46 protein-coding genes, 1 pseudogene, 1 riboswitch and 2 other annotated features are annotated in these 57671 nt (G+C 33.0%); of the genes and pseudogenes, 43 read left to right on the top strand and 4 right to left on the bottom strand.

Going from position 1 to position 57671, the window contains the following annotated elements:
* Window positions 1-39: 39 nt before the first annotated feature.
* Window positions 40-1161, top strand: a complete 1122-nt coding sequence (gene ald, locus KA909_RS05890; RefSeq protein ID WP_053029622.1) for an alanine dehydrogenase — start codon at window positions 40-42, stop codon at window positions 1159-1161.
* A 75-nt stretch (window positions 1162-1236) separates the two neighbouring features.
* Here the strand turns inward: ald and KA909_RS05885 are convergent, their stop codons facing one another.
* Complete coding sequence (locus KA909_RS05885; RefSeq protein ID WP_193839233.1) at window positions 1237-2292, bottom strand: M24 family metallopeptidase; 1056 nt, start codon at window positions 2290-2292, stop codon at window positions 1237-1239.
* 155 nt (window positions 2293-2447) lie between these two features.
* Between KA909_RS05885 and KA909_RS05880 the strand changes: the two genes are divergently transcribed.
* The gene (locus KA909_RS05880) at window positions 2448-3137 is read left to right on the top strand and encodes a metal-dependent hydrolase (protein ID WP_075108964.1); all 690 of its coding nucleotides are present in this window, start codon (window positions 2448-2450) and stop codon (window positions 3135-3137) included.
* Between the two features lie 281 nt (window positions 3138-3418).
* Here KA909_RS05880 and KA909_RS05875 read toward each other — a convergent pair whose 3' ends face one another.
* Window positions 3419-3832: a universal stress protein gene (locus tag KA909_RS05875; protein WP_053029619.1), complete on the bottom strand. Its 414-nt coding sequence runs from the start codon at window positions 3830-3832 to the stop codon at window positions 3419-3421.
* Window positions 3833-4059: 227 nt separating this feature from the next.
* On the opposite strand from KA909_RS05875, the gene KA909_RS05870 reads away from it, so the two are divergent.
* The 9 genes from KA909_RS05870 (at window position 4060) to KA909_RS05830 (ending at window position 17251) form a co-directional block, all read left to right on the top strand.
* Complete coding sequence (locus KA909_RS05870; RefSeq protein ID WP_075108963.1) at window positions 4060-5364, top strand: DRTGG domain-containing protein; 1305 nt, start codon at window positions 4060-4062, stop codon at window positions 5362-5364.
* 35 nt (window positions 5365-5399) lie between these two features.
* Window positions 5400-6338: a DHH family phosphoesterase gene (locus tag KA909_RS05865; protein WP_210130041.1), complete on the top strand. Its 939-nt coding sequence runs from the start codon at window positions 5400-5402 to the stop codon at window positions 6336-6338.
* A 21-nt stretch (window positions 6339-6359) separates the two neighbouring features.
* Window positions 6360-9563 (top strand): DNA polymerase III subunit alpha, encoded by a 3204-nt coding sequence (locus KA909_RS05860; protein WP_193839235.1) that lies wholly within the window; start codon window positions 6360-6362, stop codon window positions 9561-9563.
* Window positions 9564-9720: 157 nt separating this feature from the next.
* A complete protein-coding gene (gene ystJ / locus KA909_RS05855) occupies window positions 9721-10950 on the top strand; it encodes an NADP-dependent malic enzyme (RefSeq protein WP_193839236.1) in 1230 nt (409 codons plus the stop codon).
* Between the two features lie 157 nt (window positions 10951-11107).
* Window positions 11108-11974 carry an acetyl-CoA carboxylase, carboxyltransferase subunit beta gene (gene accD / locus KA909_RS05850; RefSeq protein WP_210130040.1) on the top strand — a complete coding sequence of 289 codons (867 nt, stop codon included), beginning with the start codon at window positions 11108-11110 and terminating at the stop codon, window positions 11972-11974.
* The gene (locus KA909_RS05845; protein ID WP_193839237.1) at window positions 11967-12914 is read left to right on the top strand and encodes an acetyl-CoA carboxylase carboxyltransferase subunit alpha; all 948 of its coding nucleotides are present in this window, start codon (window positions 11967-11969) and stop codon (window positions 12912-12914) included. Before accD ends, KA909_RS05845 begins: the two co-directional genes overlap by 8 nt.
* A 283-nt stretch (window positions 12915-13197) precedes the next feature.
* The gene (gene pfkA, locus KA909_RS05840) at window positions 13198-14166 is read left to right on the top strand and encodes a 6-phosphofructokinase (protein ID WP_053029612.1); all 969 of its coding nucleotides are present in this window, start codon (window positions 13198-13200) and stop codon (window positions 14164-14166) included.
* Between the two features lie 18 nt (window positions 14167-14184).
* Entirely contained in the window at window positions 14185-15945 is a 1761-nt protein-coding gene (pyk, locus tag KA909_RS05835) for a pyruvate kinase (protein ID WP_075108957.1), read from the top strand.
* Window positions 15946-16273: 328 nt separating this feature from the next.
* Window positions 16274-17251: a tRNA dihydrouridine synthase gene (locus tag KA909_RS05830; RefSeq protein WP_075108956.1), complete on the top strand. Its 978-nt coding sequence runs from the start codon at window positions 16274-16276 to the stop codon at window positions 17249-17251.
* 113 nt (window positions 17252-17364) lie between these two features.
* Here KA909_RS05830 and KA909_RS05825 read toward each other — a convergent pair whose 3' ends face one another.
* A complete protein-coding gene (locus KA909_RS05825; protein WP_053029609.1) occupies window positions 17365-18726 on the bottom strand; it encodes an amino acid permease in 1362 nt (453 codons plus the stop codon).
* 349 nt (window positions 18727-19075) lie between these two features.
* On the opposite strand from KA909_RS05825, the gene KA909_RS05820 reads away from it, so the two are divergent.
* The 28 genes from KA909_RS05820 to KA909_RS05685 all read left to right on the top strand — a co-directional run bounded on the left by KA909_RS05820 (window position 19076) and on the right by KA909_RS05685 (window position 51217).
* A complete protein-coding gene (locus KA909_RS05820) occupies window positions 19076-20194 on the top strand; it encodes a citrate synthase (protein WP_075108955.1) in 1119 nt (372 codons plus the stop codon).
* A gap of 42 nt (window positions 20195-20236) precedes the next feature.
* Entirely contained in the window at window positions 20237-21505 is a 1269-nt protein-coding gene (gene icd, locus KA909_RS05815) for an NADP-dependent isocitrate dehydrogenase (RefSeq protein WP_053029607.1), read from the top strand.
* Window positions 21506-21871: 366 nt separating this feature from the next.
* Window positions 21872-22582 (top strand): response regulator transcription factor, encoded by a 711-nt coding sequence (locus KA909_RS05810; RefSeq protein WP_037536805.1) that lies wholly within the window; start codon window positions 21872-21874, stop codon window positions 22580-22582.
* Window positions 22582-24279, top strand: coding sequence for a two-component system histidine kinase PnpS (pnpS, locus tag KA909_RS05805; protein WP_193839238.1), 1698 nt, complete (start codon window positions 22582-22584; stop codon window positions 24277-24279). Before KA909_RS05810 ends, pnpS begins: the two co-directional genes overlap by 1 nt.
* Before the next feature lie 179 nt (window positions 24280-24458).
* A complete protein-coding gene (gene polA, locus KA909_RS05800) occupies window positions 24459-27089 on the top strand; it encodes a DNA polymerase I (protein ID WP_210130039.1) in 2631 nt (876 codons plus the stop codon).
* Between the two features lie 15 nt (window positions 27090-27104).
* A complete protein-coding gene (gene mutM / locus KA909_RS05795) occupies window positions 27105-27977 on the top strand; it encodes a bifunctional DNA-formamidopyrimidine glycosylase/DNA-(apurinic or apyrimidinic site) lyase (RefSeq protein WP_193839240.1) in 873 nt (290 codons plus the stop codon).
* Between the two features lie 16 nt (window positions 27978-27993).
* On the top strand, window positions 27994-28602 hold the full coding sequence (coaE, locus tag KA909_RS05790) for a dephospho-CoA kinase (protein ID WP_075108950.1): 609 nt from the start codon (window positions 27994-27996) through the stop codon (window positions 28600-28602).
* Between the two features lie 222 nt (window positions 28603-28824).
* Entirely contained in the window at window positions 28825-29850 is a 1026-nt protein-coding gene (gene gap, locus KA909_RS05785; protein WP_193839241.1) for a type I glyceraldehyde-3-phosphate dehydrogenase, read from the top strand.
* 255 nt (window positions 29851-30105) lie between these two features.
* A complete protein-coding gene (gene nrdR / locus KA909_RS05780; protein WP_037551021.1) occupies window positions 30106-30576 on the top strand; it encodes a transcriptional regulator NrdR in 471 nt (156 codons plus the stop codon).
* On the top strand, window positions 30577-31968 hold the full coding sequence (locus KA909_RS05775) for a replicative helicase loading/DNA remodeling protein DnaB (protein WP_210130038.1): 1392 nt from the start codon (window positions 30577-30579) through the stop codon (window positions 31966-31968).
* Entirely contained in the window at window positions 31969-32889 is a 921-nt protein-coding gene (gene dnaI, locus KA909_RS05770) for a primosomal protein DnaI (protein WP_193839243.1), read from the top strand. It begins immediately after the preceding gene.
* Window positions 32890-33196: 307 nt separating this feature from the next.
* On the top strand, window positions 33197-35134 hold the full coding sequence (gene thrS / locus KA909_RS05765; protein WP_075109387.1) for a threonine--tRNA ligase: 1938 nt from the start codon (window positions 33197-33199) through the stop codon (window positions 35132-35134).
* 49 nt (window positions 35135-35183) lie between these two features.
* A riboswitch (Lysine riboswitch) is annotated at window positions 35184-35359 on the top strand.
* A 161-nt stretch (window positions 35360-35520) separates the two neighbouring features.
* Window positions 35521-37014, top strand: a complete 1494-nt coding sequence (locus KA909_RS05760) for an amino acid permease (protein ID WP_053029598.1) — start codon at window positions 35521-35523, stop codon at window positions 37012-37014.
* Between the two features lie 63 nt (window positions 37015-37077).
* Window positions 37078-37205 (top strand) — a sequence feature (ribosomal protein L20 leader region).
* Between the two features lie 22 nt (window positions 37206-37227).
* On the top strand, window positions 37228-37755 hold the full coding sequence (infC, locus tag KA909_RS05755; RefSeq protein WP_075109389.1) for a translation initiation factor IF-3: 528 nt from the start codon (window positions 37228-37230) through the stop codon (window positions 37753-37755).
* Between the two features lie 27 nt (window positions 37756-37782).
* Window positions 37783-37983: a 50S ribosomal protein L35 gene (gene rpmI / locus KA909_RS05750; protein WP_002448990.1), complete on the top strand. Its 201-nt coding sequence runs from the start codon at window positions 37783-37785 to the stop codon at window positions 37981-37983.
* Between the two features lie 54 nt (window positions 37984-38037).
* Window positions 38038-38394 carry a 50S ribosomal protein L20 gene (gene rplT, locus KA909_RS05745; RefSeq protein ID WP_011275545.1) on the top strand — a complete coding sequence of 119 codons (357 nt, stop codon included), beginning with the start codon at window positions 38038-38040 and terminating at the stop codon, window positions 38392-38394.
* Window positions 38395-38544: 150 nt separating this feature from the next.
* Window positions 38545-39153 (top strand): NUDIX domain-containing protein, encoded by a 609-nt coding sequence (locus tag KA909_RS05740; protein ID WP_075108316.1) that lies wholly within the window; start codon window positions 38545-38547, stop codon window positions 39151-39153.
* A gap of 12 nt (window positions 39154-39165) precedes the next feature.
* On the top strand, window positions 39166-40089 hold the full coding sequence (locus tag KA909_RS05735; protein WP_210130037.1) for a hypothetical protein: 924 nt from the start codon (window positions 39166-39168) through the stop codon (window positions 40087-40089).
* A gap of 159 nt (window positions 40090-40248) precedes the next feature.
* Window positions 40249-41553, top strand: a complete 1305-nt coding sequence (gene tig / locus KA909_RS05730) for a trigger factor (RefSeq protein WP_053029595.1) — start codon at window positions 40249-40251, stop codon at window positions 41551-41553.
* A 157-nt stretch (window positions 41554-41710) separates the two neighbouring features.
* Window positions 41711-42973 carry an ATP-dependent Clp protease ATP-binding subunit ClpX gene (gene clpX, locus KA909_RS05725; protein ID WP_070854903.1) on the top strand — a complete coding sequence of 421 codons (1263 nt, stop codon included), beginning with the start codon at window positions 41711-41713 and terminating at the stop codon, window positions 42971-42973.
* Between the two features lie 205 nt (window positions 42974-43178).
* Window positions 43179-43766, top strand: a complete 588-nt coding sequence (yihA, locus tag KA909_RS05720; protein WP_193839244.1) for a ribosome biogenesis GTP-binding protein YihA/YsxC — start codon at window positions 43179-43181, stop codon at window positions 43764-43766.
* Between the two features lie 170 nt (window positions 43767-43936).
* Window positions 43937-45283, top strand: a complete 1347-nt coding sequence (hemA, locus tag KA909_RS05715) for a glutamyl-tRNA reductase (RefSeq protein ID WP_193839245.1) — start codon at window positions 43937-43939, stop codon at window positions 45281-45283.
* 21 nt (window positions 45284-45304) lie between these two features.
* The gene (locus KA909_RS05710) at window positions 45305-46117 is read left to right on the top strand and encodes a cytochrome C assembly family protein (RefSeq protein ID WP_075108319.1); all 813 of its coding nucleotides are present in this window, start codon (window positions 45305-45307) and stop codon (window positions 46115-46117) included.
* 31 nt (window positions 46118-46148) lie between these two features.
* A complete protein-coding gene (gene hemC, locus KA909_RS05705) occupies window positions 46149-47081 on the top strand; it encodes a hydroxymethylbilane synthase (protein ID WP_075108320.1) in 933 nt (310 codons plus the stop codon).
* Between the two features lie 26 nt (window positions 47082-47107).
* Window positions 47108-47788 carry a uroporphyrinogen-III synthase gene (locus KA909_RS05700; RefSeq protein WP_075108321.1) on the top strand — a complete coding sequence of 227 codons (681 nt, stop codon included), beginning with the start codon at window positions 47108-47110 and terminating at the stop codon, window positions 47786-47788.
* Window positions 47778-48752, top strand: a complete 975-nt coding sequence (gene hemB, locus KA909_RS05695; RefSeq protein ID WP_075108322.1) for a porphobilinogen synthase — start codon at window positions 47778-47780, stop codon at window positions 48750-48752. The genes KA909_RS05700 and hemB overlap by 11 nt, the downstream gene beginning before the upstream one ends.
* Before the next feature lie 24 nt (window positions 48753-48776).
* Window positions 48777-50060, top strand: coding sequence for a glutamate-1-semialdehyde 2,1-aminomutase (hemL, locus tag KA909_RS05690; protein WP_193839246.1), 1284 nt, complete (start codon window positions 48777-48779; stop codon window positions 50058-50060).
* 80 nt (window positions 50061-50140) lie between these two features.
* Window positions 50141-51217: an AbrB family transcriptional regulator gene (locus KA909_RS05685; protein WP_193839247.1), complete on the top strand. Its 1077-nt coding sequence runs from the start codon at window positions 50141-50143 to the stop codon at window positions 51215-51217.
* A 210-nt stretch (window positions 51218-51427) separates the two neighbouring features.
* Here the strand turns inward: KA909_RS05685 and KA909_RS05680 are convergent, their stop codons facing one another.
* Entirely contained in the window at window positions 51428-51982 is a 555-nt protein-coding gene (locus KA909_RS05680) for a DNA-3-methyladenine glycosylase I (protein WP_075108325.1), read from the bottom strand.
* A gap of 56 nt (window positions 51983-52038) precedes the next feature.
* Window positions 52039-52257: a binding site (T-box leader), on the top strand.
* Window positions 52258-52301: 44 nt separating this feature from the next.
* Here KA909_RS05680 and KA909_RS05675 point away from each other — a divergent pair.
* The 4 genes and pseudogenes from KA909_RS05675 to radC form a co-directional block, all read left to right on the top strand.
* Window positions 52302-54932, top strand: a complete 2631-nt coding sequence (locus KA909_RS05675; RefSeq protein WP_210130036.1) for a valine--tRNA ligase — start codon at window positions 52302-52304, stop codon at window positions 54930-54932.
* An 11-nt stretch (window positions 54933-54943) separates the two neighbouring features.
* Complete coding sequence (locus KA909_RS05670; protein WP_053029583.1) at window positions 54944-56206, top strand: bifunctional folylpolyglutamate synthase/dihydrofolate synthase; 1263 nt, start codon at window positions 54944-54946, stop codon at window positions 56204-56206.
* 193 nt (window positions 56207-56399) lie between these two features.
* Window positions 56400-57095, top strand: a complete 696-nt coding sequence (locus KA909_RS13750) for a prepilin peptidase (RefSeq protein ID WP_398577032.1) — start codon at window positions 56400-56402, stop codon at window positions 57093-57095.
* A gap of 15 nt (window positions 57096-57110) precedes the next feature.
* A pseudogene (gene radC / locus KA909_RS05660) lies at window positions 57111-57650 on the top strand (RadC family protein); the annotation flags it as partial.
* Window positions 57651-57671: the final 21 nt, after the last annotated feature.

Genomic DNA, 57671 nt, shown 5'->3' with positions numbered 1-57671 from the left:
CATTGGTTTAGCGTTACGATAGTGATGGAGGTGGATGGAATGAAAATTGGTATTCCAAAAGAGATAAAAAATAACGAAAACAGAGTTGGTTTATCACCAAGTGGTGTACATGCATTAGTAGAACAAGGTCATACTGTACTTGTTGAGAAAGATGCTGGATTAGGTTCATTCTTTGAAGATAAAGACTACAAAGATGCAGGTGCTGAAATTGTATCTGAACAATCATCTGTATGGGATGTAGAAATGGTTATCAAAGTTAAAGAACCATTAGAAGAAGAGTATAAATATTTCAAAGAAGACTTAATCTTATTTACATACTTACATCTTGCTAATGAAGAAAAATTAACTCAAGCGTTAGTTGACAATAAAGTCGTAGGTATTGCCTATGAAACGGTTCAATTACCTGACCGTTCATTACCATTATTAACACCAATGAGTGAAGTTGCAGGACGTATGTCTGCACAAGTTGGATCACAATTCCTACAAAAATTTAACGGCGGAATGGGTATTTTACTTGCTGGTGTACCTGGGGTACCAAAAGGTAAAGTAACTATTATCGGTGGCGGTCAAGCTGGTACAAATGCAGCGAAAATCGCATTAGGTTTAGGTGCCAACGTTACTATTTTAGATGTTAATCCTAAACGTTTAGCTGAATTAGATGATTTATTTGATGGCCGTGTAAACACAATCATGTCTAACCCATTAAATATCGAAAATGCTGTTAAAGAAAGTGATTTAGTTATCGGTGCCGTATTAATTCCTGGTGCCAAAGCACCTAACTTGGTAACTGAAGATATGATTAAACAAATGAAAGACGGTTCAGTTATCGTTGACATTGCTATTGACCAAGGTGGTATTTTTGAAACGACTGACAAAATCACAACACATGATGATCCAACATATGTCAAACATGGTGTTGTTCACTATGCTGTTGCTAATATGCCAGGTGCAGTACCACGTACGTCTACAATTGCATTAAATAATGCAACATTACCATATGCGCAATTATTAGCAAGTAAAGGCTTCCGTGAAGCATTTAAAGCTAACCATGCGTTATCATTAGGTTTAAATACTTACAAAGGACATGTTACACACAAAGGTGTAGCTGAAGCCTTTGGTTTAGAATATACTTCTATCGAAGAAGCACTTAAAGAAGATTAATAAACGATTGTAATAAAAAAATCCAGTTGTTTATAGATTATCATAGTCTATAAGTACAACTGGATTTTTTAAATTTTATTTATCGTAATGTGTCAGGATTTCATAACCATCTTCAGTGACTAATATATCATCCTCTATACGAACGCCTGCAACATTCGGTACGTAAATTCCTGGTTCAATCGTAATAACCATTCCAGCTTCAAGTAAATTCGTATTGCTACTTGAAACATCTTGGTATTCATGTTCTTCTAAGCCAAGACCGTGGCCTAATCGATGTGGGAAATACTCACCATATCCAGCGTTACTGATGATATCTCTAGCAATTTGATCGATATCTTGTAAAGGTACGCCTGCTTTTATTGCTTTTATAGCGCTTGTTTCCGCTTCTAAAACAATTTTATAAATGGTTTGTGCTTCTTCAGAAGGGGTACCAAATTTAACTGTGCGTGTCATATCACTGCAATAGTGATTGTATATTACACCTAAATCAAATAATACATATTCATCATTAACTAATTTTCGGTCACCTGGTGTTCCATGAGGTGAAGCAGCGTGATCACCAAATAGTACCATTGTGTCAAAGCTCATTTCACTCACACCATATTTTTTGATTTCATTTTCAATGTGATTAACAACTTCTCGCTCTGTTACACCAACTTTTAAGAATGCTGTTCCGATTTCAATACACTTATCGGCTAGTTTGGCAGCTTCACGAATATTTTGGATTTCTGAATCATTTTTAATGTTACGTAAATCTTTGATTGTTTGATCGATATCACCATAGTGTTGTACGCCAAAATTCTGAGTTAATTCACGTTGACGTTTGACAGTTAAATGTTCGCTTTCAATTAATAATTTATTAAATGCGCGTGGTTCAATATCAAATGGATTCTCAGTGTCTAAATAACCAATAATTTTTCCATCAAACGAAGAACGTTTCACTTCTTCAACTTCCATCTTAGGACAATATAACGTTTGACTTCCATCTGAAGTAATTAAAAGAGCGAATAATCTCTCATGAGGTTCACTTCTATATCCAGTGAAGTAGAATACATTCAGTGGCGTTGTTATCCATGCCGCATCAGCTTTCGCTTGGTTTAATTGTTCAATTATTGTTTCGATTTTACTCATCTAATCATCTCCATAAAGTATTTAGTTTAATTTTACGTCTAATTGAGCGATAATTCAAAATGATTTAATAAAGTAATGGTTTATTTCCAGTTTATGTTATAAGTTTTTATAGCTAGGGTATAATACAATTAATCAAGCTATAGGAGGCTATAATTATGAAACTTTCTTTTCATGGTCAATCAACGATTTATTTTGAAGGTAATGGTAAAAAAGTAATTGTAGATCCATTTATTTCAGGTAATGACAAATGTGATTTAGATGAACAAACCTTAGATGTAGATTACATCATCTTAACGCATGGTCATGCTGATCACTTTGGGGATGTAGTAGAATTAGCAAATCGTAATCACGCAACTGTCATAGGCTCTGCTGAGTTACAAGGGTATTTAAGCACTTATTATGGTGTTGAAGATGTGCATGGCATGAATATTGGTGGGAAAGCAACATTTGATTTTGGTAGTGTAAAATACGTACAAGCTTTCCATAGTTCTAGCTTTACGCATGAAAATGGTATACCGGTATATTTAGGAATGCCTATGGGACTCATTTTAGAAGTAGAAGGTAAAACAATTTATCACATGGGTGATACAGGATTATTTAGTGATATGAAGTTAATCGCTGATAGACACCCAGTTGATGTTTGCTTTGTTCCGATTGGCGATAATTTTACAATGGGTATTGATGATGCGAGCTATGCCATCAATGAATTTGTAAAACCAAAAATCTCTGTTCCTGTACATTACAATACATTCCCTTTAATTGAACAAGATCCTCAGCAATTTAAAGATGCAGTTCATGAAGGTGAGGTACAAATATTAGAACCTGGTGATTCAGTTACTTTCTAATTTAATCGTAAATGGACTTATAAATTATTTCTTAATACAAATAAAAGAGGCTGGGACATAGTCATATGTCTCAGCCTCATTATCATTTTGGCAGTTGGTAACTGATTTGAAAATATACGTATATCAAGCTTTTTAAACCTAGCGCTACTTAATAGCCAGATCCCGGCGAAGAGAACGTCACTAAGAAATTCTACAAACAAAGCCAGGTGGGGAGGACAACGAATTTTTTATTTCTGTCCCGCTCCCTAGTAATTTAATTTTTATTTCAAACAGTTTACTAACTATTTTACAATTAATACAGGGATGGTAGCACGTTTGGCTACTTTGTGACTTACGCTTCCTAGTACGAATTTTTTCTGTGATTCAGCTTTACGGTTACTCAATACAACAATTTCGTATTTACCGCTATTTGCGTGTTTTACTAATTCATCTTTAGGGTTTCCACGTACAATGATTTGATCGTAATCAATGCCATAATCTTCTAAAGTAGTACGTGTTTTTTCTAATAATCGACTACGTTTCTCAGTCAATTCATTAATATGTGTACCAGCTTTAATTGATGCTTGGGCATCTTGCTCACCAATCGCATTTAAAATAGTTACTACAGTATCTGGACCTGCCAATTTTGATACTTCTTTTAACGCTTTTTCATTTTTTAATTGAGTATCTACACCTAATAAAATATTTTTATACATAGGTCATCCCTCCTCACATTCAATTATATATAAAATATTTTAATTTTACCAATGTATATAATTAAAATAATTAAATATTTAATTTACATAACTTGATTTAATATTTAATAAAAAATCAAACTCATTATGCTTATTTAAGACGGATGAATTTACATTTTGTAAATCGATTTTTTTGGCTTAAAAAGTTATAATAGATAAAACACTGTACATTATAAAGAGGTATTTCAATGACTAAACATGAACAAATCATAGCATACATAGAATCATTAAATGTTGGCCAAAAAATTTCTGTCAGGAAAGTTGCCAAAGTAATGAAAGTATCTGAGGGGACAGCATATAGAGCTATTAAAGATGCGGGTCAACTCGGATTAGTAACTACCATAGATAGAGTTGGTACAGTACGTATTGATAAAAAGAACCGAGAAGAAATTGAAAATTTAACGTTCAAAGAAATATTAAAAATAATTGATGGCGATGTCATTGGTGGTAAAAATGGATTATCGAAAAGTGTTTCTAAATTTGCGATTGGCGCTATGGAACTTAAAGATGTCGTTAAGTATTTAAGTCATCATACACTTTTAATTGTTGGGAATAGACCAGATGTTCAATTAGAAGCTTTAAAAAGAGGGAGTGGCGTACTGATTACAGGTGGTTTTAAAACCACTCAAAAGATTATTGATTATGCCAATAAACATGATTTACCAATCCTATCTTCAAATTATGATACATTTCTAGTAGCAAATATTATTAATAGAGCGATGTATAACCAAATGATTCGAAAAGAAATTCTAATCGTAGAAGATATCGTAAAGCCGATTAATGATATGACAGTTGTTTTTGATGAGATGGGAATAAAAGATTACAAATCACGTGCAAAAGTAACTGGACATTCAAGATTTCCTGTTGTAGATAAGGATTGGAGATTAGTTGGTATCGTTACGAGTAAAGAAGTTATTCAAATGAATGCCGATGATACGATTGCTAAGGTGATGACTAAACGTCCCATCAATGTGGAATTAAACACAACAGTAGCGAGTTGTGCACATATTATGATTTGGGAAGGTATTGAAATATTGCCAGTAACACAAAATAAAAAAGCGATAGGTGTCATTACGAGAGATGATGTTTTGAAAGCAATGCAACTAATAGGCAGACAACCTCAAATAGGTGAGACCATTAATGATCAGATAGCAAAACATATCACAATTGCCCAAAATGCTATTTCAGTGGAAGTATCTCCATTATTGACTAATCAGTACGGTACACTCAGTAAAGCCGTCTTCGTTGCAATTATTGAAGAGACAATTAAACACCAATTACGTAAATATAAAAAAGTCGATGTAATGATTGAAAGTTTAAACATTATTTATATTAAAACAGTGCCTATCGAAGCATCTATAAGCGTAGAATACGATATGCTTGATGTTGGACGTAATTTTGCTAAATTAGAAGTCACGATGTTAAGCGGTAATGATAAAGTAGCGAATGCAATGATTATTTGTCAGATGTTCGAAGATATGCAAAATAATTAATTTTAAAAGAAATATTTTTAAAAGGAGATTTTACAATGGTAGAAATTTTTAATGAGATTATGAACAAAATAAAAGAAGCGAATACAATTATTATTCATAGACACGTAAGACCCGATCCAGATGCTTACGGTTCTCAACTTGGATTGAAGTTATATCTTGAACGTAAGTTTCCTGAAAAAAATATATACGCAACTGGTGAAGGAGAGCCATCTTTATCATTTATAGGAGAGTTAGACACAGTCGAAGATAATGTATACAACGATGCACTAGTCATTGTCTGTGATACAGCTAATGCGCCTCGTATTGATGACCAAAGATACGGCAACGGACAAGCATTAATTAAAATTGATCATCATCCGGCAATCGATCAATATGGGGAAATCAATTATGTTAATACTGAAGCATCATCAACAAGTGAAATTATATTTGATTTTATTACTCATTTTAATGATCTTAGCATTATCAATGAACATGTCGCACGTGTATTATACCTAGGTATAGTGGGTGATACTGGACGTTTCTTATTCAGTAATACATCGACGCATACGATGGAAGTCGCTAGTCAATTATTAGCATTTCCATTTAATCATAATGCTGAGTTAAATAAGATGTCAGAAAAAAATCCTAAATTAATGCCGTTTCAAGGATATATTTTGCAGCATTTTGAGCTTTCAGAGTCCCATGAATATTGTCAAATTCGAATTACAAATGATGTATTAAAACAATTTAATATCCAACCCAATGAAGCATCTCAATTTGTAAATACTGTAGCAGATATTAGCGGTTTGAAAATATGGATGTTTGGTGTAGACGAAGGGGATCAAATTAGATGCCGCATTCGCTCAAAAGGGATTACTATTAATGATATCGCTAATCAATTTGGTGGTGGAGGACACCCTAATGCGTCAGGTGTATCTGTATACAGTTGGGACGAATTTGAAGACTTAGCGCAAGCATTACGCCAAAAATTATAAAATTTAGAAAGGAAGTCATCAATGGTTGCACACTTAAATCTTCATACAACCTACGATTTATTGAATTCTAGTTTAAGAATTAATGATGTAGTCAAAAAAGCACAACATAATCACTATGATTCGTTAGCAATTACTGACACTAATGTTTTATATGGCTTCCCTAAATTTTATGATGCTTGTATAAAAGCCAATATTAAACCAATTTTTGGAATGACCGCACACGTAACGGATGGTTTATATACAATAGAAACTGTGATTTTGGCGATGAATAATGATGGCCTAAAGTCACTGTACCAACTCTCTTCTGCAATAAAGATGAAACAAAAAGATGTCATCTCTATTGATTGGTTAAAACGTTATGCAAGCAATTTGGCAATTATTTTTAAACAAGCAGATCAATCACATTATGCCATTATTGATCATTTCAGTAATCACGACTATGTATATATTAATCATTCAAGTGATATAACTTTTTATAACCGATTAAAAATAGTTTGGCTTGAAAATGCGCGTTATTTGAATGAAGAAGATGTAGAAACCATACCTGCGCTTGAGGCAATTAAAAACAACACTAAATTGGATTTAGTTCATGAAACTGAAAGCATGGGAGAACATTTTCCGAATCAAAATGAGATAGCGTCATTAAATGTATCGACAGAAGTGTGGGATAATACACTCGAATTGGCCAATATGTGTAATGCCAATATAGAATATCATCAAAATTTACTACCTAAATTTGATGCGCCATCAGGTGATTCCTCTAAACAGTATTTATGGTCTCAATTACAATCGCGTTTACAGAAGTTTGGATTACATCAAGATGAACGTTATATCCAAAGGTTGAATCATGAATATCAGGTTATTACGGAAATGGGCTTTGAAGACTACTTCTTGATTGTAAGTGATTTAATTCATTATGCTAAAACACATGATGTAATGGTTGGACCTGGACGTGGTTCTTCAGCGGGATCTCTAGTAAGCTATTTGCTAGGTATCACAACCATCGATCCTATTAAATTCAACCTACTATTTGAGCGTTTTCTAAACCCAGAACGTGTGACAATGCCAGATATTGATATCGATTTTGAAGATACAAGAAGGGACAAGGTCATACAATATGTACAAGACAAATATGGACACCATCGTGTCTCAGGTATCGTAACTTTTGGTCATCTATTAGCTAGAGCAGTTGCAAGAGATGTGGGCCGTATTATTGGCTTTGATGATACGACATTAAATGAGATTTCTAAATTAATCCCTCATCAACTTGGAATAACATTAGACAAGGCGTATGAAGATGAGCGATTTAAACAGTTTGTACATAGAAATCATAGACATGAGAAATGGTTTGAATTAAGTAAAAAATTAGAAGGATTACCTAGACATACTTCTACGCATGCAGCAGGTATTATTATTAATGATCAACCATTATATGACTATGCACCGTTGACATTAGGGGACACGGGTTTACTAACGCAATGGACGATGACAGAAGCAGAGCGCATTGGTTTACTTAAAATTGACTTTTTAGGATTGAGAAATTTATCCATTATTCATCAAATTGTGACTCAAGTGAAAAAAGATTTAAACATCTCTATTGAGATTGAATCTATACCATTTGATGATGACGATGTGTTTAAGCTGTTGTCTAGAGGCGATACAACTGGTATTTTCCAACTTGAATCAGATGGCGTAAGAAAAGTTTTGAAAAGATTACAACCTGAGCATTTTGAAGATATCGTTGCAGTTACCTCGCTTTATCGACCAGGACCTATGGAAGAAATTCCAACATATATTTCACGAAGACATAACGAAAGTGAAATTAACTATTTACATCCTGATTTAGCTCCTATACTTAAAAATACGTATGGTGTTATCATCTATCAAGAACAAATTATGCAAATAGCAAGTAAGTTTGCGAGCTTTAGTTATGGTCAGGCAGATATATTACGCCGTGCAATGAGCAAAAAAAATAGAGCTGTCTTAGAAAGTGAAAGACAACACTTTATCGAAGGTGCGATGAAAAATAATTATGATAAAACAATAAGTAAACAAATCTTTGACTTAATACTTAAATTTGCTGACTATGGGTTCCCTAGAGCGCACGCAGTAAGCTATTCTAAAATTGCTTATATTATGGCATATTTAAAAGTACATTATCCTAATTATTTTTATGCAAATATCTTAAGTAATGTGGTTGGAAATGAAGCCAAAACCGCTGCTATCATTGACGAAGCTAAAAATCAACAATTAAAAATTTTACCACCTAATATTAATGAAAGTCATTGGTATTATAAGGCTACTCAATCCAATATTTATCTATCTTTAGGTGCCATTAAAGGTGTTGGTTATCAAAGCGTGAAATCAATTGTAGATGAAAGATATGAAAATGGTAAATATAAAGATTTCTTTGACTTTGCTAGACGCATACCGAATCGCATTAAAACTAAAAGATTACTTGAATCATTAATACTAGTAGGTGCTTTTGATTCATTTGGAAAAACACGTGCAACATTAGTAGGTGCCATTGATCAAGTGTTAGATGAAGTATCAGATGTAGAACAAAATAATTTATTGTTAGACATGTTAACACCAAAGCAATCTTACACTGACAAAGAAGAATTTAGTGATCAAATGATTAGTAATTATGAAATGGAATATCTAGGTTTTTATATCTCCAATCATCCAGTTGAAAAGCAATTCAAGCAAAAGCAATATTTAGGAATCTATACACTAGGTAATGTCCTAAATCACAAACCAATCTTAATTCAAGCGGATCAAATTAAACAGATAAGAACAAAAAATGGTCAAAATATGGCGTTTTTAGTTCTTAATGATGGCCGTCATGTTATGGATGCAGTTCTGTTTCCGGATAAATTCAAACGTTATGAAACACAATTAAACGAGAAGAAAATGTATATTGTGTGGGGGAAATTTGAGAAGAGAAACCAACAATTGCAACTCATTATAAATCAAATGGATTCAGTTGAGCATTTTGAATCAACTAAAATTAATGAAGCCACACAGATAGTTTTAAGAAACATTCAACACATAGAAGCTATAAAACAGCAACTTAATGCAAAACATAATGGCCAAATGATTCATGTTAATATATATAACGAACAGACTGGTAAACTTGATTATTTAGGAAGTTTGACTAAAACACCAGATACGATTACAAACTTTATTAAAGCGTTTAAACCGAGTGATATTAGAATTTTATAACTTTTATGTCTAAAAAAATTATGATATAGTAAACTGATGATTTATAAAATAAAGTCATCAGTTTATTTTATGTTAAAAATTTTTAAATAAAGCGTATATAAATTCATTATACTGATTAAATTGTCGGTATATTAGTAAATAAATAGGGGTTGATTTAATGTCTTTAAGAGATGATGCATTACAAATGCACAAAGAAAATCAAGGTAAGTTGGAAATAACACCTAATATTAAAGTTACTAATAAAGAAGAGTTAAGTTTAGCCTACTCACCAGGTGTAGCAGAGCCATGTAAAGAAATCCATGAAGATCCAAGAACGGTATACGATTACACAATTAAAAGAAATACCGTAGCGGTCGTTACTGATGGTACCGCGGTACTAGGTTTAGGTAATATAGGCGCATCAGCGAGTATTCCAGTTATGGAAGGTAAAGCTGTTCTATTTAAAAGTTTTGCCGGAATTAACGGTGTACCTATCGCTTTAGATACGAAAGACCCTGAAGAAATTATTAGAACTGTAAAATTAATTTCACCAAACTACGGCGGTATCAATTTAGAAGATATTTCAGCACCTAGATGTTTCGAAATAGAGGAGCGTCTTAAAAAAGAAACAAACATTCCAGTATTTCATGATGATCAACATGGTACAGCAATTGTGACGATGGCAGGTTTAATCAATGCGTTAAGAATTGTAGATAAAGACTTATCCGATATCAAAGTTGTGTTAAATGGTGCAGGTGCAGCAGGCATTGCAATAGTTAAATTGTTAGATTCTTATGGTGTTAGAAACATGATCATGTGCGATTCAAGAGGTGCCATTTTTGAAGGACGTTCGTATGGTATGAATGATACTAAAGATTATGTTGCTAAATTCACTAACAAAGATAAGATTGAAGGATCATTAAAAGATGTAATTAAAGGTGCTGATGTATTTATAGGTGTTTCAGTTGCCAACTTACTATCTAAAGACATGGTTAAATCAATGGCTGATGACGCAATTATATTTGCAATGGCTAACCCTGATCCAGAAATTAAACCAAATGATGCAAAAGAAGCGGGTGCTAAAGTTGTAGGTACAGGGCGCTCAGATTTCCCAAATCAGATTAATAATGTATTAGCATTCCCGGGTATTTTTAGAGGCGCCTTAGATACTGAATCAACACATATCAATGAAGATATGAAAAAAGCAGCAGTTGAAGCAATTGCGAATTTAATAGAAGCTGATGAACTTAACCCAGATTATTGTATTCCTGGGCCTTTCGATAAAAGAGTGGCACCTTCAGTTGCACGAGAAGTCGCTAAAGCGGCAATGGAAACTGGTGTAGCAAGAATAGAGGTTGATCCACAAGCGGTTTATGATAAAACAATGCAATTAACAGATTTGAAATAACCTAGAAGGGCAACGATTTTTATATAGAAACATAGACATGTATAATTGAGACATTATGATATAACGTATCCATAATGTCTCGCTCATATTTTATGTTCGATATTATTATTTCAGAATGTAAACAATTAATGTTGTATGGTTAGGTGGAGGTTTACGAATGTTTAAAGACTTTTTTAATCGCAGTAGTAAAAAGCGAAAATATTTAACAGTCCAAGACTCAAAACAAAATGAAGTACCAGCAGGCATTATGACAAAATGTCCTAAATGTAAAAAAATAATGTATACAAAAGAATTAAATGAAAATCTGAATGTATGCTTTAACTGTGATCATCATATTGCATTGCCTGCTTACAAAAGAATTGAAGCAATTACTGATGAGAATAGTTTCGTTGAATTCGATAAAGGTATGACATCAGCAAATCCATTAGACTTCCCTGGTTACCAAGAGAAAATTGAAAAAGATCAACAAAAAACAGATTTAAGTGAGGCTGTTGTGACTGGTACTGCCAAATTAGAGGGTATTGAATTTGGTGTTGCAGTTATGGATGCTAGATTTAGAATGGGAAGTATGGGGTCCGTTGTTGGTGAAAAAATATGTCGAATTATAGATTACGCTACAGAACATAGACTACCGTTTATTTTGTTTTCTGCAAGTGGTGGTGCAAGAATGCAAGAGGGGATTATTTCGTTAATGCAAATGGGTAAAACGAGTGTTTCCTTAAAACGACATTCAGATGCGGGATTACTTTATATTTCATGTTTAACGCATCCAACAACTGGTGGTGTTTCTGCAAGCTTTGCATCTGTTGGTGACATCAATTTAAGTGAGCCTAAAGCATTAATAGGATTTGCTGGTCGACGTGTCATTGAACAAACTATCAATGAGAAACTTCCAGATGATTTCCAAACTGCAGAGTTTCTACTTGAACATGGACAATTAGATAAAGTTGTTCATCGTAAAGAAATGAAAGATACACTTGCCCAGTTATTAAAAATGCACCAAGAGGTGAAAAAAGATGCTTGATTTTGAAAAACCACTTTTTGAAATAAAAAATAAAATTGAATCACTTAAACAATCTCAAGAAAAAAATGATGTCGATTTACAGGATGAAATTGATTTACTTGAGGCATCACTTGAAAGAGAAACTAAAAAAATATATACCAATCTCAAGCCATGGGATAGAGTACAAATTGCACGTCTTCAAGAAAGACCTACAACGTTAGATTATATCCCGTATATCTTTGATTCATTTATTGAATTACATGGTGACCGTAATTTTAGAAACGACCCTGCGATGATAGGTGGGATTGGCTATTTGAATGGAACACCTGTCACAGTAATAGGCCAACAACGAGGTAAAGATACTAAGGATAATATTTACCGTAACTTTGGGATGGCTCATCCTGAGGGATATCGTAAAGCCTTAAGATTAATGAAACAAGCTGAGAAATTTAATAGACCTATCTTCACATTTATAGATACTAAAGGTGCCTATCCAGGTAAAGCTGCTGAAGAGCGAGGTCAAAGTGAATCTATTGCTAGAAATTTAGTAGAGATGGCTTCATTAAAAGTACCTGTTATAGCAATTGTTATCGGTGAAGGTGGTAGTGGTGGCGCACTCGGCATTGGTATTGCAAATAGAATTATGATGCTTGAAAATAGTACTTATTCTGTTATTTCTCCAGAAGGGGCCGCAGCACTATTATGGAAAGATAGTTCATTAGCTAAAATGGCTGCCGAAACGATGAAAATCACTGCAAAAGATTTATATCATTTAAAAGTGATAGACAACGTTATTGATGAACCATTAGGTGGTGCACATAATAATGTAGAGCAACAAGCGGTTGAAATTAAAAAGGCCTTCATTAATCAATTAGAACAATTACAATCATTAAGTAGTGATGAACTCGTTGAAAACAGATTTACGAAATTTAGAAATATTGGTTCTTTTATTGAAAATTAATAAAGGAATTAATGACTATAATAACTTTCAAATTTAAATATCATTTGCATCAATTCACTGAGCAATGAAAGCATTTATATAACCTATAATGTTCTTGTCATTCCTAAGCGGGTGGGACAAAAAATTCGTATAGAATTTTGTCCCACCTTTTTTTCTGTATCATTAGAAATTTTCTTTATAAAACGTTTACATCAATTTTATACACCTATATTGATGGAACACTAAAAAAAATTGTGGTAATTTATTATTAAAGAGAAATCTAGTTAGGAAAGGGAATGTCGTCATGAAGAAAATTGCGGTTTTAACTAGTGGTGGAGATTCACCAGGCATGAATGCTGCTGTAAGAGCAGTTGTACGTAAGGCGATTTATAACAACATTGAAGTTTATGGAATTTATCAAGGTTATCAAGGATTGCTAGATGATAATATTCATAAATTAGAATTGGGTTCAGTAGGGGATACAATTCAACGTGGAGGTACTTTCCTTTACTCTGCAAGATGTCCTCAATTCAAAGAGGCAAGTGTAAGACAAAAAGGTATAGAGAATTTACACAAACGTGGTATTGAAGGGCTCGTAGTAGTTGGAGGAGACGGTAGTTACCGAGGTGCCCAACGTATTAGTGAAGAAACTAAAGATATTAAGACGATTGGTATCCCAGGTACAATTGATAATGATATTAATGGTACAGACTTCACAATTGGATTTGACACAGCATTAAATACGATTATTGATAGTGTCGATAAGATCAGAGATACTGCTTCAAGTCATGCAAGAACATTTGTTGTTGAAGTTATGGGTCGTGATTGCGGTGATTTAGCACTTTGGGCTGGATTATCAGTAGGTGCTGAAACAATATTAGTTCCAGAAGCGAATACAGACATTAAAGATATCGCTGAAAAGATAGAAAGTGGTATCAAGCGTGGTAAGAAACACTCAATCGTGATGGTAGCTGAAGGAAGTATGAGTGGTCAAGAATGTGCGGATCAATTGATGAAATATATTAATGTTGATGCACGTGTATCTGTATTAGGTCACATTCAACGTGGCGGTAGCCCATCTGGTGCTGATAGAGTACTAGCATCACGTTTAGGTGGTTATGCTGTTGATCTATTAATGCAAGGTCGTTCTGGACAAGGTGTTGGTATCATGAATAATAAATTGACTGCAACACCATTTGATGAAATCTTCAATGGCAACGACCATAAATTTAATACAGATATTTATGAATTAGCGAAAGAGTTATCTATTTAATTTAGGAGGCTTTTTAAAATGAGAAAGACTAAAATTGTATGTACAATTGGACCTGCATCAGAGTCTGAAGAAATGTTAGAAAAATTAATGAAAGCTGGTATGAACGTAGCGCGTTTGAACTTCTCTCATGGTAGTCATGAAGAACATAAAGCACGTATTGATACGATTCGTAAAGTAGCAGATAGATTAGGTAAAACAATCGGTATCTTATTAGATACAAAAGGACCTGAAATTCGTACTCATGACATGAAAGATGGCTTAATTATGCTTGAAAAAGGCAAAGAAGTAATCGTAAGTATGTCACAAGTTGAAGGTACACCTGAAAAATTCTCAGTAACTTATGAAGACTTAATTAATGATGTGCAAGTAGGGTCATACATCTTACTTGATGATGGTTTAGTTGAATTACAAGTTAAAGACATCGATAAAACTAAAGGCGAAGTTAAATGTGATATCTTAAACACTGGTGAATTAAAAAATAAAAAAGGTGTTAACTTACCTGGCGTAAAAGTTAATTTACCTGGTATTACTGATAAAGATGCTGACGATATCTTATTTGGTATCAAAGAAGATGTTGATTATATCGCAGCAAGCTTTGTACGTCGTCCTAGTGATGTTTTAGACATTCGTGAAATTTTAGAAAGAGAAAATAATCATAACATTACTATTTTCCCTAAAATTGAAAACCAAGAAGGTATTGATAATATCGAAGAAATATTAGAAGTATCTGACGGTTTAATGGTAGCTCGTGGTGATATGGGTGTTGAAATACCACCTGAATCAGTACCAATCGTACAAAAAGATTTAATTAGAAAATGTAATAAATTAGGTAAACCAGTTATTACTGCAACACAAATGTTAGATTCAATGCAACGTAATCCACGTGCAACTAGAGCAGAAGCAAGTGACGTTGCCAATGCGATCTATGATGGTACTGACGCTGTGATGCTTTCAGGTGAAACTGCTGCAGGTTTATATCCTGAAGAAGCTGTTAAAACAATGAGAAATATTGCTGTTTCTGCTGAAGCTGCTCAAGATTATAAAAAATTATTATCAGACCGTACTAAATTAGTAGAAACTTCATTAGTTAACGCTATTGGTGTATCAGTTGCACATACTGCATTAAACTTAAATGTAAAAGCAATTGTTGCGGCAACTGAAAGTGGTTCTACAGCTGTAACAATTTCAAAATATCGTCCTCATTCAGATATTATTGCAGTGACACCAAGTGAACATACTGCGCGTCAATTAGCTTTAGTTTGGGGTGCATATCCTGTCATTAAAAAAGGACGTAAAACTACGGATGACTTATTAAATAATGCAGTTGCAACTGCAGTTGAAACTGGTCGCGTTACAAATGGTGACTTAATCATTATCACTGCTGGTGTACCTACTGGTGAAAAAGGTACAACTAACATGATGAAATTACATTTAGTTGGCGATGAAATTGCTAAAGGGCAAGGTGTAGGTCGTGGATCTGTTGTTGGTAAAACAGTAGTTGCAAACAGTGCAAACGATTTAGAAGGTGTAGATTTAAGTGAGTCAATTATTGTAACAAACTCTGTAGATGAAACACTAGTACCTTACATTGAACAAGCGGTTGGCTTAATCACAGAAGAAAATGGTATCACTTCACCAAGTGCAATTATTGGTCTTGAAAAAGGTATTCCAACGATTATTGGTGTTGAAAATGCGACTAAAGAATTAAAAGATGGTATCTTAGTAACCGTCGATGCAGCTCAAGGTAAAATCTTTGAAGGCTATGCAAATGTTCTTTAATCTTTGATGATAAAAGCACAATTGCGTAGTGTATGAGACGCTTAAAGAGTCATTATGATTAGCTAAAGTGTACAATATAAAATGTATTATTTATGCTACATTGCTAAACCACAGTAGTTGACTAGAATTGGAATATTTTTGTGAAAGAAGTTTTTCAACATTTTAGTCTTCGATACGGGAGTGAGACAGTGAACACTGTGCCACTCCCGTTCTGTTTTTGCATAGAAGTTTATGGAACTTAGAAAACTTCATTTTGAATATGTTTATTTTTTATGGTAATATAGCATGGATAAAATTTGAGATACTAATATAAGAAGGTTTAATAATTATGAAAGAAAATTTTTGGAGTGAATTACCACGTCCTTTTTTTATTTTGGCACCAATGGAGGATGTAACTGATATTGTTTTTCGTCACGTTGTAAGTGAAGCAGCAAGACCTGATGTTTTTTTCACTGAATTCACTAACACTGAAAGTTTTTGTCATCCAGAAGGTATCCATAGTGTACGTGGAAGGTTGACTTTTAGTGAAGATGAACAGCCAATGGTAGCCCATATATGGGGAGATAAGCCAGAACAATTTAGAGAGATGAGCTTTGGTTTAGCGGACATGGGATTTAAAGGTATAGATTTAAATATGGGATGTCCTGTTGCTAATGTGGCTAAGAAAGGAAAGGGGTCTGGTTTAATACTAAGACCAGAAACTGCGGCAGCAATTATTCAAGCAACAAAAGCAGGAGGCTTACCAGTAAGTGTAAAAACACGTCTAGGATATTACGATATCGATGAGTGGAGAGATTGGTTAAAGCATGTCTTTGAACAAGACATTGCAAACTTATCAATCCATCTCAGAACGCGTAAAGAAATGAGTAAAGTAGATGCTCATTGGGAATTAATTGAAGCGATTAAAGAGTTAAGAGATGAGATTGCCCCAAATACGTTACTAACGATTAATGGTGACATTCCTGATAGACAAACTGGACTAGAACTTGCGACCAAATACGGGGTAGATGGCGTTATGATTGGTAGAGGGATTTTTAATAATCCTTTTGCTTTTGAAAAAGAACCTCGTGAACACTCAAGTAAAGAATTATTAGATCTATTTAGATTGCATTTAACATTGTTTGAAAAATATAGTAATGATGAAAGCCAACAATTCAAAAGTTTACGAAGATTTTTCAAGATTTACGTAAAAGGTATCAAAGGTGCTAGCCAATTACGTCATCAATTAATGAGTACAGAGTCTGTTGATGAAGCACGTGCGCTATTGGATGAATTCGAAGCTAATATTAAAGAAACAATAGATTGATATTCGAACCGACATAGACACTATCTCAACAGCAGTGATAACAATAAAAGGCCAGCAGATGAATTGATAACAATTCATCTACTGGCCTTTTTACGTCTTAATCAATGTTTCAACTATTTAGTACGTTTTGCAACTTGTCTATATCTTAAGTACATTAAACCTAATAGTACAAACCATATAGGAGTTAGGAAGATAGCATTTCTAGTTGTTTCATTTACAAATAATAAACAAAATACTAAGAAGAAGAATACTAAAATTGCATAACCCATATATTTACCACCAGGAAGTTTATATGATACAGTTTTATGTAACTCTGGATTTTTTCTGTGATAATTAATATAAGCAATAATAATTAATGCCCATACGATAATAAATAATACAGTCGAAATAGTAGTTACATACGTAAACACTAATGTAGCGTCAGGGAAAATATAGTTTAATAACGCTGTAACTAATAATAATGCTGATGAACCAATGATAGCAAAATGAGGAACACCATTTTTATTTGTACTTCTAAAGATTGGTGGTGCTTGGTCTTGCTCAGATAATCCGAATAGCATACGGCTATTTGAGAATATACCACTATTACAAGATGAAGCTGCCGCAGTAAGTACTACAAAGTTGATTAATCCAGCAGCGAAAGGAATACCTATTAATGAGAATAATCTAACAAATGGACTCTCATTAGGATCAACTTTATCCCAAGGAATAATAGACATGATAACTGCTAATGCACCCACATAGAATACTAAAATTCTCAAAGGTACAGCATTAATCGCTTTTGGAATTGTTTTTTCTGGGTCTTTAGTTTCGCCTGCAGTAACACCAATCATTTCGATACCTACGAATGAGAATAACGCCATTTGGAATGACATAAAGAAACCAGATGCACCATTAGTAAATATGCCATGTTTATATAAATTTGTGAAACTAGCATGTCCAAATTGTGTTTTATAAGCAATTAAAATCATCACTAAACCTACAACAATTAAAGCAATAATTGTTATGATTTTGATAATAGCGAACCAGAATTCTAATTCGCCAAATAATTTAGCACTTAGTAAATTAAATAGCATTAATATAAGTACACAAAATAGTGCACTGATCCAGTTAGGAATTGCAGGGAACCAGAAACTAACGTACTTCGCAACCGCTGTAACTTCTGCCATACCTGTTATAATCCAACATAACCAATATGTCCAACCAGTAACGAAACCAGCAAATGGTCCTATGTATTCATTTGTCACGTCGGCGAAAGATTTGAAGCGAGTATTTTGAATAATAATCTCACCTAAGCCTCTCATAAACATGAACAACATGAAACCTATAATAATATAAGTTAATAGAATAGATGGACCAGTCATTGCTATGGTTTGACCTGCTCCCAAGAATAACCCAGTACCAATAGCGCCGCCAATAGCAATCAATTGCACATGACGATTACTCAATCCTCTTTGTAATTTTTCTTCAGCCATAAGACAACTCCCTTACATTTAATTAATATTATTATGCACCTATATATTCAATTCGACAATTATTTTTCTAATATTTTCTAAAAATTCCTTTAAATTTTGATTAAATAATTGTAATCAAGCTTGATAATAAAAATGAAATTTTCAATATTTTCTCATTAATTACATAATTTGAATTGGATTGAATGCTTATATAATGGCGTTTATTGGGTATTTGAGTAAAAATAAGTCTATTAAATTAAAGTTAATTACCATTTATTGAGCGATATATAATCGTTCACAAAAGTTATTTGTTTGGCTATAATGGTACTTGAAAGCCATTACATTATGTATAAGAAAAGGGGAATTACTTATGGCAGAATTACAAAAAGGTTTAGAAGGGGTAATTGCAGCTGAAACAAAAATCAGTTCAATTATTGATAGTCAATTAACATATGCGGGATATGATATTGATGATTTAGCAGAAAATGCATTATTTGAAGAAGTCGTGTTCTTATTATGGAACTATAGACTACCAACACAAGATGAATTAGATGCATTGAGAGAAAAATTAAATCATTATATGACTCTAAATCCAAGAGTTTATAAACATTTTGAAGAATATGCGACGGATAATGTGCATCCTATGACGGCATTACGTACATCTGTATCATATATTGCACACTTTGATCCTGATGCTGAAAATGAAACAGAAGAAAATAGAAAAGAAAGAGCCATTCGTATTCAAGCTAAAATTGCTTCTTTAGTTACAGCATTTGCACGTGTTCGTGAAGGAAAAGAACCTGTTAAACCAAATCCTGATTTAGGCTATGCAGCGAACTTCTTATATATGTTAAGAGGGGAATTACCTACAGATACTGAAGTTGAAGCATTTAATAAAGCTTTAGTATTGCATGCAGACCATGAGCTTAATGCTTCTGCATTTACAGCTCGTTGTGCCGTTTCTTCTTTATCTGATATGTATTCAGGCATTGCAGCTGCAGTAGGTTCATTAAAAGGACCATTACATGGTGGTGCGAATGAACAAGTTATGAGCATGCTTTCTGATGTTAAATCAGTAGATGAAGTGGATGCTTACTTAGATGAAAAATTCAAAAACAAAGAAAAAATTATGGGATTCGGTCACAGAGTTTATAAAGACGGAGATCCTAGAGCCAAATATTTACGTGAGATGAGCCGTAAAATTACTTCTGAAACTGGTAGAAGCGAATTATATGATATTTCAATTGCTATTGAAAAACGTATGAAAGAAGAAAAAGGCCTTATTCCTAATGTCGATTTCTTCAGTGCTACGGTATATCATAGTATGGATATCCCACATGATTTATTTACGCCTATATTCGCAGTAAGTCGTACATCAGGTTGGACTGCACATATTCTAGAACAATATCGTGATAATAGAATTATGCGTCCAAGAGCTAATTACATCGGTGAAACAGATCGTAAGTATGTACCAATTGAAGAAAGATAAAAAATAAAGTTAAATAGATTCACAATATTTGGAGGTAAAATTATGTCAGCTGAAAAAATTACAAGATTAAATGATGGATTAAACGTCCCTAATGAACCAATTATTCCTTTCATAATTGGTGATGGTATTGGACCAGATATTTGGAAAGCAGCAAGCCGTGTTATCGATGCAGCTGTTGAAAAAGCTTATAACGGTGAGAAACGTATTGAATGGAAAGAAGTTCTAGCTGGTCAAAAAGCTTATGACGAAACTGGTGAATGGTTACCTCAAGAAACATTAGATACAATAAAAGAATATTTAATTGCAATTAAAGGGCCATTAACTACGCCAATCGGTGGTGGTATTCGTTCATTAAATGTTGCTTTACGTCAAGAGTTAGACTTATTTACTTGCTTACGTCCAGTACGCTGGTTCAAAGGTGTACCTTCACCTGTTAAACGTCCACAAGATGTTGATATGGTAATCTTCCGTGAAAACACTGAAGATATTTATGCTGGTATTGAATTTAAAGAGGGTACTGATGAAGTTAAAAAAATAATTGATTTCTTACAAAATGAAATGGGTGCTACGAATATTCGATTCCCAGAAACTTCAGGTATCGGTGTCAAACCGGTTTCTAAAGAAGGTACTGAGCGATTAGTTAGAGCAGCAATCCAATATGCAATCGATAATGACCGTAAAACGGTAACGCTTGTTCATAAAGGTAATATCATGAAATTTACTGAAGGTGCATTCAAACAATGGGGCTATGATGTAGCACATAATGAATTTGCTGATAAAGTATTTACATGGCAACAATATGACGAAATAGTTGAACAAGATGGTAAAGATGCAGCTAATCAAGCGCAAGAAAAAGCTGAACAAGATGGAAAAATCATTATTAAAGATTCTATTGCTGACATTTTCTTACAACAAATTTTAACTCGTCCAGCCGAACATGATGTTGTTGCTACAATGAATCTTAACGGTGACTATATTTCAGATGCTTTAGCCGCTCAAGTAGGTGGTATTGGTATCGCACCTGGTGCAAACATTAACTATGAATCTGGTCACGCTATTTTTGAAGCAACACATGGTACAGCACCTAAATATGCTGGTTTAAATAAAGTTAATCCATCTTCTGAATTGTTAAGTTCAGTGTTAATGTTAGAACATTTAGGCTGGCAAGAAGCTGCTGATAAGATTACTGATGCAATTGAAGCGACAATCGCATCTAAAGTTGTAACTTATGATTTTGCACGCTTAATGGATGGCGCTACTGAAGTATCTACTTCAGATTTCGCTGATGAATTAATTAAAAACTTAAAATAAGTCAATCAGTGAACAAAGCTTAGTTGTTCATACAAAGTAATCTTAGTTAAATCATGATAATTTGATAGTTAGCAATACATCTGAGAAAGGCTTTATTTAAACCCTTTCTCGAAGTTGCTATCACTCAAAGGAGTGGAACTTGGTATTTAAATAAATCCAGTTCCATTCCTTTTTTTATAAAAAATCAGTTAAATAATTTTATATTTCCTTAACAATATTTAAATAATAGTAATACAAATACTCAATAATTAGAAAATGATAATTTGATTGTTAAGATTATGTAAATTTAATATGTTGTATGTTATTTTTGTTTTAACTTCCGTTATAATGAAATTGAAATGTTATATTTATTCAGGGAGGCACATTATGTCACAAAAAGTATTAGTGGTTGACGATGAGCAATCAATTGTAACTTTATTAAAATATAATCTTGAAACGGCTGGTTACATCGTTGAAGTAGCATACGATGGCGAAGAAGCTTTGGAAAAGGTAAATGAAATTCAACCAGAACTTGTCGTTTTGGATGTAATGTTACCTAAAAAAGATGGTATTGAAGTATGTAAAACAATACGTTCTGATAAAAATTTAGTCCCTATTTTAATGCTAACTGCAAAAGATGATGAGTTTGATCGCGTATTAGGATTAGAATTAGGTGCAGATGACTATATGACAAAACCTTTTTCACCGAGAGAAGTAGTTGCAAGAGTGAAGGCTATCTTGAGAAGATCTAAATTTGCTAGTGAAATTGAAAAAGAAGATGTTGATGATGAGGATATATTGATTGAGAACATTCGAATCAGACCTGAGTTCTTTGAAGTTTATAAAGATGATGAGTTATTAGAACTTACGCCTAAAGAGTTTGAATTACTATTATATCTCATAGAGAGACAAGGGCGAGTAATTACCCGTGAACATATGTTGAATTCAGTTTGGAATTATGAATTCGCAGGCGATTCTCGAATTGTAGACGTTCACATTAGCCATTTGCGAGATAAGCTCGAAGAGAATCCAAAACAACCTAAATTAATCAAAACTGTTCGTGGACTTGGTTACAAATTAGAAAGACCTAAGGCTTAATGCTTAAATTTCATCATCGGTTATTATTATTATTAAGTACAATTACCATTATCAGTTTTATTGGTTTAGGCATCATTATTCATCATACAATTTATCAAATATTATCAACAGCGCAAGTCACAGAGCTCAAACATGTTTCCGAAAATTTCCTCAAATTAAACAAACAAAATGACAATAAGGAAATAAAGAACATTTCAGCTAATCAAAATCTAATCGTTAAGATTACTAAAAACGGAGAAGTGATTTATCAAACAGGGAATCAACATAAATTTAATGATAACATTGATAATGAAGCTAATCCGTCTAATATTATTTATAATCGAGAAAATGGACAGGTAAGATATACATTCAAAACGGTTATTAATGATAAAACGGTATACATAAGTGGGATGAATACTGAAATTCTTGAATTACAGAAGAGTATGTGGAAGTATTTATCTTTAATTGGAATTATTGTTCTTTTAGCAATATATTTGGCAGTTAGAAGCATTCATCGTACATATATTAGACCGATTAATGAGGTTACTTATGCGACTTCGTTAATCGCTGATGGCTATTATCATGTTCGCGTGCCTGAAAGTAATGTCAAGGAGACCAAAGCACTGTTTGTTACAACTAATGATTTGGCTAGACGCTTACAAAAGCTTAATAATAAGCAAAAAATGCAATCTAATCGTTTAAAAACTACATTAGAAAATATTCCAAGTTCCGTTTTAATGATTGACAAACATGGCGAAATCGTAGTTGCAAACCACGCCTATTATGATTTGTTTAGACCAAATGGTAAGGTTGAAAATAAAAAGTATACCTCATATTTAGATACTAAAATTCAACAATTGATTTTAGAAAGTTTTAAAACTGAAAAGCCACTCTATGATCAAATTGAAATCGTATTAAATAACGTTCATCATAAATATTTTGATCTATCTTGTGTTCCAATACTTAGTAAATCTAAAAAGAAATTACAAGGTATGGTTGTTGTTATGCATGACATTACAAATCTTAAAAAATTAGAAAACTTACGACGTGAATTTGTGGCAAATGTTTCTCATGAACTTAAAACGCCTATAACTTCTATTAAAGGTTTTGCTGAAACATTAATTGAAGGTGCAAAAAACGATGAAGAATCGCTTGATATGTTTTTAAACATCATTTTAAAAGAATCTAATCGTATTGAGTCTCTTGTTGCGGACTTATTAGATTTATCTCATATCGAACAACAAACTGAGATAGAAACATCGTTTGTGAATCTCTCAGAACTTGCTTATACTACTATTGATAATCTACAAAACCAAGCAAGATATAAAAATATTAGCATTTTGCCTGAAATTGAAAAAGATATCATCATAGAAGCACATGAAAATAAAATGGCACAAGTCATTACTAATTTACTTTCAAATGCGATTAATTATTCACTTGAAAATAGTGACGTTATTGTAAGAATTTATAGAAAAGGACTTGAAGTTAACTTAGAAATTCAAGATTTTGGCATAGGAATTGAGAAGAGTGACCAAAACCATATTTTCGAAAGATTTTATCGTGTAGATAAAGCGAGAAGTAGAGATTCAGGTGGCACAGGCTTAGGGTTGTCTATAACGAAACATATTGTCGAAGCACATCATGGTACAATAAATGTTGAGAGCAATATTGGTGAAGGTTCGTTATTTAGAGTTTCATTCATAGATGAACAAAAATAATATTTCATCCATTAAGGCCTTTCGTTCATTTTCAATTATTCAATTGATTAATGAAACGAGAGTGCCTTTTTTATTTGCAGAAATTTTTAACCAAACAAAGACTTTTGAAGAAACCATACATTCGTTAACGAACTCTGAATATGCTAAAATATAATAAAATCACTCTGGAGGTATACGCTTTGAATAAACTAGTTTTAATTGATGGTAATAGTTTAAGTTTTCGAGCATTTTATGCATTACCACTTCTTTCTAACAAAGCAGGAATACATACGAATGCAATATATGGTTTTGCGATGTTACTTGAAAAGATTTTAAGAGAAGAACAACCAAGTCATTTTTTAGTTGCGTTTGATGCAGGCAAAACTACATTTAGACATTCAAAATATAGTGAATATAAAGGCGGTAGACAAAGCACGCCACCGGAATTAAGTGAACAATTCCCGTATATTCGACAACTATTGGATACGTATCATATCAAACATTATGAGTTAGAGAACTACGAAGCTGATGATATCATTGGTACATTAAGCAAAGAAGCAAATGAGCAAGGATTTGAAACAATCATTGTTACAGGTGATAGAGACTTAACTCAACTCGCTACTGATCATGTAACCATCTATTACACTAAAAAAGGTGTTACAGATGTCGATCATTATACTCCAGAATTTATTAATGAAAAATATGATGGGCTTGTACCTAGTCAAATTATTGATATGAAGGGACTCATGGGTGATACTTCTGATAACATCCCAGGTGTTGCTGGTGTGGGTGAGAAGACAGCTATCAAGTTATTGAAACAATTTAATACGGTTGAAGGTGTCTATGAAAATTTAGATGCAGTTTCAGGAAAAAAATTAAAAGAAAAACTTGAGAATAGTCGTGACGATGCATTCATGAGTAAAGATTTAGCAACAATAAATAAAGACAGTCCAATTGAAGTAGCACTTAAAGATACTAAATTAGATAATCAAGATGATAATCAAGATAAAATTGAACTGTTTAAAAAGTTAGAATTCAAACAACTCTTAGCTGATATCGATAGTAATCCATCAGAAGAATCTCAAGAAAACAAAGTATTTGAAGTACATAATGATTTCAACAAGATTAATTTTAATGATTTAAAAGAAGCGGTCATCCATATTGAAGTGGATGGTACCAATTACTTACAAGATGCTATTCTCAAATTTGGCTTCTACAATGGTGTGGATCACATTGTTATTCCTGCTGATCAACTTAAAGATTATCCAGAACTGATTGATTGGCTAGAGAATGAAACTACAGAAAAAGTAGTTTATGATGCTAAAAAAACATACGTTGTTGCACATAGATTAGACATTGATATTAAAAATATTGTGTTTGATGTTATGTTAGCTAGTTATATTATCGATCCATCAAGAACAATTGAAGATGTTAATTCGGTTGTTAGTAACTATAAACAAAACTATGTTCAAGATGATGTGTCAATCTATGGAAAAGGAAAAAAACGACACATTCCAGAAGATTCGGTTTTAGATAAGCATATTGCATCCATTACTGAGGCAATTCATGCTTGTAAACCTGAAATGGTTGATGAACTAAAATTACATCAACAAATAGATTTATTGTTAAACTTAGAACTTCCATTAGCGCGCATCTTGAGTGAAATGGAAGAAACTGGCATTTTCACTGATGCTAATGATTTGAAAGAAATGCAGTCTGAAATTCAAGGGAAATTAGATTTATTAATCAGTAATATACATGAGGCAGCTGGAGAAGAATTTAATATTAATTCTCCTAAACAACTAGGTGTAGTACTATTTGAAACTTTGGAATTACCAGTCATTAAGAAAACTAAAACAGGTTATTCTACTGCGGTTGATGTGTTAGAACAACTACAAGGTCAACATCCTATCATTGATTACATTCTAGAATATCGTCAATTATCTAAATTACAATCTACCTATGTTGAAGGGTTACAAAAAGTAATTAGTGATGATAATCGCATTCATACCCGCTTCAACCAAACGTTAGCACAAACGGGACGTTTATCAAGTGTAGATCCAAACTTACAAAATATACCTGTTCGTCTTGAAGAAGGACGTAAAATTAGAAGAGCCTTCAAACCCACTTCTAATGACAGTGTGATTTTATCAGCAGACTATTCTCAAATTGAATTACGTGTGCTTGCGCATATCACTCAGGATGAAAGTATGAAAGAGGCATTTATTCACGAAAGAGATGTCCATACTGCAACTGCAATGAAAGTATTTGGAGTAGAAGCGGAAGAGGTTGATGCGCTAATGCGTAGACAAGCGAAAGCTGTTAACTTTGGCATCGTTTACGGTATTAGTGATTATGGTTTAAGTCAAAGCTTGAATATTACGCGAAAAAAAGCGAAAGCATTTATCGATGATTATTTAGCTAGTTTTCCAGGTGTAAAACAATATATGTCTGACATCGTTAAAGATGCTAAAGCGGATGGATTTGTGGAAACATTATTGCATCGTCGTAGATATATTCCTGATATTAATAGTCGAAACTTTAATTTAAGAGGATTTGCTGAACGTACAGCAATGAATACGCCAATACAAGGTAGTGCGGCAGATATTATTAAGTTAGCAATGGTTGAATTTGATAAACAAATAAAACAAACGTCATACCATGCGCAATTGTTATTACAAGTACACGATGAGTTGATTTTCGAGGTGCCAGCAAATGAAGTAGAGGATTTCAGTTTATTTGTTGAAGAAATTATGGAACACGCACTACAATTAGATGTACCGCTAAAAGTAGACTCTAATTATGGAGCTACATGGTATGATGCAAAATAGAAAGAGGAATTAGAAATGCCAGAATTACCAGAGGTTGAACATGTAAAGAGAGGGATTGAACCTTATATCTTAAATGCGACAATTAAAAGTGTGACATTTTCAAGTAAAGTTATAGAAGGAAAACAACAAGGAAAAGAGACCATCATTAAGGGTATCAACTTGGATGGGTTCCGATTGAATAGCGAAGGGTACGCTATTCAATCTGTGGAACGTAGAAGTAAATATATTGTTTTCACAATTCAAAAAAACCAAACTCAACGTATTATATTAAGTCATTTAGGTATGGCAGGAGGCTTTTTTATCGTTGATAAATTATCGGATATTAGTACACCAAATTATCGAAAACATTGGCATGTTGTATTTCACTTAGATAATGGTAAACAACTAGTATATTCGGATATCAGACGATTTGGGGAGTTAAGAAATTTGGCGTCTTTCCAAGATTACCCTGCTTTTCTTGATATTGCACCTGAACCATTTAATGATGATGCATTAAATCACTTTTTAAATCGTATTAAACTTAAAAAATATCAAAATAAACCCATTAAACAAATGCTACTTGATCATAAGATGATAGCAGGATGTGGCAATATTTATGCGTGTGAAGCTTTGTTTAGAGCAGGTGTATTACCAGATCGGAAAGTTAAACAAACTTCAAATCAAGAACGTCAAATGTTGTTTTACTATGTTCAAGAAGTGTTAAAAGAGGGTATAAACAACGGTGGTACTAGCATTTCAGATTATCGTCATGCAGATGGTAAAACAGGAGAAATGCAATTACATTTAAATGTATATAAACAAAAGACATGTAACGTTTGTGGGCATGATATTGAGCAAAAGGTAGTGGCTACACGTAATAGTCATTTCTGCCCACATTGTCAGAAATAAAGGTGAGTGAATATTTATGCCAAAAGTAATAGGGTTAACAGGTGGTATTGCCACAGGTAAATCAACGGTTTCTGAATTATTGACAGCATATGGTTTTAAGGTTGTAGATGCTGACATCGCTTCAAGACAAGCTGTTGCAAAAGGAACGAAAGGTTTAGAACAAGTGCGTACTGTTTTTGGTGAACGTGCTATCACAGATGAAGGTGAAATGGATCGTCAATACGTAGGAGAAATTGTGTTTAATCATCCAGAAAAGCGCATCGAGTTAAATGATATCGTTCATCCAATAGTTAGAGAAATAATGGAAAAAGAGAAACAAAACTATCTTAATCAAGGTTATGATGTCATTATGGATATTCCACTCCTTTTTGAAAATGAATTACAGGATACGGTGGATGAAGTATGGTTAGTTTATACATCTGAAAGCATCCAAATAGAGAGATTGATGGAACGTAATCAATTGTCACTTGAAGATGCTAAAGCGCGTGTGTATAGCCAAATTTCAATTGATAAAAAAAGTAGAATGGCAGATCATGTTATAGATAACCTAGGAGATAAGTTAGAACTTAAACAAAATTTAGAACAACTATTAACTGAAAAAGGGTTTATCAATAGAGAAATATAAATTTTATGTGACTCAATTTATAAATTATAGCTCTAGTAGACGAAACATGCTTAAACTTTAATTTTTGCATTAATACGTTTATTAGAGCTTTTTGCTAGTTTAAAATAATCAGCTTAAAAAAATTTTTTAAAATCATCAGAAAACGCTTTCAAATTTTCGTTATTATGTTACACTATTTTTATAAAGTATAACATATAAACAAACAATCAAGGGGTGCTTTAAATGTCAACAAATATAGCAATTAATGGTATGGGTAGAATTGGTAGAATGGTGTTAAGAATCGCTTTACATAAAGAAGACTTAAATATTGTAGCGATTAACGCAAGCTATCCACCTGAAACAATTGCGCATCTAATTAATTATGATACTACTCATGGTAGATTCGATAAGAAGGTTGAACCTATTGAGAATGGTATCCGTGTCGATGGACATGATATTAAACTTGTGTCTGACCGTAACCCTGAAAATTTACCTTGGGAAGCGTTAGATATTGATATCGTTATTGAAGCTACGGGTAAATTTAATCATGGTGACAAAGCGATTGGACATATCAAAGCAGGGGCTAAAAAAGTATTATTAACTGGACCATCTAAAGGTGGACATGTACAAATGGTAGTCAAAGGGGTAAATGATAATCAATTAGATGTTGAAACGTATGACATTTTTAGTAATGCGTCATGTACAACAAACTGTATTGGACCGGTAGCTAAAGTTTTAAATGATCAATTTGGTATTGTTAATGGTCTTATGACAACAGTTCATGCAATTACAAATGATCAAAACAATATAGATAATCCACATAAAGATTTACGTCGCGCACGTTCTTGTAACGAAAGTATTATACCAACGTCAACTGGTGCTGCTAAAGCTTTAAAAGAAGTACTCCCAGAATTAGAAGGTAAACTTCATGGTTTAGCTTTACGTGTACCAACTAAAAACGTTTCACTTGTTGATTTAGTGGTTGATTTAAAAGAAAACGTAACAGCAGAACAAGTTAACGATGCATTCCGTAATGCAGATTTAGATGGCATTCTTGATGTAGAAGATGCACCATTAGTTTCGATGGACTTTAATACTAACCCTAATTCAGCAGTCATTGATGCTCAAAACACAATTGTAATGGGGGATAATAAAGTAAAAGTGATTGCATGGTACGATAACGAGTGGGGTTATTCAAATAGAGTAGTTGAAGTTGCTCAACAAATTGCCAAATTAATTGGTTCTGAAAATGTTGCGACTGCGAAATAATAAATTTTAACAGTCAAATATCGCGAGACTATTAAATCTTTTAACTAAGATTAAATAGTCTCGCTTTTTTGTTTTATATCATTTAGTTACAAACCTTTTACATAGTATTAGAAATTAAGGAATAGGTTATACGTGAATTAGAATTTTTATTAATTTTTTTAAATTTTAGTGTGTTTTTAATGCGCATTGGACTTCTTTTGTCTAGAATGCTTTTATAGTATAATGAATCATAATCTATTCAAGAGGGTGAAAGAAATGAAATGCCCAAAATGTAGTTCAACGCATTCGCGTGTTGTTGATTCAAGACATGCAGATGATGCTAATGCAATTAGACGTAGAAGAGAATGTGAAAATTGTGGCACTCGATTTACGACATTTGAACATATAGAAGTAAGTCCATTGATTGTGGTTAAGAAGGATGGGACGCGAGAACAATTTTTAAGAGAGAAAATATTGAATGGACTTGTTAGATCATGTGAGAAGCGACCTGTACGTTATCAGCAATTAGAGGATATTACGAATAAGGTTGAATGGCAATTACGTGATAGCGGCCAAACAGAAATTTCTTCTAGAGATATTGGAGAACATGTAATGAATTTATTAATGCATGTTGATCAAGTATCTTATGTAAGATTTGCTTCAGTATATAAGGAATTTAAAGATGTTGATCAATTATTAGCATCAATGCAAGGCATCTTGAATGATAATAAACGGAGTGATATATAAATGAGTTTGCACTCATATGAATATGGTTTAAGCCCGCATGACGGTTATAAAGTGTATCGTCAATTCCAATTTAATCATAATCATTTGGAGATACTTAATCGATTGTATATGCCCTTAATAGGCGCACAAGCTATAGGTACATATCATTTTATGAACCAATTTGTGAACAGTGATGAAACATTAACACACTATACAATCATGAATGAATTAAAATTGAATTTGGCAGAATTTCGTCAATACATGGATTTATTAGAAGCAATCGGTTTGATTAAAACATATGTAAATCACGATGAACAACAATCATTTTTCATTTATGAATTAGTACAGCCACCTACTGCATATCAGTTTTTTAATGATCCTATGTTATCTGTTTACTTATATAATCAAGTTGATAAACAACGTTATAAAAGCCTAAAAAATTATTTTAAAAAACAAGAACCTGATTTAAATGGCTTTCAACAAGTTACGCGCAAATTTACTGATGTATTTAAAGTACCTTATGCTAATGTTCCTGTAGATGCATCATCAATAAAAAAAGAAAAGTCATACAATGGTATTGATTTATCTAATGTGTCGTTTGATTTTGAAATTTTAAAAGAGATGCTACGTAATCATTTTATTAGTGATGAAATTATTACTAAAGAAACCAAAGATTTAATAGTTCAATTAGCGACTTTATATGGTTTAACAGAAGATGCTATGAAGCGTATTATTTTAAATTCTATTACAAGTAATCAACAGTTATCGCATGAAGAAATTAGAAAACATGCCCGTTCGTATTATTTGATTGAACATAATCAACAATTACCTGAGCTGGAACCAAAAGGTAGCAGTGAAAGCCAAAGTGAAGTTACTCATATTCGGCAAGCTACATCGTCAGAACAAGTCACTACAGATAATAATTGGTTGCAATTGTTAGAGGAAACGAGCCCAATCGATATGTTGACATCTTGGTCTGGGTCAGAGCCAACATTCCAACAAAAGAAAATGGTTGAAGAATTAATTGAAAGAGAAAAGTTAAACTTTGGTGTTATAAATATTTTGCTTCAATTTGTCATGTTAAAAAATGATATGAAATTACCAAAGACATACATTTTAGAAATTGCATCCAACTGGAAGAAATTGGGCATTAAGTCTGCAAAAGAGGCATATGACTACGCATTAAAAGCTAGTGAGCAAAAAGCCGATTACAAAGGCAACGATAAATCTCAATCAAGAAAACGATATGCTAAATCTCGAGAAATTGTATCTAGAGAGAAAACGCCAAAATGGTTGAAAAATAGAGGACAGGAAAAACAGGAAAAAGCACTAACTAAAGAAGAACAGGAACGTTTTGAAAAAGAACGCGCTGCATTCCGTGAGCAACTCATACGTGATTGGGAGGAGGATTAAATGAAGTCATTTAATAGTATTATCAAAGCAAATGGAGATTTAGAGAAACGAATTGCTAAAATCAAGCAGCAAGTCATAAATGACCCTGCTGTAAAAGCATTCTTAAACCAGCATCAATCTGAATTGACGAACGACATCATTGATAATGATTTGAATGTATTACAAGAGTATAAAGATCAACAAAAGATTTATGATGGTCATGATTACGAACACTGTCCGAATTTTGTAAAAGGACATGTTCCTGAATTATATGTGGAGAATAATAGAATAAAAATTCGTTATAATATGTGTCCATGCAAAATTAAACATGATGAAGAAAAATTCAATGCGCATTTAATAACTTCACACCATATGCAACGCGATACGTTAAACGCTAAGATGAAAGATATCTATGATTCAGATATACATCGACTAGCTATCGCTAAACATGCGAATGATATGTGCAAGCAATTAGTTAATGGCGAGAAGGTAAAAGGTATGTATATTCATGGTCCTTTTGGAACAGGTAAGTCGTTTATCTTAGGTGCAATTGCAAACCAACTTAAAGCTAAAAGTATCGCCTCTACGATTGTTTATTTACCTGAATATATTCGTACACTTAAAAGTGGCTTCAAAGATGGTAGTTACGAAACTAAGTTACAACGCATAAGAGAAGCAAAAATATTAATGATAGATGATATTGGCGCAGAAGAAGTGACACCATGGGTGAGAGATGAAGTGATTGGTCCATTGTTACACTATCGAATGGTCCAAGAACTTCCAACATTTTTCTCATCAAATTTAAATTTTGACGAGTTAGAGCATCATTTATCGATTACGCGTGAAGGTGCAGAAGAAACGAAAGCAGCTAGAATTATAGAAAGAATTAAAACATTGTCAACACCATATTATTTAGATGGTAAAAATTTAAGAAATAATTGAAATTTAAAATAACTATTGTATAATTAAGATAAATCTTAATCGTTGAAATAGTTGAAGATATGATAATTTAATCCATGTTATACAGCGAGCTAATATTTAGGATGAGAATTTAGCTAACATATTAAGTTATTACTCCTTCATTATTAGGTATTGGTAATCAATGCCCGGCTCAAGACCGTTATCTTAAGCAGAGATGTTTAGCAATTGCTAAATAACTAGGGTGGTACCACGACAAACTCGTCCCTTTTTTAGGGGGCGAGTTTTTTTATTTCAACGAAAATAGAATTTAATTACGGAGGTTTTATAAATGGATCAAATCAATGTTCAATTTCCAGATGGCAATTCGAAAGCGTTTGATAAAGGAACAACAACTGAAGATATAGCACAATCAATTAGCCCAGGATTAAGAAAAAAAGCTGTGGCTGGTAAATTTAATAATCAAATGGTGGATTTAACTAGACCATTAGAAGAAGATGGAAGTATTGAAATTGTAACACCTGGTAGTGATGAAGCACTTGAAGTTTTACGCCATTCTACTGCACATTTAATGGCTCAAGCTTTAAAACGTTTATACGGGGATGTGAAATTTGGTGTTGGACCGGTTATAGATGGCGGTTTTTATTATGATTTTGATATGGACGAAAAAGTTTCATCAGATGACTTTGAAAAAATTGAAAAAACAATGAAACAAATTGTTAATGAAAATCATAAAATTGAACGCAAAGTTGTATCTAGAGATGAAGCTAAAGCTTTCTTCAAAGATGATCCATATAAATTAGAATTAATCGATGCTATTCCCGAAGATGAAAGTGTAACGTTATATTCACAAGGTGAATTTACGGATTTATGTCGCGGTGTACACGTTCCTTCAACTTCTAAAATCAAAGAATTTAAGTTACTTTCAACTGCTGGTGCCTATTGGCGTGGAGACAGTAATAATAAAATGTTACAACGTATTTATGGTACAGCCTTTTTCGATAAAAAAGATTTAAAAGCACATTTAGAAATGCTTGAAGAACGTCGTGAACGAGATCATCGTCGCATTGGTAAAGATTTAGAACTATTCACAAATAACCCATTAGTAGGGGCTGGATTACCATTGTGGTTACCAAACGGTGCTACAATCCGTCGTGAAATTGAACGCTACATTGTTGATAAAGAGGTAAGTATGGGATATGACCATGTTTATACACCTGTATTAGCAAATGTGGAGTTATATAAAACGTCTGGACACTGGGACCATTATAGAGATGACATGTTCCCACCAATGAAATTAGATGAAACAGAAGAGATGGTATTACGACCTATGAACTGTCCGCATCATATGATGGTTTATAACAACCGTCCACATTCTTATCGTGAATTACCTATTCGTATTGCTGAGTTAGGTACTATGCATAGATATGAAGCGAGTGGTGCTGTATCAGGTTTACAACGTGTACGTGGAATGACATTAAATGACTCTCACATTTTTGTAAGACCTGATCAAATCAAAGATGAGTTTAAACGTGTTGTAAATATGATTCAAGAAGTATATAGAGACTTTGGCTTTGAGGATTATACATTTAGATTAAGTTACAGAGATCCTGAAGACAAAGAGAAATATATGGATGACGATGAAATGTGGAATAAAGCTGAAACTATGCTAAAAGAAGCGGTTGATGAAATGGGATTACCATACGTTGAAGCGATTGGCGAAGCGGCATTCTACGGTCCAAAACTAGACGTACAGGTTAAAACTGCTATGGGTAAAGAAGAAACATTATCTACTGCGCAAATTGATTTCTTATTACCAGAAAGATTTGAATTAACTTACATCGGTAGTGATGGTGAAAATCATCGACCAGTCGTTATTCATCGTGGTGTCGTTTCAACTATGGAACGTTTCGTAGCCTTCTTAACTGAGGAAACAAAAGGTGCCTTCCCAACATGGTTAGCACCAAAACAAGTTGAAATTATCCCAGTTAATGTAGATTTACATTATGATTATGCTAGAAATTTACAAGATGAATTAAAATCACAAGGCGTTCGTGTAGAAATCGATGACCGTAATGAAAAAATGGGTTACAAAATACGTGAAGCCCAAATGCAAAAAATACCTTACCAAGTTGTAGTAGGCGATAAAGAAGTTGAAAATAACGAGGTTAATGTACGTAAGTATGGTTCTCAAGATCAAGACACAGTTGAAAAAGATGAATTCATTTGGAATTTAGTTGATGAAATTCGTTTGAAAAAACGCAGATAGTCTTGATAAAAAAGACAGCATAATGTATATTACTATATAGTTAAATAAAAAAAGAGTTAGAGGTTGCGTCTTTAATGAGTAACACTTCAGAAGTTATTAGGGAACGTATGTTGAAAGTGTGAAAGGTAAAGATGCCGAAATGAATGATATCCTTAAAGATCATTTGTTGGGACAGTTATCGAACAGAAACTGTACTGTCACAATTTGTGATGTGCTACCGAAATAGATTAAGCAAATGGTTGCATATCTTAAGGTATGCAACCATTTTTATATGCTTTAAAAAGTATGAAAAATGGTTTGAAAGTATTGATTGAATGCGTTCATAATCATCGCATAACACAACAAAACGATTTTAGTTAGCCTCTACTGTAAGAAAGGGAGCTTCTATGAGAAAAGTAGAAAGTCAAAATGACGGTATCAAAAGAGGATTGAAAGATCGCCATATTTCTATGATCGCTATGGGAGGTTGTATAGGAACTGGATTATTCATGACATCTGGTGGTGCAATACATGATGCTGGTGCATTAGGTGCTTTAATTGCGTATGCCATTATAGGTGCGATGGTGTTTTTCCTAATGACATCTCTAGGTGAAATGGCAACATATCTACCGGTTTCTGGATCATTTAGTACTTATGCAACACGATTCGTAGATCCATCTTTAGGATTTGCGTTAGGATGGAATTATTGGTTTAACTGGGTTATTACAGTTGCAGCGGATGTTACAATTGCTGCTCAAGTTATTCAGTATTGGACACCTATGGCTGGCATTCCAGCTTGGATATGGAGTTGTATTTTCTTAGTCATTATATTCGCTTTGAATTCTTTATCAGTGAGAGTTTATGGTGAAAGTGAATATTGGTTCGCATTAATCAAAGTCGTAACAGTTATCATCTTTATCGTCATTGGTTTGTTAACGATATTAGGTATCATGGGTGGCGAATTTGTAGGCTTTGATACATTTACTAAGGGTGAAGGACCTATTTTAGGTGGCAACCTAGGTGGCAGTTTATTATCAATTCTAGGTGTATTCTTAGTTGCTGGATTCTCATTCCAAGGTACTGAATTAATTGGTATAACTGCTGGAGAATCTGAAAATCCAGAGCGCGCAGTACCAAAAGCCATTAAACAAGTATTCTGGAGAATATTACTATTCTATATTTTAGCGATATTTGTTATTGGTATGTTAATTCCTTATGATAGCAATGCTTTAATGGGTGGCGATGACAATATTGCTACGTCACCTTTTACATTAGTATTCAAAAATGCTGGTTTAGCCTTTGCAGCATCATTTATGAATGCAGTTATTTTAACTTCTGTATTATCTGCAGGTAACTCAGGTATGTATGCATCAACACGAATGTTATATTCTATGAGTAAAGATAAATTAGCTTTCCATTCATTTGGTAAAACGAATAAATATGGTGTGCCATACTTATCATTATTTGCGACAGCAATTTTAGTTGTTATTATTTTCTTAGTTCAAAAACTAAGTGGTGACGCATATGAATATATTGTTGCTGCAAGTGGTATGACAGGCTTTATCGCATGGGTTGGTATTGCGATTAGTCATTATAGATTTAGACGCGCATTTGAAAAACAACATCACAGTAAGAGAGAATTAAAATATAAAGCAAAATGGTTCCCATTCGGTCCAATTTTTGCAGGGATACTTTGTGTGATTGTTATTATTGGGCAAGATGTTGATTTCATTAAAACAGGTCATTTTGATTTAAATCGATTTGTTATCACATACATGGGTATTCCAGTATTCTTAGTGTTCTTTATTTATCATAAATTGAGATATAAAACTAAGATGATTCCATTGGATAAAGTAGACTTAAGACAAGATGTGTCAATGGATGAAGTAAAACATCATTAAATTAAAAATATTTGTTGACTTATACCACATACACTGATATGATTAATAACGTTGAATACGAAACGTACCAAGTAGAAACACCCGTTTCTCACCTGTAGCGACGCATTAAGCAGTTGGCAGGTTAATCATGTCACACATTATATGTGTATGAGAGAAGAGCGGGCATTCTATGCTCGCTCTTTTTGCTTGGAAAATTTCGTAAAATTTTGGGAGGTGTCAATCATAGCAAAAGATCAAACGCAAGTTAACGAAAAGATTCGCGCTAAAGAATTACGTTTAATTGGCCAAAATGGTGACCAAATTGGTGTTAAATCAAAACGAGAAGCTTTAGAAATGGCTGAACGTGTTGAATTAGATTTAGTAGTTGTAGCACCAAATGCTAAACCACCTGTTGCGAGAATTATGGATTATGGTAAATATAAATTCGAACAACAGAAAAAAGAAAAAGAAATGAAAAAGAAACAAAAAGTTATCAATGTTAAAGAAATACGCTTAAGTCCAACTATTGAGGAACACGATTTCCAAACTAAGTTGAAAAATGGTCGTAAATTCTTATCTAAAGGCGATAAATGTAAAGTTTCTATTCGTTTTAGAGGTCGTGCAATTACGCATAAAGAAATTGGTCAACGCGTATTAGAAAAATTCGCTGACGAATGTAAAGATATTGCCACTGTTGAACAGAAACCTAAAATGGAAGGGCGTCAAATGTTTATCATGTTAGCGCCTGTTAACGAAAAATAATTCATTATTATTAGGAGGAAATGAATCATGCCAAAAATGAAAACTCACCGTGGAGCAGCTAAACGTGTTAAAAGAACTGGTTCAGGTCAATTAAAACGTTCAAGAGCTTTCACATCTCACTTATTCGCAAATAAAAACACTAAACAAAAACGTAAATTACGTAAAGCTAAATTAGTTTCTAAAAGCGATATGAAACGCGTAAAACAATTATTAGCTTATAAAAAATAATTGTCATTAATAAACGAACGATAAATCATTGTTATATCTAAGGAGGAATTTAATATGCCACGAGTTAAAGGTGGAACAGTAACAAGAGCACGTCGTAAAAAAACGATTAAATTAGCTAAAGGTTACTTCGGTGCTAAACACACATTATATAAAGTAGCAAAACAACAAGTAATGAAATCAGGTCAATACGCTTTCCGTGACCGTCGTCAACGTAAACGTGACTTCCGTAAATTATGGATTACACGTATCAATGCAGCTGCACGTCAACATGACATGAGCTATTCAAGATTAATGAACGGCTTGAAAAAAGCAGACATCAATATTAACCGTAAAATGCTTTCTGAAGTAGCTATTTCAGATGAAAAAGCATTCGCTGAATTAGTATCTAAAGCTAAAGAAGCTTTAAAATAATTGATTTAATAAAGATGACTTTGAAGTCATCTTTTTTTGTTTTCAAATAATTAAAAATTGAAATTATAAATCGTTAATGCACCTTTATTTGTTCTTTGGTGATTGAGTTTGATAAAATGCTAATTAAGAAATTATTGTAAGGAGAACACTATGTCTAAATATGATGAGCAAATTATAGTAGTACCAAGAGATATCCTTTTTGAAGAAGAATCAAACGCCTTTAATGGGTTTTTAACTAAAAATGATCCACAAGGCAAAGCAATATTTAATACTTTTTCTAAATATGAAGTTAAACGACGTGGAGATATGGAAGAGGACCCTTCATATAAACAATTAATTTCATATTGCTTACTAGAAAATGAAAAAAATGAATTGCTAATTTATAAAAGGTTAAGCGGTGGTGGAGAATCACGTTTACACGGTCAATCATCTATTGGTGTGGGTGGACACATGAATGATGTAATAGGCGCGAGTTCGATTAATGAAATTTTAAGAGAAAATGCTCAAAGAGAACTTGAAGAGGAAGTAGGATTATCTGAAGCCAATTCTCAAAATATGGAATATATCGGATTTATAAATGATGATACAAATGATGTTGGCAAAGTACATATTGGTGTAGTTTTTAAAATTAAAGTTAACTCAAATGATATTGAAGTTCGCGAAACAGATACATTAAAAGTTCAATGGTTGGAGAAAGAAAGCATTGATAATTATGATGATTTTGAAACATGGAGTGCATTGATTTTAAAAGAGTTATAGGAGGGAGATGAAATGTCTGATATTATCCCTTTTCCGAAATTGCAACAAAAATTATATAAAGATATTAAAGTAGCACATAATAAGCAACAATATGAAATGCTATACCAATTGTTTGAAAATTATGAGACACAATTTGAATTAGACGAAACACTAGCTTTAATTAAATGTAATATGCTGTATCATTTAAATTCTTTTTTAGAGTTAAGAGAAGAGGCTATTGTACTCTTGAAAAGAGGGATTCAACAATATGATGAGTTAATGTTATATTACATCAAAGCGTTAAATGGTCTTGGGCAGTATTATGAATCCGTCAATGTTATTAATCAGATCATAGATGAAGTTCAAAGTCATAAAACTAGAATGGCGTTATTCCCACTAAAAGAATATGCGCAATCACAGTTGAATGAAGATAAACATATAACTAGTCAAATGTTGACTAAATTCAACACCTTGAACCTAAACGAACAAATTCAATTAATACTTAAATTGATTGATAATGGCCATTATGAATTTAAAGAAACCATTGCCTTTTTGCTAGCCAATGAGGTAGAAGCATATAATTTAAAGAGTTTAATGATCGAATTTTTAAGGTTTGCTGGATATCATTCAGCGATTTCGATAAAAAAGATGGGTCACTCCATTAAAGTTATTCCATCTGAGCTTAATGGTCTAGAACATACTGAACTTAAAACTCAAGTCATTCCTAAAGTCATTGAGCGTTTAGAGAATGGAGCGCTAAACATCATAGATGAAGCCATACATGCAATGAATAACCATGCTATATTATTATATCCACTTAATATATATGAATTATTTGATTATGAAGATTGGATTATGGGATATGATGTTTATTTTAAATCAATGATTGGTATAGAAAGTACGGAAGCTAATTTAGACGTATTAAGTTTTATTCATCAACTTGATGGTCAACTTTGAGCAAATTATTTTATAATATTAAATGAATTCGTTAAAGTTAGATTATTGAAATTTAAAAGTGTTTTAAAGCCCTATAAAAGACTGTTTGTGTCCGTATTGGACGTGTGCTATAATAGGGAAGTTGAAAAAATAAAAATGTAATCATGGAGGTATTTATACATGACAGCAACTTGGGAAAAAAAGGAAGGTAACGAAGGATTATTAAAAGTTACAGTTCCAGCAGAAAAAGTAGACAAAGCATTAGATCAAGCATTTAAAAAAGTAGTTAAACAAATTAACGTGCCTGGTTTCCGTAAAGGTAAAGTGCCTCGTCCTATCTTTGAACAACGTTTCGGTGTAGAAGCATTATATCAAGATGCAGTAGACATTCTATTACCTGAAGCTTATGGTGAAGCGATTGATGAAACTGGTATTAACCCAGTAGCACAACCTGAAATTAATGTTACACAAATTGAAAAAGGTAAAGATTTCGAATTTGAAGCTACTGTAACGGTTGAACCAGAAGTTCAATTAGGTGATTACAAAGGTTTAGAAATTGAAAAACAAGATTCAGAATTAACTGATGAAGATTTACAAGAAGCAATTGACCACAGCTTAGGTCACTTAGCTGATATGGTAGTTAAAGAAGATGGCGCTGTTGAAAATGGTGATACAGTGAATATCGACTTTGATGGCTATGTAGACGGTGAACAATTTGAAGGTGGACAAGCTGACGGTTATGACCTTGAAATCGGTTCAGGTTCATTTATCCCTGGATTTGAAGATCAATTAGTAGGCGTTAAAACAGGTGAAGAAAAAGACGTAGTTGTTACATTCCCTGAAGAATATCATGCTGAAGAATTAGCTGGTAAAGAAGCTACTTTCAAAACAAAAGTAAACGAAATTAAATATAAAGAAGTACCAGAATTAGATGACGAAATCGCTAATGAATTAGATTCTGAAGCTAATAGTGTTGATGAATACAAAGAAAACTTACGTAAACGTTTATCAGAACAAAAAGCTGAAGAAGCTAAAAATGTAGAAAAAGAAGAAGCAATTAACAAAGCGACTGATAATGTAACAATCGATATTCCTCAAGCAATGATTGATACTGAATTAGATCGTATGGTTCAAGAATTTGGTCAAAGAATTCAACAACAAGGATTAGACTTACAAACTTATTTCCAAATTTCAGGTCAAGATGAGTCTCAACTAAGAGAACAAATGAAAGATGACGCTGAACAACGCATTAAAACAAACTTAACACTTTCAGCAATTGCAGATAAAGAAAATATTGAAGCAACTGATGAAGATATCGATAAAGAATTAGAAAAAATGAGTAAACAATTTAATATCTCTGTAGAAGATATTAAAAACACTTTAGGTAATACAGACATCATTAAAAATGATGTACGTATTCAAAAAGTTATTGACTTACTTAGAGACAATGCTAAATACGTTGAATCTACAAAAGAAGACAAATAATAATTCATTGTTAAATTAATAATTAAAATTTAAAGTAGCAGGTGCATCAATATATGTAACCTGCTACTCTATGTTTTAAGCATTTTAGTTGTTAACCATGAATTTGCATTGTAGAATGCTATCTAGTATAGTCGTTTAAGAATAGAGGTGTAAATGAATGTTTAAATTCAATGAAGATGAAGAAAATTTAAAATGTTCTTTCTGTGGTAAGGACCAAGACCAAGTTAAGAAATTAGTCGCAGGAAGTGGCGTATATATCTGTAATGAGTGTATCGAATTATGTTCAGAAATTGTGGAAGAAGAGTTGGCTCAAACGACTTCTGAAGAATTTACTGAACTGCCTACACCGAAAGAAATTATGGATCATTTAAATGAATATGTTATTGGTCAAGAAAAAGCTAAAAAATCTTTAGCAGTAGCTGTATATAATCACTACAAACGTATTCAACAATTAGGACCTAATGAAGACGAAGTCGAGTTACAAAAAAGTAACATTGCGTTAATAGGACCAACTGGTAGCGGTAAAACTTTACTCGCACAAACATTAGCCAAAACGTTAAACGTCCCATTTGCAATTGCAGATGCTACAAGTTTAACAGAAGCTGGCTACGTTGGTGATGACGTAGAGAATATTCTATTACGATTAATTCAAGCAGCCGACTTTGATATTGATAAAGCTGAAAAAGGTATTATCTATGTTGATGAGATTGATAAGATTGCTCGAAAATCTGAAAATACGTCTATTACACGTGATGTATCTGGTGAAGGTGTTCAACAAGCTTTACTTAAAATTCTTGAAGGCACGACTGCTAGCGTGCCACCACAAGGTGGACGTAAACACCCAAACCAAGAATTAATCCAAATTGATACAACGAATATCTTATTCATTTTAGGTGGTGCGTTTGATGGCATCGATGAAGTTATTAAACGTCGCTTAGGTGAAAAAGTAATTGGATTTGCAAGTAATGAAGCGGATAAATATGATGAAGAAGCATTGTTAGAACAAATTCGTCCAGAAGATTTACAATCATATGGTTTAATTCCTGAGTTTATCGGACGTGTGCCAATTGTTGCTAACTTAGAAACATTAGATGTAGAGGCGCTTAAAAATATTTTAACGCAACCTAAGAACGCTTTAGTAAAACAATATACTAAAATGTTAGAACTTGATAATGTCGAGTTAGAATTTACAGAAGAAGCATTAGCTGCTGTAAGTGAAAAAGCAATTGAACGTAAAACAGGTGCACGTGGCTTACGTTCTATTATTGAAGAAGCATTAATTGATATCATGTATGATGTGCCATCATCAGAAGATGTAACTAAAGTCGTAATTACAGATAAAACAATTAATGATGAAGTTGAACCAGAACTATATGACGCTGAAGGCAACTTATTGAATGATAGTAAAACATCTGCTTAATTAAATATATTGCTTAATATGCTTTAATGATTCACAGTCACCAGTGTTAAAGAAATTCAAGACAATTATAAATTGGAGTGGGACCTCGAATTCAATTTGAATTCCGTTCCACTCTTTTTTATTTTGAGTATTTGTTTGTTTAGAAATATCACAATATATATTATAATGAAACAGTTAAAATTAATTCTAAAAGAGAGGATAATCTATGAATATTAATCCTAATAATATTGATTTAATTATTAGTGCAGTTCAAGAAGCACAGTATCCAGATTCAGGTTTATCTGAAGTAGCGTTAAGCGGACGGTCAAATGTCGGTAAATCCTCATTTATAAATAGTATGATAGGTAGAAAGAATATGGCACGTACGTCACAACAGCCAGGGAAAACACAAACATTAAATTTCTTTAATATTGATGATCAATTAATATTTGTTGATGTACCTGGATATGGATATGCAAAAGTAAGTAAATCTCAACGTGAAAAATTTGGTAAAATGATAGAAGAGTATCTGACTAAAAGAGAAAGTTTAAAGTTAGTTATTCAATTAGTTGACTTACGCCACAATCCTACGGAAGATGATGTTTTAATGTATAATTATTTAAAACATTTTGATATTCCTACTTTAGTCATCTGTACTAAAGAGGACAAGATTGCTAAAGGCAAAGTTCAAAAGCACATCAAAAATATCAAAGAAAAATTAGATTTAGATCCTGATGACACGATCATTAGTTACTCATCAATTCAAAATACTAAACAGCAACAAATATGGGATTTAATTGCTGATTATTTATAATCATTACAATCTAAACAAAGTTGAAACTTTTGTTTAGATTGTTTTATGTTTAAAGTGTCAAAATTTTGACTTTAAATTAGAATCTTTCTAATTTGTTTGAGCAATCAACTTAAAATCGTTAAATTATGTGTTATACTAACAGTATTGTTAGTATTTGGAGGGCGTTATAAATGCATTTTATTGCTTTAAGTATAAATCATCGCACTGCCGATGTAGCACTTAGAGAGCAAGTCGCTTTTAGAGATGATGCCTTACGATTAGCCCATGAAGATTTGTTCGAAACTAAATCTATTTTAGAGAACGTTATTCTATCTACATGTAATCGTACTGAAGTATATGCCATAGTTGATCAAATCCATACGGGTCGTTATTATATACAAAGATTTTTAGCGCGTTCATTTGGATTTGAAGTAGATGATATAAAACAAATGTCAGAAGTTAAAGTGGGGGACGAAGCAGTTGAACATTTACTGCGTGTCACTTCTGGCTTAGATTCTATTGTACTGGGTGAAACACAAATTCTTGGACAAATGAGAGACGCATTCTTTTTAGCTCAAGATCTTCAAACAACTGGTACAATGTTCAATCATTTATTTAAACAGGCTATTACATTCGCTAAAAAAGCGCATAATGAAACTGATATAGCAGATAATGCTGTTAGCGTTTCATATGCTGCGGTTGAATTAGCTAAAAAGGTATTTGGTAAACTAAAAGGTAAACAAGCTATCATCATAGGTGCAGGGGAAATGAGTGAGTTATCACTTTTAAATTTGTTAGGTTCAGGTATTGATGATATTACTGTTGTAAATCGAACTGAAACTAATGCGTATAAATTAGCAAACAAGCACGGCGTGAATTATAATACACTTGAGTCATTACCAACTCTATTGACTGATGCGGATATTGTTATCAGTTCAACAAGTTCACCAGACTTTATTGTTACAAAATCTATGATAGAAGATGTCAATCTTCAAAGAAAAGCTTCATCATTACTGTTAATTGATATTGCAGTTCCTAGAGATATTGAACCAGATGTTAACATTAGTGAGAATATATTCAGTTATGATGTGGATGACCTTAAAGGTTTAGTTGATGCAAATTTACGAGAACGTCAAATGGCTGCAGATTTTATAGCCAGTCAGATTCCTGATGAAGTACAGGCACATAACGATTGGGTGAATATGTTAGGTGTTGTACCTGTTATTAGAGCGTTACGTGAAAAAGCAATGACAATCCAATCAGAAACGATGGATAGTATCGACAGAAAGCTTCCTAATCTTACAGATAGAGAACGTACAATAATTTCGAAACACACTAAAAGTATTATCAATCAAATGTTGAAAGATCCAATAAAACAGGCCAAAGAATTGAGTAATGATAAGAGAAGTAATGAAAAATTAGAGCTATTTCAAAACATATTTGATATTGATGCTGAAGATCCTTACGAACATATTAAAGCGCGTAAAGCACAAAAAGAAAAAGAAATGTCTATCCGTCATATCTTTAGTTTTGAATAAGCATATTTATATGGTGATAATATGCAAGAGACCCTGTTTATTAGATTTCATGAAATAATATTAATTATATATTTAATTAGTATTCTCTGTTATTTTATTGACTTCGTTAAAAAGAGTCATAAAATTAGACAATTGGGAATTTATACATTAGGGATTGTTTGGATATTACAAACAATCTCTTTGTCTGTTTATATCACTTCACATAATAGAATTCCTTTAAGTTCGTTATTTGATGTATTTTTCTTTTTATCGTGGATAATCATATGTATTGCACTGATTTTAAATGTTGTTAAAGTATTAAGTTTTTCTGTGTTCTTTCTTAATGTAATAGGATTTATCTTATTAATGATGAATACGTTTCAACCTGAACATTATTCAACAAACGTGCAACGGGTTGCAGTCATTAATGAATTATTATTAGTGCACATTGGATTAGCAGTATTAAGTTATGCATTTTTTGCTTTAGCTTTTGTTAATTCGTTGCTTTATATTATTCAGTACCGAAATTTGAGAGAGAAGAATTTTGATCAAAAGTATTTTAGGATTGGTAGCGTAGCTACACTTGAAACCGTTGTGTTCTACTCATCTTTAGGTGGATTCATCATCTTGATTTTAAGTGTTATCCTAGGTGCTCAGTGGGGCGTGTATGCCATTGGTCATAGTATCTTTGCTGACCCTAAAGTAGTACTATCGTCAATTATTACCATTTTCTACGCTATTTATTTAATAAGTCGTATCAATCACTGGTTTAAAACAATTTATTTAATCTACTTTAACATTGTGTTATTTTGCTTATGTATGGTTAATTTATTTTTTACAACGCATTTCACTTAAATTTTTTAAATGTCATTAGGAGGCAACAAGTATGCGCAAATTAGTTGTAGGCTCACGTAGAAGTAAACTTGCTTTAACACAGAGCCAACAATTTATCGATAAGTTAAAAGAAGTGGATCCAACTCTAGAAATTGAAATTAAAGAGATTGTCACAAAAGGTGATCGCATTGTAAACAAACAACTATCTAAAGTTGGTGGAAAAGGGTTATTCGTCAAAGAGATTCAGCAAGAACTTTTTGACAAAGATATCGACATGGCGATTCACTCACTTAAAGATGTGCCAAGCATCATACCTGAAGGTTTAACCTTAGGTTGTATTCCAGATAGGGAAGTACCGTTTGATGCTTATATTTCAAAAAATCATGTTCCATTACATGAATTACCAGACGGTAGTATTATTGGAACAAGTTCATTAAGACGTGGTGCTCAAATTTTATCTAAATATCCTAATTTAAAAATAAAATGGATAAGAGGTAATATTGACACGCGCCTTCATAAACTTGAAACAGAAGATTATGATGCCATTATTTTAGCTGCTGCTGGATTGAGACGCATGGGTTGGTCAGATGACATCGTTACAACGTATTTAGATAAAGATGTTTTATTACCAGCTATCGGCCAGGGTGCATTAGGTATTGAATGTCGTAGTGATGATACCGAGTTATTAGAATTATTGCAGAAAGTCCATAATCAATCAGTAGCAGACTGTGTTACTGCTGAAAGAACATTCCTTTCGGCTATGGATGGAAGTTGCCAAGTACCTATTGGTGGTTATGCCACAAACAAAGAAAATGGGGAAATTGAATTTACTGGGCTCATTATGACGCCAGATGGCTCAGAAAGATATGAACATACAGAGGTTGGTAGCAATCCAATTGATTTAGGTGAAAAAGTCAGTCGTGTATTAAAAGAGCAAGGCGCTTATGACATCATAAAAAAATTAAACGAAGAACAATCGCATTAAACCAAATTATAGAGGTGCAATGAATTATGAAACCAGTTGTAGTTATGACGCAATCGAGTGAATTTAATAGTGATTTAGTTGACATAGTGCATAAGCCATTTATTGAAATTCAATCACTTGAATTTGACTCTCAAGTTTTGCATCATAATTATGACTGGATTATTTTTTCCTCTAAAAATGCAGTTCGATTATTTTATCAATATTTGAATCAAGTAGATGTTAACTATGTGGCAGTTATTGGCAAGAAAACAGCAGAGCTATGTGAAACGTTAAATATTAATGTGGACTTTGTTCCTGATGATTACTCTCAAGAAGGATTGTTAGAACAGTTTGAACAAGAAAATCAATCTATTTTAATACCAAGTAGTGCTATGGCGCGACCTAAACTTCAACAAACGTTAGCACAAACTAATAGTGTGACCAAAATCGATTTATATAAACCTATTGCGAATGATAGAAATATTAGTGAAGTGATTCAACAAGTCGAAAGTCATAAAATTGATGCTATAACGTTTTCAAGTTCTTCTGCTGTGAACGCATATATAAAGCATGATGTGCCGAAACAGTTTGATAACTATTTTGCAATAGGAAAGCAAACTGCGAACACATTACATCAACATGGTTTAAATTCATTGGTAGCAGATAAACAAACTTCAGAATCGCTTATAAATAAAATTATTGAAAGTTGGTATAATAATGAAATTTGATAGACATAGACGATTACGTTCATCAGAATCAATGCGTAATTTAGTTAGAGAAAATCATGTTAGAAAAGAAGATTTAATTTATCCAATATTTGTAGTTGAAAAAGATGATGTAAAAAGTGAAATAAAATCACTTCCTGGCGTTTATCAAATCAGTTTAAATTTGTTAGATGATGAAATTAATGAGGCATATGACTTAGGTATAAGAGCGATTATGTTCTTTGGTGTGCCGAATGCTAAAGATGATGTAGGTTCCGGTGCATATGATCATAATGGCATTATTCAAGAAGCGACTAGAAAAGCCAAAGCATTGCATCAAGATTTATTAATCGTTGCAGATACATGTTTATGTGAATATACAGACCACGGACATTGTGGTGTGATCGATGAGCATACGCATGATGTAGATAATGATAAATCCTTACCATTGCTTGTTAGAACGGCTATTTCACAAGTTGAAGCAGGTGCTGATATTATTGCACCAAGTAATATGATGGATGGTTTTGTCGCTGAAATTCGAAAAGGCTTGGATGACGCAGGTTATTATAATGTTCCAATTATGAGTTACGGCATTAAATACGCATCAAGCTTCTTTGGACCATTCAGAGATGCGGCAGACTCTGCACCGTCATTTGGAGATAGAAAAACATATCAAATGGATCCTGCAAATCGGTTAGAAGCATTCCGTGAACTTGAAAGTGACTTAAAAGAAGGCGCAGATATGATGATCGTAAAACCTGCGTTAAGTTACTTAGATATTGTTAGAGATGTTAAAAATAATACAAATATTCCTGTTATCGCTTATAACGTTAGTGGTGAATATGCGATGACGAAAGCTGCAGCTCAAAATGGTTGGATTGATGAAGAACGTGTTGTTATGGAACAAATGGTTTCTATGAAACGCGCTGGCGCAGATATGATTATTACTTACTTTGCTAAAGACATTTGTCGTTATTTAGATAAATAAAATAACTAGTAGGAGGACTTTGATATGGGTTACGAGAAATCGATAGAGGCAATGCAAATTGCTGAAAATCTAATGCCAGGTGGTGTTAATAGCCCTGTAAGAGCATTTAAATCTGTAGATACACCAGCAATTTTTATGGATCATGCTAAAGGATCAAGAATTTATGATATTGATGGCAATGAATATATTGATTATGTATTAAGTTGGGGGCCATTAATTCTAGGACATAAGAATGAACAAGTCATTAAAAAACTTCATGAAGCTGTAGATAGAGGCACAAGTTTTGGTGCATCTACTTTAGAGGAAAATAAACTTGCTGAATTAGTTATCGAACGTGTGCCATCAATTGAAAAGGTACGTATGGTTTCGTCTGGAACTGAAGCAACATTAGCAGCTTTACGATTGGCTCGTGGTTATACAGGACGTAATAAAATCGTTAAATTTGAAGGATGTTATCACGGCCATAGTGATTCATTATTAATTAAAGCGGGTTCTGGTGTTGCAACACTTGGCTTACCTGATTCACCTGGTGTACCTGAAGGCACTGCTAAAAATACAATCACCGTTCCTTATAATGATCTTGATGCAATTAAAGTTGCATTTGAGAATTACGGGGATGATATAGCTGGTATTATTGTAGAGCCTGTTGCAGGTAATATGGGTGTTGTTCCACCTAAAGATGGATTTTTACAAGGATTACGTGATATTACAAATGATTATGGTGCACTTCTTATTTTTGATGAGGTTATGACAGGTTTCCGAGTAGGATACAATTGTGCACAAGGTTACTTTGGTATTACTCCAGATCTTACTTGCTTAGGTAAAGTTATCGGTGGCGGACTACCAGTAGGTGCTTTTGGTGGTAAAAAAGAAATAATGGATAAAATTGCGCCAGTAGGTAATATTTATCAAGCAGGAACACTTTCAGGTAACCCGTTAGCGATGACAAGTGGTTATGAAACATTAAGTCAATTGACACCTGAGTCATATGACTATTTCCAAGAATTAGGTGATATGTTAGAAGAGGGACTTAAAAAAGTCTTCAGTAAACATAACGTCCCAATCACTATAAATAGAGCTGGTTCTATGATTGGATACTTCCTAAATGAAGGACCTGTCACTAATTTTGAAGAAGCAAATAAAAGTGATTTAGAACGATTTAGTCAAATGTATCGTGAAATGGCAAAAGAAGGGGTATTCTTACCACCATCTCAATTTGAAGGTACTTTTTTATCTACAGCACATAGTAAAGAAGACATTGAAAAAACCATCCAAGCATTTGATACTGCTCTAAGTCGTATTGTATAATGTTATGAAATAGAATGAGGTTAGGACTTTCAACTCGATGATGTCTTAACCTCATTTTTAATGAAAGAAGTGGATGCATAATGAAAAAAATATGGATCAATAACTTTATTCTTTTAGTGACAGCAATTGTAATAAGCTTGATACTGCATGTTGCACACATTCTTTTACCATTTATGTTTGGTCCTATTATTGCATCAATAATTGTCATTAAAGTATTTAAATTAGAGGTTAAATGGCCTTTTTGGTTCAGTCAGATTGGTCTTATTTTATTAGGTGTTCAAATCGGATCGACATTCACAATTGAAGTGCTTCATGATATCAATGATGATTGGCTGACAATTATAATTGTTACACTATTACTCATCATTTTATCGCTACTGATAGCATTCTTTTTTAAGAAAATAGCAAATGTTAACACTGAAACGGCGATATTAAGTGTTATACCCGGTGCATTAAGTCAAATGTTGATCATGGCTGAGGAAAATAAAAATGCAAATATACTCGTGGTGAGTTTAACGCAAACGTCTCGAGTCATTTTTGTAGTGATATTAGTACCAATGATTTCATATTTCTTTAGTAGTCATGGTGATAATGGCGTAACGCCTCTGAAAGCACCACCACTAACAGAAGTACTTAACTTATCGCAAGTAATATTACTCGTGTGTTGTATTGCCATTGTTTATAGTTTTATGGCGAAAATTAATTTTCCTACTAAACAATTATTAGCGCCTATATTAGTTTTGGTTATTTGGAATTTGACGACACAACACATATTTACATTGGATAACTATATCCTTGCTTCTGCACAAGTGATATATATGATTAGAATCGGACTACAGATTGCCAATTTACTCTCAGATTTAAAAGGTCGTATTGCCGTAGCTATAATTTATCAAAATGTCTTTTTAATCATTGGATCATTTATCATGGTATACGTTGTGCATCTGTTTACAAATAATAATATTAATGAATTATTTTTAGGTGGGGCGCCGGGAGGTATGAGTCAAATTGTTCTAGTCGCAATGGCAACTGGGGCAGATGTGGCAATGATTTCCAGTTTCCATATATTTAGAATCTTTTTTATTTTATTTGTAGTAGCACCTATCATCGGCTTTTTCTTACGTGGTGGTATATCGAAATTTCTGAAAAAAAGATGAGGTTGGGGCAAAATAGTTAGATAATACTACTTGGTAAATTTACAGTAGCCGATTGAACTAAGTAGATGCTTAAATCAAACGTTTAACAAACCTAGTTATCCTTGCTAGCCGGGTCCTAGCTAAGTGAATGTCATCATAAAAAGCTACAAGCTAAGCAAGCTGGGGTGGGACAACAAATATATTTTATTTCTGTGCCACCCCATATTAATTTTATGAAGGTTTAGATGGGCATCCTTTTAAATGAGCGTCATATAACCCAGCCGCTTCTAAAAATGAAAATACGGTTACTGGACCAAGAAACTTAAAGCCATATTTTTTTAAGTCTTTAGACAATTGCTTAGCACGATCATCTACGGTTAATCTTTCCGAAGCATTTGTGTAGTTTAAATCAATGGGTTTGTGATTTACATAAGACCATAAAAAGTGGCTAAAGCTACCATAGTCTTTTTCTATTTCGAAATAGCCCTTGGCTTGTGACACAATGGCTTCTAACTTTTTACGATTATGAACAATATTTGGAAATTCCATTAATGCATCAATATCACTTGGTGTCATTTGTGCAATTTTGCTTGGTTCGAAGTTGTAAAATGCTTCTTCATATGAGTGCTTCTTTTTTAATATAGTGAGCCATGATAGCCCAGCGTGTTGAGATTCTAGAGCTAAAAGTTTAAACAATGCTTTACTATCATACATAGGTTGTCCCCAGACATTGTCATGATAATCTAAGTAAGTCGGGTCTGTTGTGCTAAATGCACATTCATTCATAAATATACCTCCAAGAGATTGACTTATCACGATTTCCATTATACTATAATTAAGTAATGAAATATATTATTGGGAAGAGTAAGTTTGAATGATAGCACAGAGAGCATATGGTCGGTGTAAATATGTATAACATTCAATCTGAAGGTAGCCCACTTGAACTTTTATTGAACAATTAATAAGTAGATAAAAGCGTGTTTGAGCGTTAATCAAATTAAGTGCAAGTATATGGATATATGCTTGAATTTAGGTGGTACCACGGAACATCCGTCCTATGTTATTTAGGAGGATGTTTTTTTAATTATTAGGAGGTTTTTAATCGATGAACATGGAGCCTAAGTATAATCCACGCGAAGTTGAGGCTGGGCGTTATGAAGAATGGGTAAAGAATGGTTATTTCAAACCCTCAGAAGACAAATCAAAAGAAACATATACAATTGTAATTCCACCACCCAATGTAACAGGTAAATTACATCTTGGACATGCATGGGATACAACGTTACAAGATATCATTACGCGAATGAAACGTATGCAAGGTTATGACACTTTATATTTACCTGGTATGGACCATGCTGGTATTGCTACTCAAGCTAAGGTAGATGCTAAATTAAAAGAACAAGGCATTTCTCGTCATGATATTGGGCGTGAGAAGTTCTTAGAACATGCTTGGTCATGGAAAGAGGAATACGCATCATTTATTCGCCAACAATGGGCTAAATTAGGTTTAGGACTTGATTATAGTCAAGAACGATTTACTTTGGATGACGGATTAAGTAAAGCAGTGAGAAAAGTCTTTGTTGACTTATACAATAAAGGTATCATCTATCGTGGAGAACGTATTATTAACTGGGATCCCGAAGCTCGAACTGCGCTATCAGATATTGAAGTCATTCATGAAGACGTTGAAGGTCATTTTTATCATTTTAAATATCCTTATGCTGATGGTGAAGGGTATATTGAAATCGCAACAACAAGACCTGAAACAATGTTAGGAGATACTGCTATAGTAGTAAATCCAAATGATGACCGCTATAAAGATGTAATTGGAAAGACAGTTATATTACCTATTGTTGGTCGTGAATTACCAATATTAGCTGATGAATATGTTGATATTGATTTTGGTAGTGGGGCAATGAAAGTTACACCTGCACACGATCCAAATGACTTTGAAATTGGGCAACGACATGATTTAGAAAATATTATAGTCATGGATGAAAATGGTAAAATGAACGAAAAAGCTGGTAAATATGCTGGTTTAGATCGCTTCGAATGCCGTAAACAGTTAGTTGAAGACTTAAAAGCGCAAGATTTAGTTATTAAAATTGAAGCGCACGTTCACTCAGTTGGGCATTCTGAACGTTCTGGTGCTATTGTTGAGCCGTACTTATCTACGCAATGGTTTGTAAAAATGAAACCACTAGCACAACGTTCACTTGATAATCAAAAAACGGATGATCGCATTGATTTTTATCCACCACGTTTTGAGAATACTTTCAATCGCTGGATGGAAGAAATTAGAGACTGGACGATTTCTAGACAATTATGGTGGGGACACCAAATTCCTGCATGGTATCATAAAGAAACAGGAGATATTTATGTTGGAGAAGAAGCACCTAAAGACATTGATAATTGGGAACAAGATGAAGATGTATTAGATACTTGGTTCTCAAGCGCGTTATGGCCGTTCTCAACTTTAGGTTGGCCAAATATCGATGCCGACGATTACAAACGCTACTATCCTACGAATGCGTTAGTAACGGGTTATGACATTATCTTTTTCTGGGTTGCGAGAATGATATTCCAAGGTCTGGAATTTACAGATAGAAGACCATTCAATGATGTTTTACTTCATGGATTAGTTCGAGCTGAAGATGGTCGAAAAATGAGTAAGTCTTTAGGTAATGGTGTAGACCCTATGGATGTTATTGAAGAATATGGGGCAGACAGTCTCAGATATTTCTTAGCAACAGGATCATCACCTGGTCATGATTTACGTTACTCTACTGAAAAAGTAGAATCCGTTTGGAATTTCATTAATAAAATTTGGAACGGTGCACGTTTCAGTTTAATGAATATTGGAGAAGAATTTAAATTCGAAGATATCGACTTAAGTGGTAATTTATCCCTTGCAGATAAATGGATACTAACTCGCTTAAACGAAACAATAGAAACAGTTACAAACTTAAGCGAGAAATATGAATTTGGTGAAGTTGGTCGAGCATTATATAACTTCATTTGGGATGAATTCTGTGATTGGTACATTGAAATGAGTAAAATCCCAATGAATGGTGATGATGAGGTACAAAAACAAACAACACGTTCTGTTTTAAGTTACACACTTGATCAAACAATGAGAATGTTACATCCATTCATGCCATTTGTCACTGAGAAGATATGGCAAAGTCTTCCACATGAAGGAGAAACAATTGTAAAAGCATCATGGCCAACTGTTAAAGAAGAATATATCTTTGAAGATAGTAAACAAACGATGCAACAATTAGTTGAAATCATCAAATCTGTAAGACAATCACGTGTTGAAGTGAATACACCACTTTCAAAAGCTATTCCTATTTTCATTCAAGCCAAAGATGAAAATATTAAAGCAACACTTATTGAAAATGCAGATTATATTCATAAATTCTGTAATCCAAGTGAATTAACGATAGATACACATATTGATATACCAGAAAAAGCGATGACTGCAGTTGTAGTTGCTGGTAAAGTTGTATTGCCTTTAGAAGGTTTAATCGATATGGATAAAGAAATTGCACGCTTAGAAAAAGAATTAGATAAATTACAAAAAGAACTAGATCGTGTTGATAAAAAATTATCTAATGAAAATTTTGTTAATAAAGCGCCAGAAAAAATCATCAACGAAGAAAAAGAAAAACAACAACGTTATCAAGAAAAATATGATGGTGTGAAAAACAGAATTGAACAATTAAAAGCATAGGAGAATCGCCAATGAATTACCTAGAGAGTTTGTATTGGATACATGAGAGAACTAAATTTGGTATCAAACCCGGTGTAAAACGTATGGAATGGATGCTAGATCGTTTGAATAATCCTCAATTAAATATCAGAGGCATACATGTTGGTGGTACAAATGGTAAAGGCTCAACTGTCGCTTATATAAGAGCCGCTTTAGTTGAAAATGGTTATGAAGTAGGAACGTTCACTTCTCCATTTATTGAAACGTTCAACGAAAGAATCAGTTTAAATGGACTTCCAATTACAAATGATGAAATTGTTGAATTAGTTGAAATAGTTAAACCAATTAGTGAAGCTTTAGAACAAGAAACAGAATTAGGTGGCGCTACTGAATTTGAAATCATCACAACGATGATGTTCGTTTACTTTGGTCAAATCCATCCAGTTGATTTCGTTGTTGTTGAAGCGGGATTAGGTATAAAAAATGATTCCACTAATGTGTTTAATCCAATTCTCTCAGTACTTACAAGTATAGGATTAGATCATACAGATATATTAGGCAACACATATTTAGATATTGCAAAAGATAAAGGTGCAATTATCAAGCCGAATACACCTGTCATTTATGCTGTTAAGAATGAGGAAGCACTTAAATATATCCGTGATCTTGCAGAGAGTACTGAAGCAAAACCTATTGAACTTGATCGTGAAATCGTTGTGGTTTCACAAGATGATGAATTTACTTACCGATATAAAGATTATGAGCTCGAAACAATTATTCTAAATATGCTTGGAGAACATCAAAAAGAAAATGCATCTCTCGCCATTACTGCACTGATAGAACTTTACGAGCAAGATGTTATCACTTTGGATTTTAATAAGATGATTGATGCAATTGAGAGTGTTACATGGACTGGTCGCATTGAACAAGTCAAAGAGAATCCATTAATGATTATCGATGGTGCGCATAATAATGAAAGTATTGAAGCACTAATTGATACTATCAAAAATTATTATGACAATGAAAAAATGGATATTCTTTTCTCAGCCATAAAAGGTAAACCGGTTCACGGTATGCTTAATAAACTTGAAGAAATATCAAATCACTTATATTTCACTGAATTTGATTTCCCTAAAGCACTAACTAAAGAGGAATTGTCCGAACAAGTAAATCTAGAAAATATTGAATTCATCGATGACTATGTGTCGTTTATAAAGAATTACGATGGTGACGGGCTATTAATTACCGGTAGTTTGTATTTTATAAGTGAAGTAAAAAGTAATACTGAGTTTTAAATTTAAAGTAGTTTATTCCCAAGTTGTCTAGGTAACTAAAAAATACCTAGTTGACTTGGGAATTTTAGTTATAACGAAAATTTAAAAAACCGCTTCAATTACTCCCTGTTTTTTAGATACTATATATTATTTATAATATAAATTACACAACTTATTTACTTTTAAAGGGGAAACGTTATACTTATTATAGGTGATGCTAGTGCTAATAACGTCTTTTGTTTGTAGTGTTCTCTTTAGTTTTTTATATCAACTGACAAATATGACGCAATTGAAATTCAATTATCTAACAATGCGTTCTAAATGTGATTATTGTGACTCGAAATTACAATGGTTTGTTCTAATACCTATACTTAGCTTTTTTATTTTAAGAGGGAACACCGCTTGTTGTCACAATAAGTTAAAACGTCATTATATTATAGGAGAATGCTTATCGTTTATACTGATTCCGATAATTATTTATTTCGACGTCCAAGTGCATTTATCCCTTTTCATTACCACGTATTTATTTTTACTGACCATGGCACTATATGATATAGAAACATTATCCATTAATGTATTTATGTTAATTCTCTTCGCGATAGTGTGTACGGCACACTCAATATTTTATTTTTCCACATTTATTATTTTTTTCTTCATATTACATCTATTTTATTTTTTATCCCCTAAACACATAGGCTACGGTGATATACTACTTTTAACCATTTTATCCTGCTTTTTCCCTTATCACTTTTACGTAATATTTTTACTCTTTACACTTTTTATTGCTATTATCGTTTCTTCAGTTTTACTCATTACGAAACAGCAAACGTATATTCCATTTGTACCATTTATGTTTATTGGATTTATATTTGCAAGCTGTTTACATCAGTACACACTAATGTATTTATAGAAAGGTTGATAATTATTGAGAATTAAAAGTATGGCAAAGTCTGAATTACCTAGAGAGCGACTCATACATAATGGAGAGAAAAGCTTATCTAATAGTGAGTTGTTGGCAATTCTTATTAATACAGGAAGGCAAGGATTTTCAAGTATAGATATTGCCAATGAATTAATCATACGTTTTGATGGTTTAAAAGCGCTCAAACATTTATCAATAAATGACTTTACAAAAATTAAAGGAATAGGATTATATAAAGCAGTCATACTTAAAGCTGCTTTTGAACTAGGTGAGAGAATGTATGCTAGAGACCTTAGTGAAAAGATTAAAATAACATCTCCAAGTGACGTTGCAGATATTATGATGTCAAAGATGAAAGATTTGACTCAAGAACATTTTGTTGTACTCTTATTAAATTCTAAAAATATTGTTATTAAAGAAGAAACAATTTATAAAGGAACATTGAATTCATCAGTTATTCATCCACGAGAAGTCTTTAAAGCAGCTATTAGAGCATCTAGTAATGCCATTATCGTATTACATAACCATCCTTCTGGCGATGTCTTAAACATAGTATCCTAAACT

Origin of the sequence: Staphylococcus sp. GDX8P54P (assembly GCF_017893165.1) — a bacterium.
GTDB lineage: Bacteria > Bacillota > Bacilli > Staphylococcales > Staphylococcaceae > Staphylococcus > Staphylococcus borealis.
Note: the sequence above shows the minus strand (reverse complement) of the source record. Positions and strands in the feature narration are given on the sequence as shown.

Excerpts from the sequence above, each read along its gene's own strand:
- ald (WP_053029622.1), top strand. The coding sequence starts at position 40 with ATGAAAATTGGTATTCCAAAAGAGATAAAAAATAACGAAAACAGAGTT.
- KA909_RS05885 (WP_193839233.1), bottom strand. The coding sequence starts at position 2,292 with ATGAGTAAAATCGAAACAATAATTGAACAATTAAACCAAGCGAAAGCT.
- KA909_RS05880 (WP_075108964.1), top strand. The coding sequence starts at position 2,448 with ATGAAACTTTCTTTTCATGGTCAATCAACGATTTATTTTGAAGGTAAT.
- KA909_RS05875 (WP_053029619.1), bottom strand. The coding sequence starts at position 3,832 with ATGTATAAAAATATTTTATTAGGTGTAGATACTCAATTAAAAAATGAA.
- KA909_RS05870 (WP_075108963.1), top strand. The coding sequence starts at position 4,060 with ATGACTAAACATGAACAAATCATAGCATACATAGAATCATTAAATGTT.
- KA909_RS05865 (WP_210130041.1), top strand. The coding sequence starts at position 5,400 with ATGGTAGAAATTTTTAATGAGATTATGAACAAAATAAAAGAAGCGAAT.
- KA909_RS05860 (WP_193839235.1), top strand. The coding sequence starts at position 6,360 with ATGGTTGCACACTTAAATCTTCATACAACCTACGATTTATTGAATTCT.
- ystJ (WP_193839236.1), top strand. The coding sequence starts at position 9,721 with ATGTCTTTAAGAGATGATGCATTACAAATGCACAAAGAAAATCAAGGT.
- accD (WP_210130040.1), top strand. The coding sequence starts at position 11,108 with ATGTTTAAAGACTTTTTTAATCGCAGTAGTAAAAAGCGAAAATATTTA.
- KA909_RS05845 (WP_193839237.1), top strand. The coding sequence starts at position 11,967 with ATGCTTGATTTTGAAAAACCACTTTTTGAAATAAAAAATAAAATTGAA.
- pfkA (WP_053029612.1), top strand. The coding sequence starts at position 13,198 with ATGAAGAAAATTGCGGTTTTAACTAGTGGTGGAGATTCACCAGGCATG.
- pyk (WP_075108957.1), top strand. The coding sequence starts at position 14,185 with ATGAGAAAGACTAAAATTGTATGTACAATTGGACCTGCATCAGAGTCT.
- KA909_RS05830 (WP_075108956.1), top strand. The coding sequence starts at position 16,274 with ATGAAAGAAAATTTTTGGAGTGAATTACCACGTCCTTTTTTTATTTTG.
- KA909_RS05825 (WP_053029609.1), bottom strand. The coding sequence starts at position 18,726 with ATGGCTGAAGAAAAATTACAAAGAGGATTGAGTAATCGTCATGTGCAA.
- KA909_RS05820 (WP_075108955.1), top strand. The coding sequence starts at position 19,076 with ATGGCAGAATTACAAAAAGGTTTAGAAGGGGTAATTGCAGCTGAAACA.
- icd (WP_053029607.1), top strand. The coding sequence starts at position 20,237 with ATGTCAGCTGAAAAAATTACAAGATTAAATGATGGATTAAACGTCCCT.
- KA909_RS05810 (WP_037536805.1), top strand. The coding sequence starts at position 21,872 with ATGTCACAAAAAGTATTAGTGGTTGACGATGAGCAATCAATTGTAACT.
- pnpS (WP_193839238.1), top strand. The coding sequence starts at position 22,582 with ATGCTTAAATTTCATCATCGGTTATTATTATTATTAAGTACAATTACC.
- mutM (WP_193839240.1), top strand. The coding sequence starts at position 27,105 with ATGCCAGAATTACCAGAGGTTGAACATGTAAAGAGAGGGATTGAACCT.
- coaE (WP_075108950.1), top strand. The coding sequence starts at position 27,994 with ATGCCAAAAGTAATAGGGTTAACAGGTGGTATTGCCACAGGTAAATCA.
- gap (WP_193839241.1), top strand. The coding sequence starts at position 28,825 with ATGTCAACAAATATAGCAATTAATGGTATGGGTAGAATTGGTAGAATG.
- nrdR (WP_037551021.1), top strand. The coding sequence starts at position 30,106 with ATGAAATGCCCAAAATGTAGTTCAACGCATTCGCGTGTTGTTGATTCA.
- KA909_RS05775 (WP_210130038.1), top strand. The coding sequence starts at position 30,577 with ATGAGTTTGCACTCATATGAATATGGTTTAAGCCCGCATGACGGTTAT.
- dnaI (WP_193839243.1), top strand. The coding sequence starts at position 31,969 with ATGAAGTCATTTAATAGTATTATCAAAGCAAATGGAGATTTAGAGAAA.
- thrS (WP_075109387.1), top strand. The coding sequence starts at position 33,197 with ATGGATCAAATCAATGTTCAATTTCCAGATGGCAATTCGAAAGCGTTT.
- KA909_RS05760 (WP_053029598.1), top strand. The coding sequence starts at position 35,521 with ATGAGAAAAGTAGAAAGTCAAAATGACGGTATCAAAAGAGGATTGAAA.
- rpmI (WP_002448990.1), top strand. The coding sequence starts at position 37,783 with ATGCCAAAAATGAAAACTCACCGTGGAGCAGCTAAACGTGTTAAAAGA.
- rplT (WP_011275545.1), top strand. The coding sequence starts at position 38,038 with ATGCCACGAGTTAAAGGTGGAACAGTAACAAGAGCACGTCGTAAAAAA.
- KA909_RS05740 (WP_075108316.1), top strand. The coding sequence starts at position 38,545 with ATGTCTAAATATGATGAGCAAATTATAGTAGTACCAAGAGATATCCTT.
- KA909_RS05735 (WP_210130037.1), top strand. The coding sequence starts at position 39,166 with ATGTCTGATATTATCCCTTTTCCGAAATTGCAACAAAAATTATATAAA.
- tig (WP_053029595.1), top strand. The coding sequence starts at position 40,249 with ATGACAGCAACTTGGGAAAAAAAGGAAGGTAACGAAGGATTATTAAAA.
- clpX (WP_070854903.1), top strand. The coding sequence starts at position 41,711 with ATGTTTAAATTCAATGAAGATGAAGAAAATTTAAAATGTTCTTTCTGT.
- yihA (WP_193839244.1), top strand. The coding sequence starts at position 43,179 with ATGAATATTAATCCTAATAATATTGATTTAATTATTAGTGCAGTTCAA.
- hemA (WP_193839245.1), top strand. The coding sequence starts at position 43,937 with ATGCATTTTATTGCTTTAAGTATAAATCATCGCACTGCCGATGTAGCA.
- KA909_RS05710 (WP_075108319.1), top strand. The coding sequence starts at position 45,305 with ATGCAAGAGACCCTGTTTATTAGATTTCATGAAATAATATTAATTATA.
- hemC (WP_075108320.1), top strand. The coding sequence starts at position 46,149 with ATGCGCAAATTAGTTGTAGGCTCACGTAGAAGTAAACTTGCTTTAACA.
- KA909_RS05700 (WP_075108321.1), top strand. The coding sequence starts at position 47,108 with ATGAAACCAGTTGTAGTTATGACGCAATCGAGTGAATTTAATAGTGAT.
- hemB (WP_075108322.1), top strand. The coding sequence starts at position 47,778 with ATGAAATTTGATAGACATAGACGATTACGTTCATCAGAATCAATGCGT.
- hemL (WP_193839246.1), top strand. The coding sequence starts at position 48,777 with ATGGGTTACGAGAAATCGATAGAGGCAATGCAAATTGCTGAAAATCTA.
- KA909_RS05685 (WP_193839247.1), top strand. The coding sequence starts at position 50,141 with ATGAAAAAAATATGGATCAATAACTTTATTCTTTTAGTGACAGCAATT.
- KA909_RS05680 (WP_075108325.1), bottom strand. The coding sequence starts at position 51,982 with ATGAATGAATGTGCATTTAGCACAACAGACCCGACTTACTTAGATTAT.
- KA909_RS05675 (WP_210130036.1), top strand. The coding sequence starts at position 52,302 with ATGAACATGGAGCCTAAGTATAATCCACGCGAAGTTGAGGCTGGGCGT.
- KA909_RS05670 (WP_053029583.1), top strand. The coding sequence starts at position 54,944 with ATGAATTACCTAGAGAGTTTGTATTGGATACATGAGAGAACTAAATTT.
- KA909_RS13750 (WP_398577032.1), top strand. The coding sequence starts at position 56,400 with ATGCTAGTGCTAATAACGTCTTTTGTTTGTAGTGTTCTCTTTAGTTTT.